Here is a 57,671-nt window from a genome sequence, read left to right on the forward strand (position 1 = left end):
ATATAAATATATAAATTATTATATATATTATCGAATAAAGAGGAGTACAAATGATAAAATGGGACGATAGCTATAATATTGGCATTGAAACTATAGATGAGCAACACAAATATTTATTTAAATTATGTAGAGATTTAGAAATTCTACTTGAAACTCCAAATGTAATTCATAAGGTAGATGATGCGCTTAAAATTGTATGTGACTTTAGAAATTATGTGACTTATCATTTCTATTATGAAGAGATGTACTTTAGCATAGTAAATTATAATTACCTAGCAGATCATATTGCTGAGCATAAAGAATTTAAAAAGCAAATCTTAGATATTAATGTATCTAATTTTTATAAAGAAAACTACGATGAATTACAAACATTAATTAACTTTTTATATGGTTGGATTTTTGATCATATAACTAAGAAAGATATTAACTTAAAAACTTTAGTTGAGTAGAAATTTAAAGTGGCTGTTTTCATATTAATAAATTAATATGAAAACAGCCTTATTTTATAAATTAATACTAAAAATTTATACTAATATAAACATGTTCTTGATGTCTTTGTAATTGGCTCAATATTTTTACTATAACCCTGCTAATAAAAATACACTTGAAACTAATATAACAACTGATACTATTGTAATGGATAACTTTATTACAAATTCCTTTCTAAATGTTCCAAATAACATAATTAGGTTTTTCATGTCTAACATAGCTCCAAATATTAAAAAAGCTACTACACTACAAAAAGGATATTGATTTAATAAATTTTTACCGATAAACGCATCGACTTCTGAACATAAAGATAAAAGAAATGAAAGCAACATCATAAATATTATAGATAGCATCTTTCCATTTGATATATTATCAAATATACTGGTTGGCACTAATACTTGAAATGCCGTTGCCAAAAATGCTCCAATTATAAGGTACTTCATAATATCTAAAAATTCTTTTATAGAATGCTCTAAAAGCAATTTAAACTTATTTCCATCACATTTCATCATTCCATTATCATTACATCCACAACTACAATATGATTTATTGTCTATTAATCTGTCCATCAATAAATATTGTCTTCTGCCTTGAAGCAAGGTCATTATAACTCCTATAAGAATTGCTCCAACAAATCCTCCCACCGTTCTTGCTATTACCATAGATATGTTATCATTAAACGCCGTATATGTTGACATTATTACAATGGGATTTATTAAAGGCACTGCCATCATAAATGTCATTGCAAATCCAAGAGGTACTCCTTTTTTAATTAAGGCCCTTGTTATAGGAATTATTGCACATTCACATATTGGAAATATAAGACCTATTAATGCTGCACCAAAATATCCTACAATATTATTTTTAGGAATACACTTACGTATAGTTTCATTTGATATATATATTTGCATCACACCTGAAATTATAGCTCCTAAAACAATAAAAGGAGTTGAATCCATCATTATGTCTATAAATGTATTAAAAAATTTTTCCATTATATTTTTATCATACATATCCAATTTATATAGCCCTATGATACTTAGAAATATGATAAATACTATTATTAAAAAATTTCTATTTTTTTTATTTTTCACTCTCTTTTCTCCTTAAATATTTTGAAGAATTATTTATCTTAACTTTTATCTTTTTAAAAAAAGCATTATCTAATATTTCACTTTCTCTAAGCAATGAATTAAATGATTCCCTATTTTCAGCCTCTAATATATACGCTGATGGATTTATATTGTTTAACATATTTTTAGTATTTTCTATATTTTCTTTATTACAATTTTCAGTATTATTTAAAATTATCAAGTTTGAAAGTTCAATAAATGGAACCAAAAAGTTGCCCATATTTTGCACATATGATTTTAAATTTCTAGTATCACCAATAAAATATATCCTGTCTAAACTCATGCTGTTTTTATATATCTTTTTATCTATTATTTTAAATAAATCTTCTAAATTGTAAGTTCCATTAAATTCAATTATTATTCGATTAGGAAAATATTCTCTTATTAAAGCAATCATATCTTCATTTAGTTTTTTTAAATCATTTTGTTTATAAATTGTTACTAAACCACAATCTAAAACTTCCTCAGATATTTTGTTTTCTCCATTTTCTAGTTGTATTACTATTATTTTTTCACCTTTTACATAGCTTTCTTTTATCAAAGAATTTATAAAACTTGTTTTTCCGGCGCCTAAAAATCCTGTAACTATTTCAACCTGAATTTTCATTTTAATATCCCACCTTAACTAAATAAACGAATCAGTTCTTTTTTATTTAAATTACTTCCTATTATAGAAATTACTTTTTTATTAGCCCATTTTATTTTTCTTCCTTGAAATTCATTAGGTACATAATCAAATTGATAATATTCACCATTTATAACTTCAACAATACCCTTAGCTCTTATTACATTTCCATATTCTTTGTTTTGTTCAATTATTTTAAATTTACTCTCTAATTCTTCTTCACTAGTTTTACTATTCAAATCTATAGGATAGCTTTCAAAAACATCCTTTGCACAATGATTATGTTCTTTTCTAAAAGAAGCATGTTTAACTATTTTACTTATTATAAATTCATTTTTGTTATATAATGCTTTGTCATCAACACCTACTATTTTATTTATTTCTTTTATATCCATATCTAACAAAGACTTGCTTACTATTTTTGCAGTACTATTTATCTTCCTAATAGAACTAATTACACTTTCTAGCTCTTCTTTGCTTACTAGTTCTGTTCTACTGAAAACTAAAACTTTTGCTTTTTTTATTTGGTCTTTATAGAATTCATCGAAATTATTTAAATACATATCGTATCTTTGAGCATCTATTACTGTAATTATTCTATTTATTGAAAACTTTTCTTTATATTCATCTTTATTTAATATATTTAATATTTCACTTAATTTTGCTACACCTGAAGGTTCAATTATAATATTTTTAGGATTGTATTTTTCTATTATTTCTAGTACAGAATCTATAAAATTCCCTGTTACTTGACAACAAATGCACCCTGAATTTATTTCTTTTATTTCTATATTTCTTTCCTTTAATATAGTTCCATCTATTCCAACTTCACCAAATTCATTTTCTATTATTACTGTATTCTCATCATAAACCTTATTTGCTAACAAACTTTTTATAAGCATTGTTTTACCGGCTCCTAAAAATCCTGAAAATATATCTATTTTACTTACCATAAATTTCTCCCTCCTTATACCCTTTATATTTATTTATAATTAAATCAATATAAATATTACTTAATTTCAAATATTTTTTCTTTCTATTAATAATTATTGATAAAATTCTAAAATTATGTTATTTTTAATTAAGGTATGTTACGCTAACGTTTAAGTTAATACAATTAGGGAGTGATTATATGTATGATGTAGATGATTTTTTTAATCATCCAGAACATAGGATGTATATAAAATACGAGCCTTTTTATCTTACACCTAAAATATTCTATTTTTTATGTGAAGCTAAAAGTATTTATAACATGATTGAAGCAGCCAAATCTAATAGACCTGCTCTTGAAGGTGTTATTCCAGAAATTGAAGATTTTTTTGAAGCTGGAATGCCTGAAGATATGTTTAAACAAATGATTGGACGTATGGTTAAATTTATTCTTAGAGATTTTGGATGTTTTCCTCTTGAAAAAATCCCTACTCTTAAAAGAAAAAATACTATATTTAAATCTGGATTAAAATACACTTATGATGAATCTAGAGCTAGAAGAAAAATTGAAGTTCATTATGAAATAGTATAATAATGCTATGTTTTAGCAAAATGTCTATATATGCATAAGTAAAGCTGGACTGAGTAATTATACTTAGGAATACTAAAAATGAGTATAGTCCCATTTTAGCTTGCTCCCAATATAAAATTGAGACAAGCAGTAAATGTGACAATACTCATTAAGTATTCTCAAAGTCCAATTACAATGCCACTTTGCCTATTGCATATATAGACATAAATTTAAAACATAGGAACAGAATAGGTGAATAACACTTTCTAAAAATATATGTTTTAAAATTCTAATGTAGATTTTTTCCGCAACTCTTTACTATCAACTTTAAACTAGTATTTCTTCTCTATACAATTTTCTTTTCCTTAATAAATATAGATATATAGATAATAATACCGTTCCTTTTAAAATACTACTTACGCTTATGCTCCACCATATTCCGTCTAAGCCAAGGGCATTTGGATTACATAAAAGATATGAAGCTGGCACTCTAGCCCCTGTTAGTAATATCCCTATAATTGATGGCATGTATGTACGTCCAAGTCCATTAAATGCACCTGTTATTGTAATCTCTATACACATAAATAATTGTGAATAACCTAGTATTCTTAAATATACAGTACCTTGTTTAACTGCTTCTGGATCATTTAAGAAAAATGAAAATATATATTCTCCTCCTAATATTAATAAAAGAGAAGCAAGTATTCCTATAATCACAGCCATAACCATAGTAACTTTTACGCCCTTATTTATTCTATTATACTTTTTACTTCCGTAATTTTGTCCAACAAAAGTTCCAAGTGCAGTGGAAAACCCACCTGCTGTCATCCATGATATAGCTTCTATTTGTGAACCTACTTTTTGAACAGCTATAGGTACTGGTCCAAATACTGCTATTATTCTTCCTATACACATAGAGAATATAGTAAATAATCCATTTTGTATTCCTCCAGGTAATCCTATATTACAAAGCACCTTTATATAATCCATTCTAGGTCTTGTAAATACATTTACCTTTAAATACTCTTCTTTACCTTTAATCATAACAAATATGAAACTTAAACTTACTATTACTTGAGCAATTACTGTTGCAATAGCCGCTCCTGCTACCCCCATCTTTGGAAATGGTCCTATTCCTAATATTAAAACAGGATCAAAAACCATATTAAATGCAAGTCCTATAGTATTTATTACAAATGGTGTTTTACTGCTTCCAGCACCATTAAATATTGCAGTAAATACTGGATTTATAAAATAAAATATCATCCCTATTGCTACGATGACTAAGTATGTTTTGGACATTAAAATTACTTCTGCATCACCTAAGTTAAAAAATCCTATAAGTTTATCACTAAATACTAATAAAACTACTGTATATAAAATTGAAAGTACTAAATTTATTTGAATAGCACTTACTATGTACGACTTCACTTTCCTTAAGTTATGCTCTCCCATCTTTTGTGCAACTTTTATCTCTGCTCCTGTTTTGGAAATCATAATAAAGGCCATGGCAAGCCAAGTATAAAACCCGGCTGTTCCAACTCCAGCAACGGCTTTACTTCCTACTTTTCCTATCCATATCATATCCGTCATATTGTATGCCATTTGTATAAAAGAAGTTCCCATAATAGGCAAAGCCAATTTTACAAGTTTGGATACAATCTTACCTTCCGTTAAGTCAATTCTTTTTTCCATATTAATGTCCCCCTCCCTTTTTTAAATTTTAACTATAGAGTTAAATGTTTATTATATTTTTAATATGTAACGATTTCAAAGTCTCAAAATTAGAAATAAAATCTAACCTGAGACTTAGTAAGAATCTTATTGTACTTAAATTATTATATAAGAATATATGAATATGTCAAAAACTTTTTTAATTTTAGTATATTTTAAAGTTTTATTAATATATCTATAAGTGTATTAATATAAAATTTAGGGGATGTTACAAATATGAATTTTAGTGAATATATGAAAAATTCTACTAAAAACATTGTAATTTCAAAAGTATGTTCACTTTTAGAAAAGAATCCATCAAAAAATATGGACAAATTATTTAATTTATCTATTAATCTTATAAAAGATAATGAAAATAAAAAAAAGATAAAAAATGCGTATACTTATTATAATGATACCCCTTTAGTTAAAAGTTTTGTTGAAAACATATTATTAAATATAAATCCTAATTTTCTAAAAAAATTCACTATAAATTTTTTCAACTATGTTTTTGACAATAAAAACCACAGTTATTTCCCTTTTTTTGTTATGAATTTATCACCAAAAGATAAGTGTAATGAAATTACATATAGTGACGTTGATACTATTTTAAATAAAGTCAAAGAAAATAAAATATATTATGTTTTCATAATCGGAAAAGAGCCTTTTTCTATTGATTTCTTATATAATATTTATAAAAAATATTCTGATATAGTATTTATTCCACTTACAAATGGAGAACTATTAACCCCAATAATTTGCAATAGATTATATTCTTCATGTAATGTTATACCTATAATTTCTCTTGATGGCTTTCAGGAGGACACAGATTATGAGCGTGGGATTGGAACTTTTGATAAAATCATGTCTAATATGGATTTACTTAAACAAAACTCAATCCCCTTTGGAATATCATCAAATATTTCTCTTGATAATATAGATATTATAACTTCTAATGAATTCATAGATATGCTATTAAATAGAGGAGCTTTTATAAACTTATATTTTTATGATTCTATAATAAATGAAAAAAAACAAAAATTAGAACTTTATGCAAAACTAAAAAATTTAAGAATAAATAAATCCTGTTTTCCTTTAGATTTTCTTGATAACTCCATAAATTCAAAAATCCTTATAGATAAAAATGGGCTTTATAATAATGAACTCAAACTGAAATTTAATAATATAAAATATTGTTTTAACTCATGCTCTTTAAGGATTTAAAATTGATACTATGTTTTAGCAGCGTGTTAATATATGCATAAGCAAAGTGAACTGAGTAATTAAACAATTCCACTTTCCCTATTGCATATATAGACACAGATTTAAAACATATTCAAAATTTAAATAAAAAAAAGTTAGAACCCTATTTCTAGAGTTCTAATTGTTTTTATATTGAAAATTTATTTTTTGTATTACAAAATGGACATTTAACTATTGCCTCATACTCCGTTATTATTCCATCGCTACCTATAGTTTCTCCTGTAGCTATTATCTCTTGTGCTTGCATACCTTCCCTTTTAATATGCTCTGGTGATTTTTCACCATAAATTATACAGTTCCATTTCACAATATTATGGCATGCATTACATTTGTTTTCTTTATTGACCACCTTCAATTTTACCCACTCCTCTCATATAATTTTATTATATAAGATATGATAAAATTCCTTCTATATTTTACATATTTATAATTGTAATATTTATAAATATGTAATTGCTTACTTCAGCTAATTTTCAATTGAATTTTTTAACATGTTTTCACTTACATATACCAACACATCTCCTCAAAATCTAGCATAAGCATAAAGTGGCTGTGCCACGCTTTCAATTCCCAACTAGTAATTTACTCATATACTTGGGTTTTATAAGGCTTTTAAACTTAAAAATTTCTATAATCTTCCACATGATAAAAAGCTGTTTCAAATTAAACAAAAAATTTGAAACAGCTTTATAATTTAAATATATTCCTTACTTAGTTAAATATAAATGTAATAATTTAATTGTATTTTCAAATGCATTGTAATGAGTTCTTTCCATTCCATGTGATGCATGAACGCCAGGTCCTATAAGGGCTCCGCGAATATCATTTCCGCCCTTAAGTGCTGCTCCTACATCTGATCCATACATTGGATAAATATCTACTGCATAATTTAAATTATTATTTTTTGCTAAATTAACTAATGTAGTTACCATATTATAATCGTAGGGGCCTCCAGAATCTTTTGCACATATTGAAACATCATATTCTGTACAATTTAAATCATCACCTATACATCCCATGTCTACAGCTATCATTTCTGTTATATCCTTTGGAATATATGATGAGCCATGTCCAACTTCTTCATAAACTGAAATAAATATCTTAGTTGTAAATTTAGGAGTTATCTTTTCTCTATTAAATAACTCAAGTAATCCCATTAAGCAAGATACACTGCCTTTATCATCTATGAATCTTGATTTTATGAATCCACTTTCTGTTATTGTTGTTTTAGGATCAATAAATACAAAGTCTCCTGCACAAACTCCTAACTTTTCAACATCTTCTTTAGATTTTACTACTTCATCTATTCTTATTTCCATATTTTTAGGTTCACGTGTTTTGCTTGAGCTATCTTCAAAAACATGAGCTGCAGGACTTGTACTTAAAAATGTACCATTGTAAAGTTTTCCTTCTCTAGTTCTTATGATGCAATATTCTCCATCTAATGTTGGAACTATTGGACCACCAAGCAAAGTAAATTTTAATTTTCCATCACTTGTTATTGACCTAACCATTGCACCTAGAGTATCTACATGAGCAGATAGTCCTATTACTTCATCATCTGATTCACCTTTTACAGTTATTATTCCACAACCTTTTCTTGTTGTTTCAAATTTATATCCAAACCCTATTGCAATTTCCTCTATCTTTTTCATTATGTCAAAGCAAAATCCAGTAGGACTATTAAATTCTAATATTTCTTGAGCTGTTTTTAAAATATATTCTTTATTAATATTCATAAAATTCTCTCCTTTTCTACCAAAATAAAACTAAAATCCTAGTATGGATAATAATAGAAATATATTGCTCTATCAGTAGAATATGCTGAATCATCATAGTATACATTTCTTATATGGAATATTTCATCACCAAATTTATCTCTTTGATTATCTACTATATAGGCATATTGATTATCTCTCCATCCCATAAATAAATAGACATGAGTGTGACCATTAGTATATAAAATATCTCCTGGCTTTAATTGTGTAAAATCACTTGATGCTATGAATCCTTTTTCTTTTAATAATCCTTCTAGTTCATAAGTATTACAAGTTTGTTCTGGTAACCAAACTCCATTTCTTCTTAAAACTTCTGACAAGAAATATACACAGTTATTACTTGTATCCCCATCATGAAGCTCTACTGCCTTATTATGAACACTTAATTGATTGCTAGTATTTGTCATATATTTAAATGCATTATATTGAACATTAGAATGAGAATAATTACTAGATATAGTTGCAACTTCCCCATTAGGTTGAACATATGTATTGTCATCAATCCATGTGTTTTTAATTAGTGTTCCATTAGAATAGAATTTATAATTTTTACCGTCTATAATCATATCTTTTCCAGATATCATAATACCATTTTGATCTAAATAATATCTATTATTGCCTTCATTTAACCAACCGCTAAGCATTATTCCACTACTATCAAAATAATAGTATTGATTGTCTATTTTTGTCCAAGCAGTGGCCATTTCTCCATTAGAATTTAAATAATATTTTTTTGAATTCACTTCTATAAATCCTGTTAACATTTCACCATTTTCATTAAAGTAATACTTCTTGCCATTAATTACTTTCCATGTGTTTTTTAGTAACTCTCCAGAAGTGTCATAATAAAACCATTTATCTGATTCTTTTTGCCAACCAATTTTTAATGTACCATCTTCATTAAAGTTATATGTTTTACCATTAACTGTCATAGTTTCTTTAACTCTATCACCGTGTCTATCTAAGTATGTCCAATTTCCCTTCAAGAAATGTAATCCTTCTTTTAATCTTACTTCATTGCTTTCAACATCAACATATTGATATTCACCTTTAATTATCTTTTCTTCGAATTTTTCTGGTAATTCTCTAAAATTATTGTCACCTAGATCTATATATGTCAATTTAGTTAATTCTGTTATATTATCAGGAATTTTAGTTAATTTACAGTAATTTAAATTTAAATATTCTAAATTTTTCATTAACCCTAATGTTTCTGGTATCTCGCCTTCTAATCTTTTGTAATGCAAATCTAGTTTTTTAATCTTTAAAAAATCTTCTTTTGTAAGATCTTTAAAGTTTTTATTAAGCTGATCTGCAACCTCCATATTAAGCCAATTTCTGTCTGCTTCAAACTTATCTTCTTCAGAAATCTCAATTTTAGTATTTGCATTGTTATCATATGCAAAGGCTTGTACACTTCCACTACAGATGGTCATTAATACTGCAGTTCCTATTATAAGTAATTTTTTCTTCATTTACGTTTCTCCCTTCATAATCCTAGTAAATTGTACCATTTAATAATACAGCAAACAAACTCTAAAAAGGGACTATATTATTAAAATTTGTAAAAATTAAGATAATTTTAATTATTTATTCTACACTTTTATTTCAAATATTGACACTTCAGGTACATTCATAAATCTAAATGGTACTTTGGTATTTCCTATTCCTGAATTTACATATAACTGTGTATTTCTTGGCGTATCAAGATTATATAATCCATCCCTATACTTTTCTGCTAATGGAGGCGTTACTATTTCACCTAAAAAAGGAATTTTAACTTGTCCACCATGACTATGACCAGCTAAAATTAAATCAATATTATATGATAAAAACTTATCACTTAAATCAGGTTCATGTAATAGCAATAAATTATAATTGCTTTCTTTTATATTTCTTGTAGTTTTTTCAACATTAGGACTTCCTAAAAGTGCATCATCTAATCCTAATATACTTATTGTTTTTCCAAAATCTAATTTTACATTAGCTTGCTCATTTACTAAAATCTTAAATCCACTATCTTCCATAACATTTTTATATATGTTTTTTGCTCCACCACCATAATCATGATTTCCGTATATGGCATATTTCCCAATATTAGCATTTAGTTTTTTTAATATAGGCACTACCTTAGATGTATCTTCAAATTTACTTGCATTATCAAATAAATCCCCTGTAAATACTATTATATCTGCATTTTGTGAATTCACCTTATTAACCAACTTCTCCAATTTATCAATAGTGTAATATTCCCCTAAATGAATATCACTTATTTGAGCAATCTTAATAGTATCTTCGTTTTTAATATTACTAGAATTTTTAACCTCTATATTTTTAACACTCAATAAATTAGGCTCTACATAAATTGAGTAAGCAAATATTCCAAAACAAATTGAAGGTATTAATACAATTGTGATAAATATTCTTTTTAAAATTTTCTTTAGTGTTCTCATTCCCTATATCTTCTCTCTTTCATGTATTATTTGCTATTTTTTATCTTATGATAACATAACTTTATAAAATAAATCTAACAGAACTATTAATTGTTTCTTATTAATTATAACTTTTAATTAATTTATTTTTTCTTCTAAATAAGTTAAACTAGAATTTATGATATTATAATTATAGTTATTTTAAATTATTATATCTTAAGTACTTATTTGTTCCTAATAGAAAATAACACTAAAATTTATTTCCTAATTTCTATTACATTATAAATATTGCTTTAACACAAAATATTAAATTATTTACTAAAGGAGATTGAAAATTATGGCAAAAATAAAAAAGACTAGTTTATTTTTAAGTATAATACTAGTAATTCTTTTAACTATAAGTGCTACTTATTACATTGGCTTTTATCCTAAAACTAAAGTTATAGATATTAATACTTCATCTAATTTTAATGGATTGACTCTACTAGATAGGTTATCAAAAAATGATTTAAATTTATCATCTAAAGAAATATCACTTGAAACATCTTTAACACTTTCTGAAGAAGACTTAAGTACTATGTTTATTGGTTTAATTAAAGAAAGTAATAATAAACTTTCAAATTTAATAACTGGATTAAAAGTAGATATAGATGAAAACAAACTCAATGTGATCTTTCATTTAAAATATAATGGAATTCCTTTAGAGGGACATTTAGTATTCAATGCTTCTGCTATAAATGATAAGTGTGTTCTTCATTACCATAGTGGTAATGTTGGTTTCATTAACATAAATAAAGATTTGATTTTTTCTAAGTTACGATCTAATGATGTTGTAACCTTTGATAAAACTAATGGTGATATTATTCTTTCTATAAGTAATATTGATAATATCAAGGTTAAAGATATACAAGTACAAGATAATAACATAATCATTACAATAAAGGGAAGCCTTACTTTAGATGATTTAAATAAGTTAAAATTAAATTAATCAAAAAAAGAAGTTGGTTACTAAAAAATCAACTTCTTTTTTATATCTTAAATTTATTATATTTGTGCTATGTTTTAGTTTATTATGTAAATATATGAATAATCAAAGTGACATTACATATATCAACACATATTTAAAACATATCCCAGTATTATTTTTCTGAATATAATCTATTTATGGCACTAAATATTGCTTTAATTGAAGCTCTAGTGATATTGCTATCTACACCAACTCCAAAAGTCTTTATATCTATATCTCTTCTTTCCATATAAACATATGATGCAGCTTTTGCTTCTGAGCCTGTACTTAAAGCATGTTCTGTATAATCTATAATCTTAGTATCTATTAAATTACTTGAAACCAATGCTTTCTTTAATGAATCTATAGGTCCATTTCCTAATCCTTCAAGTTCTAAATCCTTACCTTTATGTTTTAATAAAACCTTAACTTTAGTATCAGCTTTAGAATCTCCGTTATTTACATCTGTAATTGTATAATTAATCAATTTAAATGGCTCATCAATATCTAAGTATTCTTTTTCAAATTGCTTCATTATTTCATCTGGAGAAATTTCTCCTATCTTTTCAGATAACTTCTGTATAACATATGCAAATTCTTTATGCATTGTCTTTGGAAGTTTAAATCCAAAGCAGTGGTCCATAACAAATGCAATTCCACCTTTACCAGATTGACTATTTATTCTAACTAATGCTTCATATTCTCTTCCTAAATCACCTGGATCAATTGGTAAATATGGTACTTCCCATACGCCATTCTTTCTTTCTTGATACTTTTTCATACCCTTATTTATAGCATCTTGATGTGAACCTGAGAATGCTGTAAATACTAGTTTTCCTGCATATGGATGTCTTACATGTATTGGTATTTTCACACATCTTTCATAGATATCAATTATATCATTAACATTCTCTAAATTTAAATTAGGGTTTGTACCATGAGAAAACATATTATATGCGATATTCAAAATATCAACATTACCGGTTCTTTCACCATTTCCAAATAAAGTTCCTTCTACTCTATCAGCTCCTGCTAAAAGTGCTAATTCTGCATCTGCAACACCAGTACCTCTATCATTGTGAGGATGTACACTTAAAATTATCCTATCTCTATCTTTAAAATTTTTACACATCCACTCTATTTGATCTGCATATATATTAGGGGTATCCATTTGTACAGTGGATGGAAGATTTATAATTATCTTATTATCCTCACTTGCTTCCCATACATCAGCAACAGCATCACATATTTCTAATGCATAATCAACTTCAGTTCCTGTAAAACTTTCTGGTGAATACTCCAAAAGTATTTCGCCCTCAAAGTCCTTTGTATATTCTTTTACTAATTTAGTTCCTTCTATAGCAATTTGTTTAATTTCATCTTTACTCATATTAAATACTACGTCTCTTTGAAGTACTGACGTAGAATTATATATGTGAACAATAGCCTTTTTCACACCTTTTATTGCTTCAAAAGTTTTACTTATTAAATGTGGCCTAGCTTGTGTTAAAACTTGTAATATTACATCATCTGGAACATGTTTTTCATCAACTAATCTTCGTAAAAAATCATATTCTATTTGCGACGCTGATGGAAATCCAACTTCTATTTCTTTAAATCCTAATTTTACAAGAAGTTTAAACATCTCTATTTTTTCATCTACTGTCATTGGATTTATAAGGGCTTGGTTGCCATCTCTTAAATCAACACTACACCAAATAGGTGCCTTTTTAATTAAGTTATTTGGCCATTGTCTTTCTTTTAATTTAACTGTTTCAAATCTTCTATATTTTTTATAATTTAACATTAAATCATCTCCCCAAAATAAAATAAGTTTTTAAGATCACTACTTTCTAATGAGAAACAGTCCCTCAACAACACCATATAACTTCACAATAAAAATAATTTTCTTGTCTACTTTCTTAACCCCATCTAAAACACCTCTTTATATTATTAAAACTTAAAGTTATATTACCACTTTTTTAACTATTTGTAAAATATTTATTGTATTTTCTATATACATCATTAATTATTTCATTTATTTTTTATAAAGTTATCAACAAACTCTTAAGTTATATTATTTAGTGTTACTTTTTGTCATTTTTAAAACTTTTGAATATATTATTATTAAATCAATCTTTTTGAGGTAATCTATGAATATTTTTTCTCCATTATTATTATCACTTTCATCACATTTAGATACTTTTAGAGTTTCAAATTTTTGTAGCTTAAAAAAAGTTTCTATACAAAAAGCACAAATTTTAATTATTTCAATTATTACAACATTTGCAACATTTATTTCTATGTGTATTGGAGAATTAATTAGTAAACTTTTATTAAAAAAAATAATAACTCCATTTGGATGTGTACTTTTAATATTTATAGGGGCTTACTTTTTTGTTGAACATATAAGACTAAAAAAGAAAAGTCGTAATGAAGATACATCTTACTATGTAGAATATAACTCAAAATTTGGTTTGCTATTGAAAGAAGGAAACCTATCAGCATTTGATTATTCTAATTATATAGGTTTTAAAGATACCTTATCATTGTCTATTTTTCTTTCAAAAACAAATATATTATTAGGCTTAATTGCAGGACTTCTTAATATAAGCATACCTTTGAGTATATTTTTTAGTTTCATAATAAGTATATTAATGATTTTGATGGGAAATTTTATAATAAAATTTTCCTTTTCAAGTTGGCTAACTAAAAATTTTTACGTATTTTCAGGTATTCTTTTAATTTTTTGGGGACTTTGTGAATATTTAATATAATAAATTATAAACTTCATTTGCATAATTAAATAAATCTACTTTATAAATAATACATTAATTAAATCCATATTTTTTAATTATATTTAAAAAAACTAAAAAGGTCTAACTTTGCTTAAAATCAAGCAAAGTTAGACCTTTTTTAATATACTATTACCTTTTCTAAATCCATTATTGCATTATAAATCATTTTTCTTGTTATTTCATAAGGTACATGCTTTATATCATCTGTTTCCATTATCTTATCAAGTACTTTATCAAATTCCTTTTCTTTTACCTCAATATCAGCTAAACATATTGGAAGTCCAATACTCTTATTGAACTTATAAACTCTATCACGTTCTTTAAATTGCTTGTCACATGTAAGCATAACCAAAACACCATAAGAAACTATTTCACCATGTAAATGATTCTTCTCTATATTTTCTAATGTAGTACATCCATAATATACTGAATGAGCAAGACAACTATTGTAATCATTTTTTACAAGAACGGATACAAATCCTGTAGTAATTATTATGTTAAGAATTACTTGTTCTAGCTCGTTTGATACTTTATTAACTTTAACATCTTCATAAGCTCTTTTACCATATTTCAAAAGTGGTTCAGCACAATTGCGGCTTATATTCACTCCCAAAAGATTAGTATGATCAAGTTCATCACCTCTTGAAGAAAATGTACATTCATATTGTTTTGATAATGCATCTCCTATACCAGCCCATATAAAATTATTTGGTGCTTCTGCTATTATTTTAGTGTTAATAAAACAATGCATTGGTGATTTTTTAGTAAAATATAATTCTTTAAATACATGATTAGCATCATAAATTACTGTTGTTTCTGTTATTGCGGCACAATTTGAAGCTATTGTAGGAAATACAAATATTGGTTGTCCTGTTTGATCACACATTGTTTTGCTTGTATCAACACTTCGTCCTCCACCAACTGCAAATATCATATCAGCATTTGCAACTATTGGATTTTTCTTAAGCCTCTCTACATTTTCATATGAAGAATCTCCCCCAAACCATACAAAATCTACTATCTCTATATTTGAACCTTTAACCCCTTCTAAAAGTTCTTTCTTAGCTTTTGCTATTGCTGTTTTGCCACCAACTACTACTGCTTTCTTTCCATAAGATTCACAAATTTTAGGGATTTCTTTGTAAACATCACTCCCTATACTATAACTTGGTAAAAACAAACTATAACTACTCATTTTTTTACCCCCTAATTATTTTTTGAATATGACTTATATAATTTTTATAAAAAAGACCTTATCTCTATTAATTAGAGACAAAGTCAAAAACTCTGCGGTACCACTCTATTTATCACTTGAAAAGTAACCCCTCAAAATATCTCTAGGAAATCCTATTTAATATTTGGCAATATAACGGTTGCTACCGATCTTGCTTACACAATAATTATATCTTCAGCTAACTACTCATGAGTGATTTTCAATTCTTTTACAAATCTTATCTTTCAGCAAATGATAAGCTCTCTTTATAAGTAATCTAAAATTTACTTTTCTCAATCAATGTATTTATTGTTTAATTTTTCATAATTGTATCCCTTTATTTTTATACTGTCAATAATCTTTCATATTTTTTATCAATTATATAAAAAATATACTGTATTATTAATATTTATATTATTATTAGAAAATTTACTATATCTATTTTAATTATTTTTTTATTACATCTTGCATGCTAGTACTTATGTATTTTAATCTTTAGTTAAAATTCCCCCTTAAAGTAATGCTATTTCAAACTCAGTAATAAATATTTCTAAACTTTTAAACCTTCTCTCATGCATTTTATAAGCAAATTCTTAAATTCTAAAATTTATTTATTCTAAAAATCTAATATTTTTTTCTTCTTTATAAGTTTTAATAGTTCCAAAGAAACTTCTAATTCTTGTCTTAATATTAATGATTTATTATTTTCCATTACATAAAATTTAGTACTCATTTGAGTTTATAAAAGCATATAGTCTTATTCTTATATTTTCATTTGAAAATATAAAAGTATTATCACCAAAATTATAGTTGATAACGTTTTATTCATAACTAAATTGAATCTAATTTAAGATATTAAACATTAATAAACATTGTTAAACTTAGCTAATCATATTATTATATTTATATATTAGGTGATGGAGTTCGCCTTTAAACGCGTAATGCTAATGACTCCTACAAAAAGCAGGTATATCCTGTTTCTTTGTAGGAGTCATTTTGTTTTCAAATATATAATAAGGAGTAAATTTAATGATTAAAGACAAATTAACGAAAAACACTAAAAACTTAAGTACACTTATTGGAATATCATTTTTAAAATGGATTTTTTTAGGCGCTATTGTTGGCTGTTTAACTGGTTTAGCTGGAGCTCTATTCTTAAACAGTTTAGAAATTGCTACAACTCTAAGAAATAATAATCCTTGGTTATTATTTCTTTTACCATTTGGAGGTGCCTTTGTTAGCTTTTTATATTCTAAATATGGGAAAGCATCTTCAAAAGGAAATAATTTAATTATAGAAAAAATTAATACTAATAATGGAAAAATTCCTCTTCGTATGGCTTCTTTAGTATTTTTAGGTACTTTCATTACGCATCTTTTTGGTGGTTCTGCTGGTAGAGAAGGTACTGGAGTACAAATTGGTTCAAGCATCTCTGAAGGTGTTGGCCGTTTATTTAAATTAGATAAGGTAGATACTAAAATTATTTTAATGTGTGGAATTAGCAGTGGTTTTAGTTCTGTTTTTGGTACTTCACTTGCTGGTACTATATTTGGTTTGGAAGTTGCTGCCCTTGGAACTATGAGTTATCAAGCTTTGATTCCATGCTTTACTTCAGCTTTTGTAGGAAATATAGTAACTACAGTATTTGGAGTTTCTCATTCACATTATAATATATTAGAAGTTCCTACTATTACATACATTGTTGTATTTAAAGTGATTATTGCAGCAATTTTATTTGGATTAGTAAGTAAATTATTTAGTGAGTTAACACATAAATTAAAAGATATATTTTCTTCTAAATTTAAGAATGCTGCAATTAAAAGTATGATTGGCGGATTTATAATAATTATATTAACTTATTTAATAGGAACAAGAGATTATCTTGGCCTTAGTTTACCTTTAATAAATAATTCTTTTACCCAAGATGTTAGTCCTTTTGCATTTTTTAATAAATTAATATTTACTTCATTTACTCTAGGAACAGGATTTCAAGGTGGAGAAGTTACTCCTTTATTTGTTATAGGTTCAACTTTTGGTAATGCTTTATCTGGTATGCTTCATGTTTCTCCATCATTTTTAGCTGCATTAGGTCTTATCGGAGTGTTTGCTGGAGCTACAAATGCTCCTATAACATCTTTTATTTTAGGACTAGAACTTTTTGGTGCTCAAGGAATTGAATTTATGTTTATGACATGTGCCATAAGTTATTTATTTTCTGGTCATTCAGGTATATATATTTCTCAAAAAATAGGCATGAGTAAAAGTACGTTAATTAAAGTTCCTAAAGAATCCACACTTGCTTACTATAAAAATAATTCTAATTCATATGTAAAATCTAATACAGATAACGATGAGGATTTTGCTGTAAATTCATAATAAATAAAAACTGAAGTAATCCAAATTGAATGATTACTTCAGTTTTTCTAATTTTATTATTTAACACTTAAAAATCAGAAAAATTTATTATTAGTATTATTTGTTTCTATTTTAGTTCTATCAAGATATTGTTTATTCTCTTCATATGATTTAACTTTAGATTGAGACATATTACCTGTTTGTTGTATTAACTTATCTTTTTTACTCTTAGACATACACTCCACTTCCTTTCTTTAATATTTTTACTCAAAGAAAAGAAGTTATCCTTTGTATTTTATTACTTATCTTGCAGTTTTTTAGATTTCTACCTCTAACTAATCAATAAACTCAGTTATAATTATTAATTAATCTCTTCAATTCCATATTTATTATAAAATTGTATTATATCCTCTAATAAAGTATCCCAATTTTTATTGCTAAATAATTTTTGTTTTACTTTATCTTCTATTTTACTATCTTCAGTTTTAATTTTTATATCTTCATTCCAAGTAATTAAATTTTTAATAATAGACTTATCAAATTCTGATAAAAATCCCTTTTCTAAAATAGTTTTCTTTATGTCTTCACTTTTTATATTTGATAATTCTTCTAACAAAGTAAGTTCATATTTAGTTTGTTTAATTATCAATTTATTAGTTGCTATTTATATCATTTAAATTATAAGTATTAATAAAGTTAAAACTCCTAGAACTATAGATGTATATTTGTATACTCTATTTTCAAATTCTTTATTTCTTTTTGTAATTATTTTTCCACTTGTTTTTATGTCTTTAGAAAGTTTGAATCCTAAAATTATTTCACTAAATATAAATGCAAAAAAAGGATATAATGTAATTAATAATTGGAAAATTATTTGTGTTGCATAAAGATTAATAAATCCTAAGTACACTATTGAAATTAGCATACATATAAAATATGTAACTGATAAACCTTTTACTTTTTCATACACCCTTTCCCAACTTTGATCACTATATGTAGCTGTCTTTCTGAAGTTATATAATTTTTTATCATCATACACATGACTTAAATTTTTTTCATCTAATATACATTTTAAATCTTGCATAAAATGCTCTATATTTTCTAACACAACAGTTAATCTAATATTCTTTTTTTTACTTTTAATCTTTGTCCATCCTCCAAAATACCTTATAGATGGAAATTGTATAGCTTGTATTTCTTCATATTTAATAAAAGTTGTTCCTTTAATACTTTTATATATTATTCCTGAATCAGTAAGCTCTACACTAACTTTTTTAAATTTCCTAAACATTACAAAATAAAGTAATAAAAATTCTAATCCTATTATAGTCAATATAGCTAATGTTATAATTGCAAAAATTCCAGCAAAAAATAACATATCTTCATTTATTGATTTAAGACATGATATTACGCCAGTTTCTATTAATATTGATAAAACAAATCCCATCATTAATAATAAATATTTACCTGGATTTCTTAAATGCTTTCTGTAGATATATTCATTCACGTCATCATCCCCCTAATTATTTTTTTACTTAAAATACATCTTTATAGTTTTACGCCTATTTATAACCCTCCCTCTGTTTCATAACCAAATATAAAATCCATAATTCATTAAACTAATACAAAAAGATAATTTTTTAAATTTAGTTTTCAATCTGTTTATTTATTATAAAAAAAGTATTTTATACCAATTGATTATCGAACTCTTTTTATCTATCTTTACAGTGATATTTTCAAACAAATGCAATAAAGTAATTACATTTTCTAATAAAATACTTTAAATATTTTTCATATTAATGCACATAATATACTCAAAATATAATTTTTTCTATATGTGCTAACTCTTATAAAGTAATTATAAGACTACGTTCTTATTTATAGTATCAATTATATCGAGTATCGCTTTATTAATATTAATTTAATGTAATATAAGGTAAAATATTAAAACTTCTATGTTTTCCTGAAATTTATACATTTTTCTAATTATTTTACTATTTTTTTCACCAATTCTTATTTTTCGCAACATTAAAATAGTAATTTATTAATTTCAATGAAAAATTACATATAAAAATTCCTCCTGAAACCTACTAATATAAGTTTTTCAATTTAAATGTATATTGAATTTTTTATTATGGATGATATAATAAACTTGCACTTTTGTGTGGGTGGGCGAGGGAGATTTTGAAAGTTGGTCGAAAGGATGAATAAATTTTTTAAATTAAATGAACACAATTCTACAGTAAGGAGGGAAACTATAGCCGCACTTACATCATTTTTTGCTGCTGTTTATATAATTATCGTAAACTCTAGCATATTAAGTGATTCTGGCATACCTTTAGAACCATTAATTATTGCAACGGTTCTATCTTCATTAATAGGATGTCTTATAGTCGGTTTTGTTAGTAACGCTCCTCTAATCATTATGCCCGGTATGGGAATCAATGCACTATTTACTTATACTGTTGTAAAGACTTTAGGTCTTACATTTTATCAAGCTCTAGCAGCAGTAATAGTATCAGGAATTTTATTAACAATAGTTGCACTTACTCCACTTGCTAAGACAATTACAGAAGCTATTCCAAATAATTTAAAAGAAGCTATTACAGTTGGCATTGGACTTTTTATTACACTTATTGGATTAGCAAAATCAGGTCTTATAGTATCTGATCCTTCTAATTTGTTAAAGATTGGAGATATAACTAGTCCTGAAGTTATCGCATTCATGATTATTATGATTATTACATTAATATTATTTATTAGAAATGTACCTGGTGCATTCTTAATTTCAATTATCGTAGGTACAATTATTTCTATATTTATGGGAATTGTAGATTTAAGCAATCTCACATTTTCTCTTCCTAATTTCGGAGCATATAAAGATATATTCTTTAATCCTGACTTTAGTGCTATATTAACTCCAAACTTTTGGATTTCTACATTTTCATTAACATTAGTTTTAATATTTGAAAATATAGGATTATTGCATGGTCAAGTAAATGGAATGTTAAAGGCTCCAGAAAAATCTGGAAAAACTTTAACATCAATAGGATTTTCTGTTATTGCATATGGATTTTTAGGAACTTGTCCTCCTGTTTCTACAGTTGAAGGAGCAGCGGGTATTGCAGCTGGTGGAAGAACTGGATTAACATCAATAATAACTGGATTATTATTTTTACTTTCATTATTCTTCATACCATTTATATCAATAATTCCAAATGCAGCATTAGCTCCAATTCTTATTATCATAGGAAGTTTAATGTTCCAAAACTTAAAACAATTAGACTTTGATGATTTAACAGAGTTAATACCAGCATTTATAGTAATAATATTAATTCCATTAACTTATAGTATTGTAGATGGAATAGCCTTTGGATTTATTTTATATCCTATATGTAAATTATTTAGTAATAAAAAGAAAGATTTATCAGTAACTATGTGCATAACATCTGCTATCTTCTTTATTTACTTCTTAATCCAAGGTTTTATTCATTAATATATCAAAGAAGTGTTGCTCCTGATTAAAACCAATCTGGAGCAACACTTCTTTATTCATAGAAACTTCTTAAAACTCTTTCATTAAATTTAAACTCATTAATCAAATCTTTTTGTGTATCCACTAAAAATCTAAATAAATCATCACTAAATAGACAATACTGTAAATCAAATTCCTGTGAATGACCTTGCTCATATCCTGATGAAACAATATGATTTTCTATTGCTTTTTCTAGATTTCTCTCCTTAGGTAACAATTCTCTTCCCCCCATTTTACAATTCCATATATAGTTTAATTAAACTTGGAAAATTATGACCATCATCTAAGAAAAATTGTAGATATTCATTATATTCGTCATAATTTTCTCTATAGACATCTAATATATCGATTAAAGATTTTCTAGCTTCTTTTAATTGGTAGCTATTTAAATTTAACGTATCAATTGTATAGCTCGCTCTTACATATTCATTGCTCTCTTCATTATTATTCTTAGGAATTATTTCACCATTAGCAATATTATAATCAAAGTAATCCTTAGGATTATCAATGACTGGATTTATGAATTTATCATTATAATTATTCTTTTTATGCATTCCACAACTATTTTTTTCATTGCATGAAACTAAAATATTGTCATATGATTGAAACTCTTTAGGGTATAGATCTCTAGGTTTAATATGTTCTATGTGGCCATCATCATTTGTATATATTCTCTTTTCACAATAATGACAATATTCTTCTTGTTCTATAATTAAAATATTTTCTTTAATTTTAGCTTTTATACCATCTTTATTATAATCAGTCCATGATTTAGGAGAATATCTTTTCTTGTACTCCAATAAAAAGTCTGGCTCTTGTTCTTTATTAACCTTTAGCATTCTTTTTGTTCCTAACTGATATATCCAATCTTATTCTCATAATATCCTTATCTAAATCCCCTAAATATTTTCTTAAATAATCAAATGTTTCCTTAAATTCTGTTGTATCATATAAGTTTTTATTTAACAATTCATATATTTTATTTAACTTATTAGTAATATCTTCATTTCTTAAACTATCTAATTTCATAGTTGTACTTAGAATATCACCTATGCTTTTGCCATAAGTTTCAGTCAATTCATTATTATCAACAATCTTAATTCCGCTCTTATCTCTCTTTATCACTCTTAATTGTTTTGATTCTATATCTCCTATAATATGTGGTGAATGTGTTGCAATAATTAATTGATTATTATTTCCTATACTCTCATATACATCAATTATCTTTTTTTGCCACTGTGGATGAAGGGATATTTCTGGCTCATCAATTAATATTACTGAATTGTTTACCTCCAAGAACTTTAGTGATAATGCTCTTAAAAATAATTGCTTTTCGCCTGATGATAAACCTGTAATATCAAATTTTTTACCTAAGCTGTTTCTAAATATAGGTTTTGTCTCACTTGTTTCAGATAAACCAACTAATTTAACATCTAAATCCATAACTGAAAAAATACTATTTATATCTTCACAAACCTTATCTATTACTTCACCTATGGTCTTATTTCTATTTCTAAATATCTCTTTATTTATTTTAGTTGCTATAAGTGATGGTATATTTTGTGTCATATTTTGATCAATTATATTTTGAAAATGTGGTGTGAAATTTAAAGTATTGTCCACCTTATTAATCTTTTCAAAGTTAATTTCCGTTGGCATATACACAACTTTAGGTGCATTAGGACTTTCACTTATTTCAAAAACAACATTTGGGTGTAACATTCCAATTTCGTTATCCTCTAACTTCACAGTTACTTTATATAATGCTGGTGTCAATTCTACCTTATTGTCTTCAATCTCTTTGTATCCACGTTCATCTATATCAAATGAATCATAAATACTCTTTAATAAAGTAGTCTTTCCCGAACCATTTTCACCAATAATAACAATAGTGTTAAGTATATTACCATTATTATCTTTAAAATCTATCTCTAAATCATTAAGTATTTCGTGACCATTATATTTAACTTTTTCTACATTCATATTACTTCATCGCCCTTCTTCTAAGATTCTCTCCTCAAGTAGCATTCAATCACGCAAAATTTTTTGTTCTTGTATTTATATCTACTTGATTTTTTTAATCATTATAAAAGTACTAGTTTTTACATCTAGTTGGATTAAGGAAGCTAATCATTGGATTAACTTCTTATTGTTTTACTTTAATTATCATAACTTCACTTACACCATATATTGGTAATTATATCATAAACATAACTTTTCTAACCATCTCAATTAGTTTTGTCAACTCAAGCTATTAATTATATAATAAACACTATGTAACCTTCTATTACCTTAATATTCTTATAGAAACATCTTCTCCCCTAATTCTGCAAAACTTTGTAGAATTAAAAAGCACTTCACATCTATATTATTCTTACTTTTTATAATTTCTTTTGCTTCCTCTTGAGATACAAGCATTGTTTCTATATCTTCATCTTCTTCTAAATATTCTTTTGAAAATTCGCCATCACAAATGCAATAAACAAATGCTAATGCTTCATCTGTCATACCTGGTGATATATAAAGCTTATTACTTCCCTTTTCTGTTATCTCTAAAAGTCTTAATCCTGTTTCTTCTTTTAATTCTCTTTCAACAGTGCTCTTTATTCCTTCATTGTTATCTACAAGACCTGCTACAAGTTCATAAACATAATCATTTATTGGAACTCTATATTGCTTTATTATAACTAGCTTTTTTTCTTCTTTATGAAAAGCTGCTATAACTACCCCATCTATCTTATCTTCTGTACCATTTAAATAACGATCTTTTAATGTTTCTTCGCTTTTTCTAGATGCAACAATCCAGTCCTTTATATTCCCTAATTTGTTTTGGTATTGTATTTTATACATATTTAAAAATTTTGATGATGACATCTTTTCTAAATCTACTATTTTGCTTTTCTTCATTTTATTTACCTCATATAATTCTTTTTTCATAAAAGTTTAAACTTTTAATAATATAATTATACTACTATATTTATATAAATATAATACTAGTCCCATTCTATTACTAATATCTTTAATTCATCTTCTTTAAGAGATATTTTATATCCATCTTCCATTAGCCATGTGGCTATTTCTTTTACCATTTTATTTTTCATTTCATCATTTTCATTTGTAGCAAACACTGCTGACACCTTGTTTATTCCTGCTTGCTTTCCTTGTTCTATTTTTTCTAATATTATTTTTTTATTTTCTAAAAACTTTTTATCATAATATTTAAAATCCATATCATTCTCTCCTAATTAAATTTATACCTATATAATTTTATGATGATATTTTATAAATATTACTAATCTAATAAATATAACAATAATAATTTTTTAATTAAAAAAGAGATTCCACATAATGATTTAAAAAATCATTATGTGAAACCTCCTAATATATTTTTATTTATTCTTTTTTACTTCATGTCCACCAAATTCATTTCTTAAAGCTGCTACAACCTTACCTGTAAATGTATCTTCTTCAAGCGAACGATATCTCATCATTAATGATAATGCTATCACAGGTGCAGGTACTTGTAAATCTAATGCAGTTTCTACTGTCCACTTTCCCTCTCCTGAAGAATTCATTATTCCCTTTATACTACTTAAGTCTTTATCTTTACTAAAAGCTGATTGTGCTAATTCCATAAGCCATCCTCTTATTACTGAGCCATTATTCCATAATTTAGCTACCTCTTCATAATCTACATCAAATTCACTTTTAGAAAGAATTTCAAATCCTTCTGCTATTGATTGCATCATTCCATATTCTATTCCATTGTGAACCATTTTAGTAAAATGTCCACTTCCAGGTTTTCCAACATGTAAATATCCATCTTGAATAGATAAGTCTTTAAATAACTCCTCGCAATATTTAAACGCATCTTCTTCTGCTCCAATCATTGTACATGCACCATTAAGAGCACCACTAGTTCCTCCACTAGTTCCACAATCAATAAAGTCAATTCCTTTTTCTTTAAAAAATTTATATCTTCTTAGGGTATCCTTATAGTTTGAATTACCTCCATCAATTATTATATCATTAGGATTTATATATTTTATTATTTCTTCTATTGTACTATCAACTGCTTTTCCTGATGGAATCATTAACCATATTATTTTTCTTTCTGGAAGCTGTTTAACTAAATCTTCAATACTATTAACACCTTTTGCTCCCTCTTTTGAAATATTATTAACACTTTCATCACTTAAGTCATATGCCACTACTGAATGATTATGATTTAGCAAATTTAATGCTATATTAAATCCCATCTTTCCAAGTCCAATTATTCCTACGTTCATAACTATCGCTCCTCTTATATTTAATTTACTATATTTTTTAATAATAACATTTTAAATAATAACATTTAAAATTAAAACTCCTACAAGTCCACATACTGAAATTATAGTCTCCATTACAGACCAAGATTTTAATGTTTCAGTAATAGATAAATTGAAGTATTCTTTAAATATCCAAAATCCAGGGTCATTAACATGAGAAAATATTAAACTACCTGCTCCTGTTGCAATTACCATTAACTCTGGACTAACTCCAGTTGCACTTATAAGTGGTGCTACTATTCCAGCTGCTGTCATAGCTGCCACTGTAGCTGATCCTAATGCAACTCTTAATATTGCGGCAATTAACCAAGCTAGTAAAAGTGGTGATATACTACTACCTTGCATTATACTTGCAATATATTTGTCTACTCCACTGTCAACAAGTACTTGTTTTAAAGCACCACCACCACCAATGATTAATATTATCATTGCCACTGTATTAATTGATTCACTTACGGTTTTCATAACCTCTGGCATTTTTTTGCCTCTGTTTAATCCAAAAGTGAATATAGCCACAATAACTGAAATTAATAATGCAATTACTGGATCTCCAAAAAAGCCTGTTATTTTAACTATTTGTGAATCACCAGAAAGAGTCATTTTACTTATAGCCTGTACAGCCATTAAAATAACTGGGATTAATGCTGTAAATACACTTATTCCAAAACTCGGCATTTCTTCTTCTGTAAATATCTTTGGATTATATAACCCTTTAGGGATAGGATGCTCCATTCCTTTTAAAAACTTTGTAAATACTGGTCCAGAAAGTATTACTGTTGGAATTCCAAGTATTGCACCATACAATAAAGTTTTACCTATATCAGCATTATAAACTCCTGCTATAGCTGTTGGTCCTGGATGCGGTGGTAAAAATCCATGAGTTACTGATAGCGCTGCAGCCATAGGTACACCTATATATAAAAGCGGTATCTCAGCTTCAGCTGCTATTGTAAATACAAGTGGTATAAGTAAAACAAAACCTATCTCATAAAATAATGCGAATCCTACAACAAACCCTGTAATAACTACTGCCCATTGTATTTTTTCTTTCCCAAATTTCTTTATTAATGTTATAGCTATTCTTTGTGCTCCTCCACTATCAGCCATAAGTTTACCTAGCATAGCTCCAAATCCAATTATAAGAGCTAAACTTCCCAAAGTTCCTCCAACACCTGATTTTATAGAGCTTACTACATTAACTATCGGCATTCCTTCCATTATACCAACTGTAAGTGAAACTAAAATTAGTGATATAAAACCATTTAATTTAAATCCAATCATCAATAATAGTAATAATGCAACTCCTATAGCAACTATTAATAATGGCATATAAATCCCTCCATTTCAAAACTTTAATCTTGTAAATTATTTATTTCTAAAAATTCATCTTTTAACTTCTCATATAATTTTTTGTAAATTTTGAAATTCTCTATGTAAACTTTATGATTTTCTATATTAGGTTGGAACACTTTTGATATTGGAATCAAACTTTCGATTTTCTCAATATCATTAATCATATTTAAAGCTTTCATAGCAATTATAGCTGCACCTAAGCAAGAACTCTCATAGCTTTCTGCAATAACAACTTTTTTATTAAATATATCAGCTAATATTTGTACCCATAACTCTGATCTTACAAATCCACCAGTTGCATATATTGTATTTATTGGTCCTGTTGTTTCTTCTAGAGCTTTTCCAACATCATATATTCCATACATTACACCTTCAAGAACTGATCTTAAAAAATGTTCTCTTTTATGCTTAATGTTAACACCAAAAAATACTCCCTTAGAATTTGCATCCCAATGTGGTGCTCTTTCTCCTAGTAAATATGGTAAAAATATAAGTCCTTCTGCTCCTGGTTTAACTTTTGAAGCTTCTAAATTTAAAATATCATATGGATCTATATTTAATGATCTTGCAGCCTCAGTTTCTACTGATGAAAAGTTATCCCTAAACCATCTATAAATTATTCCTCCATTATTCACTGCACCGCCTAATACATAATGTTCTTCTGTTAAAATATAACTAAATATTCTTCTAGATATATCATTTTTAGGATTCTTAGATATTACTCTTATTGCTCCACTGGTACCTATAGTTACAGCAGCATCACCATCTTTTATTGCATTAGCACCTAGATTGGCAAGACAGCCATCACTTCCTCCAACTATAAAATTAGTTTCTGTTGATATTTTCATATATTCTGCATAAATATCACTTAATCCATTAATTACATAAGTTGTCGGTACAGGTTTTGAAAGTTTTTCTTCTGAAATTCCTATATATTCTAACGCTTTTTTATTCCACTTAAGATCATAAATATCAAATATACCTGTTGCTGAAGCTATAGAATAATCCACTATATATTGGTTGAATAATTTATAGAATACGTACTCTTTAATTGATATAAATTTTTCTGTATTATTGAATACATCTTTAGCATTATCTCTTAACCAACATAATTTACATAATGGTGACATTGGATGTATTGGTGTACCTGTTCTCATGTAAATTTCTTGTCCTATGTCACTATTTTTTAATTCGTCAGAATACTTATTACTTCTTGTATCCGCCCATATTATACAGTTGGTTAAAGGATTTCCTGCCTTATCTATTGCTATTACGCTATGCATCGCACTACTAAATGATATTCCTAATAACTTATTATTTTTGATATCGTTTTCTTGAACTACATGTTTAATCCCATTTAACACTGCTCTGAAAATTTCTTCCGGATTTTGCTCACTCCAAGATGGATGTGGATTATATAAAGGATATTCTATATTACATTTTGTTAAAACATTCCCCTCCATATCAAATGCTATTGATTTAGTACTAGTTGTCCCAATATCAACTCCAATTAAGTACTTCATACCTCTTCCCCTCTTCTCAAATTATAATACATTTTAAGAAAATTTTTTTCATATATTTATTTTTTTATTGTTATTTTGTTATTTATAAAGAAAATTTTCTTTAATGAAATTATAGCACCTATTATTTAGTAATACAATAAAAAATATGAATTTTTTGAAACTTTTTTTTATTTTAATATATTGATATATTAAATTTTATTTTTTTGAAACTTTTTTTCATCAAAATATAAAAACAAAAGCTATCTCAAAAAATATATTTATTAATTTGAGATAGCCATTTATTTATTATTTATTATTCATTTAAAATAACTATTAATTTTGTAATGTAATAACAAAGTTAACTAAAATCGTTTGCTAGCTATACCATTTCTTATACGTTCTAAATTGCCTAATGTCTTATCTTTTCTTTTAATTGCTACTCCTACATAAAGCCAGTCAACTATCATTAAGGAAGTAAGTCTAGATTCCATTGCTTCGCTTCTAAACATAGATTCATTTCCATATGCTATTAAGTGTAAATCTGAAACTTTAGCAAGAGGTGACTTTTCATTTCCAGTAATGGCTATAATTTTAATACCTCCTTTTTTTGCTAAATTAATATTTTCAACCAGTTCTTTATTACTTCCTGAATTTGAAAAAGCTATAATAACATCACCACTATTTGCCATAGAAGAAAACATAACTTGCCAATGTGAATCACATGAAGCAACACAATCTATTCCTGTTCTAATAAATTTATGATAAGCATCATTTGCAATAGTCCACGATCCGCCCATTCCAAAAAACATTATCTTTTTAGCATTCAATATTATAGCAATTGCTTTATCTAAATCTTCAGTTTTGTTTATTTTCAATGTACTTTCAATACTATTTATATTAGAACTCATTATTTTTCTCATAATGATATATGTATCATCATTTTCTTTTATTTCTTCATAAATATTGTCTATTGGTTCTATTACAGAGCCAGCTAGATTAATTTTTAAATCTTGATATCCCTTATAACCAAGCTTACTACATAATCTAAATACAGTTGCTTCACTAGCTTTGCTTACTTCAGCTAATTCTGTTATTGAAAAATGAATTATATTTTTAGGATTTTCTAATACATACTGTGCAACTTTTTTTTCTGCGCCTTTTAATTCACTATAAATATTAGTTATTCTTTCTAAACATCCCCTGTTTTTCTCATAAGACATAATATCTCTCCAATCAAATGTGTATGGTCAAATTATATGATAATTTTTATTCAGAAAATAGACTCTGTTAATACTCCTACTTCTACAAGTAGGAGTATTAACTATATGCTTTTACATAACGATTTTTTTAATTTAAGATTAACCACAGCCTCATCTAAGGCTAAGAACTCTGTTTACATATTTCAATTATAGCATATGAAATTTACTAATGGCAAAATTTATTATTTACATATTTTTATATGTTTAAATTATATATCTTATAATACTATAATTTAAATACTTGGTAATACTAAAACTATTATAGAAAGGAGTAATTTTTAATATGGATAATATAAAAAGACTTGTTGATTTATTACATACTCAAGCTGAATCTTGCAGTAAATGCTCTCAAAACTCCAAAGAACCAAATGATGGTTCATTTATTAAATATAACTCGAAAGATAGTTTTAGTGCTGAAGGAACTGTTAGATATGGTGAAGAGCAAGATGTTGATGATCTATAACGCACATTTAGTTTAAAGTGCAGATATGAGAGTTGAAAGTTTTGAATTTAAAATTCTACCTATAAATTTTCTTCTTAACTTTATACTCTATTCCTTTAACTCTTACTTAAATATATTTTTTTTAGTTTTAAGTTTTATTTAATGTTTGGCTCTGTTTTAAATGCGTGTTGATATATGCATAAGGTGAAAGTGGCATTGTAATTTAACTTTTAGAACACTTAATGAGTATTGTCACATTTACTGCTTGTCTCAATTTTTATATTTGGAGCAAGCTAAAATGGGACTATACTCATTTTAGTATTCTTAAGTTCAATTACCTGTCCAGCTTTACTTATGCATATATCAACACTCTGCTAAAACACAGCCTAATGTTTTTAAATTTTATAATTTTTTAACTTCAAATAAATAGATATGAAATACATCTTTTTAGATAAATTTCATACCTATTTATTTTAATTAATATTTTACCACTTACCTATTCCTAGTGGTGAGAAAATTAAGTATATTAAACACATTGTTCCCACCATAATTCCAGTTGCTAATTTAGCATGTTTCCACGGCGTTAAACTAACTACTGCTTTATTTTCTTGTACAAAATCAGTTTCTCTAGGATGTAATTTTCCAATTATAAGCATAACGATTACACATGTTGGGAATAAAACTCCCAATACGTAAAGAAAATGAACATCTTTTATTAAAAATTTTGATAATGTATATAAAGCTATATGAACAAAAAATGCAATTTTAGGTGCAATCTTTGGAACTCTTTTGGAATAAAATCCTACAACTACAGCTGCTAAAATCGGTACATTATAAAAACCAAAACATTCTTGTAAAAATCCATATAATCCCGTAGGTGCATATAATATAAATGGTGCAACACATGTAGCTATTATTGCAACTATTATATTAAATTTTCTACCAATATGAACTAATTCTTTATCACTAGCTTTTGGTTTTAAAAGTGGTTTATAAAGATCTAATGTAAATAACGTAGCTGAACTATTTAATGCTCCATTAAATGAACTCATAATAGCTCCAAATAAAACTGCTGCGAAAAATCCTAATAATGATTTTGGTAATACATCTATCAATAATGTAGGATATGCCATATCTGCATTTTCTAATCTTGTTCCATACTTAGCAAATGCAATTACACCTGGCAATACTAAAAAGAAAGGTCCTATTAATTTTAAAAATCCTGCATATATAGCGCCTTTTTGTGCTTCTTCTAAATTTTTAGCACCCAAAGCTCTTTGAACAATTGATTGATTAGTACAAAAATAGAATAAATTATTAAATAATAATCCAGTCATTAAAACTGGCCATGGAACTAGTGGAGAAAGGGAATTTGCTGGATTTATTGCATTTAATTTTTGAGGATTGGCTAGTAAAACATTAAATCCATCTACAAAATTCCCATGTCCAACTGATATTATTCCAAGTACAGGTACCATTAAGCCACCCACAAGCAGGCCTATTCCATTAATGGTATCTGATACAGCACATAGTTTTAATCCACCATATACTGCATATATACATCCTATTACTGATATCATAAATCCAGTTATTGCTATTGCTTGAAAAGTTGTTATTCCTAAAATATCTGATATTCCAAATATTTTATTTATAACTATAGCACCTGAATACAATACTGTAGGAATGTATGTTACTATATATCCTAAAAGAAGCAACAACGATACTATTCTTTTTGTGGTTGAATCATATCTTTCCTCTAAAAAATCTGGTATTGTTGTAATTCCACTTTTAAAGTACTTAGGTAAAAATATTAAAGCTAAGATTCCTAATGATACACATGCCGTAGCTTCCCATGCCATTGGCCCCATATTAGTCATATAACTTTGTCCATTTAATCCTATTATTTGTTCTGTTGATAAATTAGTAAGCATTATTGAACTGGCTATTACAACGCCTGATAATCCCCTGCCAGCTAAAAAGTATCCATCTGCTGATTCAGTGTTAGAACCTCTAGTTTTATAAAATGATATTGCACCTACTAAAACTACAAAAAATATAAAGGTAATCAATGTAAACATTTTCAATCCTCCTTCTATTTAGAATAAAAGGATTCCATATTATATTTATTTATAAAACACTCATTCTTATAAAATATAACATGAAATCCCAAAGATAAAATGATAAATTAAATGCTTAAATATTAGCTTTTTCTTTTATATATTTTCTTCCTTTGATTGCATATCCAAGAGGATTTGCAATAGATGGATCTTGTTCCGCTTCTATCATTAACCATCCTTCATAATTATTTTCTGCTAATATCTTAAATATTGGTTGAAAATCTATTGATCCATCTCCAGGAACAGTAAATGCGCCAGCCCTTACACCTTTTAAGAAACTTAACTTTTCATTCTTAACTTTATTTACAATTTCAGGTCTTATATCTTTTAAGTGAACGTGTTTTATTCTGTTAACATACTTTTTTAGTATTTCAATTGGATTTTCACCTGAATATACTAAATGCCCTGTATCAAATAATAAATATACTAAGCTTTCATCAGTAACACTCATTAACTTATCAATTTCCTCTGTTGTTTGTACTCCAGTGCCCATATGGTGATGATAAACTACCTTCATTCCTTTATCAGCTGCTAATTGTCCTAATTTATTAAGTCCATGCGCTAATAGCTTCCATTCTTCTTCATTAAAATGATACTTTCCATCAAATATAGGAGTTTCCATTTGTCCTTGAATACTATGACCTTGTTCTGAAACTACTATTACTTTAGAGCCCATTGCATGTAAAAAATCTCTATGAGCTAAAAATTCTTTCTCAGTTTCTTCATATGGTTTAGTAGTTAAAAATGAGCTAAACCAAGCACTTGCAATTTGAAGATTTCTCATTTCTAAAGCTCTTTCTAAAACCTTTACATCTTTAGGGTATTTATTTCCGATTTCAGTACCCTTAAATCCTGCAAGAGCCATTTCACTCACAGCTTGTTCAAATGTATTTTCTTTACCTAAGTCTGGCATATCATCATTAGTCCAACCAATTGGACATATTCCTATTTTCACTTTATCGCTATTAAACATATTAATTCCCCCTAAAATTTCACGAAATATTAAACTATTCTTTCATAAATTATCTACAGAATTTTTAAATGTTAAAAATCTATTTTCTTTTAATATTAATATTGAATTTCTGATATCTTAACAGGTCTATTTTCTTTTAAAGATTTTGTTGCTGCCTTACCTATTAGTACAGCCTTTAATCCATCATCAGCATTTACTGCAACTTCTGTGTCATTTACAATTGCATCAATAAATTCAGTTATTTCCTCTGCATAAGCTTGCATATATCTTTCTAAGAAGAAGAATAGTGGTTTTTCTCCATTTACTCCATCCTTTGTTGATACAACTGCACTTGAAGTACTATCATTAGCTACAGCTACTTGTCCAAGTGATCCAAATACCTCTGCTCTTTGGTCATATCCATAAGCTGATTGTCTTGAGTTATCAATTACAGCCATTGCTCCATTTTCCATTTTTAATGTAACTATTGCAGTATCTATATCTCCTGCTTCTCCAATAGCTTTATCTACTAATACATTTCCAGCTGCATAAACTTCTTCAACATCATTTCCTAAAAGATATCTAGCCATATCAAAATCATGAATAGCCATATCAAGGAAAAGTCCACCTGAAACTTTAACATAATCTATTGATGGTGGTTCTGGATCTCTTGAAGTTATTTTTAGAATGTGTGGATCTCCAATTTTACCTTCTACAACAGCTTCTCTAACTGCTTTAAAATTATGATCATATCTTCTATTAAATCCTACTTGATATTTAACATTTGATTTATTAAGTTCATTTATAACTTCTTTAATTCTACTTAATTCATGGTCAATTGGTTTTTCACAGAATACATGCTTTCCTGCTCTTATAGCTTCTATAGAAATTGATGAGTGAGTATCTGTTGATGAACAGATAAGAACTGCATCTATTTCTGAATCCTCAAGAATTTTCTTGTAGTCATTATAAACATTAGCTATTCCCATTTCTTTAGCCCATTTTTTAGTATCATCATTTAAAAATACATCTGCTATTGCCTTTACTTCTGCATTTTTAACGTATTTAGAAATACTTTCTCCATGAACTTTACCTATTCTTCCTGCTCCAATGATTCCAACTTTTAACATAAAAAACATCTCCCTTTTAATATTTTCTTGCACTTTTTAATACTTCTTTATTATTTTTAAAAGCCTTATTAACAGATTCTTTTTCTGATACTTCAGCTAATCCTACATGCCACCATGATTCATATCCATCAGTCATAGTTTTAGGTAATACTTTAATATCAATTAAAGTAGAAATTTTTTGTTTTTTTGCATCTATTAATGCATTCTTTAATTCTTCTAAGTTTTTAGCTGTGTATGTTTTTAAGCCATATCCTTCAGCTGCTTTTGCAAAATCTATTGGTATTAATTTACCATTCAGTTTATTTGTTTCACTATTTCTATATCTGAACTCAGTTGCTAAATTTCCTATACCATTAGACATTTGTAAATTATTTATACAACCAAAACCGCAATTATCAAATAATAATACATTTACTTTTTTATTTTCTTGAATTGAAGTTATAAGTTCTGAATGTAACATTAAATAACTTCCATCACCTAAAATTGAATAAACTTCTTTTTCTGGAGCTGCTAATTTTGCACCAAATCCTGCTGCTATTTCATATCCCATACATGAATATCCGTATTCCATATGATAAGAATTTAAAGATTCTGTTTCCCACATTCTTTGAAGATCTCCTGGTAAACTTCCTGATGCGCCAACAATAATTGCATCATCATCAATACATTCTCTAATTAATCCTAATGCAGATGTTTGCGTTATTGTTGTATCAGTTAATTTTTTAAATTCTTCTAAGCTTTCTTTATTTCTAAATTTTATTAATGGCTCAAAATTATCTTCATATTTTATATTAGTTAGTTTTTTCATTTCTTCTTTCCATGCCATTTTTGCATCTTTTATCTCATCTTTATATGAAGAAATATAATTTTCTTTTTTAAGTAATTTATGAAGATATTCTAAACATTCTTTAGCATCTCCAACCATCTTAAATGAGTCCAATTTACTAGCATGAAATTTTGATAAGTTAATTGTTATAAATTCTACATCAGGATTTTTAAATAATGATTTTGATGCAGTTGTAAAATCTGAAAATCTTGTACCAACTCCAATTACTAAATCAGCATCTTTAGCTATCATATTTGCAGCTAGATTTCCTGTAACTCCAATACCACCTAAGTTCATAGGATCACTTGATTTTATTGAGCTTTTACCAGCTTGTGTTTCACCTATAGGTATATTAAATCTATTAGCAAATTTAGACATGGCATCTCCTGCTTCTGAATACCTTACTCCACCACCACAAATTATTATAGGTTTCTTTTTGTTTTTCATTATATTTAAGCATTCATAAAATTCCTCTTCTACAGCTAAAGGTTTAGTAATTTTGTGAACACGTTTTTTAAAGAAATATTCTGGGAACTCAAAACTTTCTCCTTGAACATCCTGTGGAAGTGCTATACATACTGCTCCTGTTTCAGTTGGATCAGTTAATACTCTCATTGCATTAATCATCGCAGACATTAATTGTTCAGGTCTATTTACTCTGTCCCAATACTTGCATACGGGCTTAAATACATCATTTGTAGTGATTCCAAGGTTATAAGATTGCTCAATTTGTTGAAGTACTGGATCTGGTTGTCTAGTAGAAAATGAATCACCTGGAAGTAAAAGTAATGGTATATTATTTACTGTAGCCGTTGCTGCTGCTGTGACCATATTTGCAGCTCCTGGTCCTATTGATGAAGAACAAGCTATGATCTTTCTTCTATTATTTTGCTTGGCAAAAGCTGTTGCTGCATGTGCCATTCCTTGCTCATTTCTTCCTTGATAAACTCTTAGACTTCTTGGATTTTCATCTAGTGCCTGCCCTAAACCAACCACTATTCCATGACCAAATATAGTAAATATTCCATGAACAAATTTTTCTTCTTTTTCATCAAATGAAACATATTGATTATCTAGGAACTTTACTAACGCTTGTGCTGTTGTCATCTTTATATTACTCATAAATTCACCTTCTCTTTGTTATTTATCCGGCCATATTTTAACGTCTTTATCCCAAAGCCATTTGTGCTCTTCTACATCTATCCTGTCAGTCCATGGATTATTTTCAAGATGTCTAATCATCCAACAATAGTACATTGCATATCCTGGTGCTGATGTTTGTGGATGTACATCTCCACCTGTTATTGTGGAAAAACTATTATTAGAAATTTTATAAGCATCATCACCATTTAAACAAAATCCAAAGCCTTGTTCCTTGTTAAACTTATAAAAATACACTTCTGGTTGTGGATGATAATGTGGTGGGTAGCTTGACCATTTCCCAGGAAATGTTATAACTTCCCCAATTACCATATTAGAATAAGGTGCATTATTATAATCAAATACAGTTCTTACAATTCTTCTTGCAGTTCCATTCCAAGTTCCTTCACCAAAAATATCACTTCTACAGTTTTCAGGTGAATATAATTTTGCTTCAAAATCATTTTTATTATCTGTACTTTGTATTATTAATTCACTTTCTTCTAAACATTCAACTGTTACTTTTATATTCTTAGGGACATGTAAACACCATGGATCTTCATCAAAAACAGATTTTCTCTCTATTATTTCAGAGTCTTTATTCCAAGCTATTTTAACCTTTCCTATTAAAAGAAGTACTGCTATTTCTTTATCAGCATTGTGGTACCCTTTTATTTCATCTTTTCTTAATTTTTCAACTACGATATCCATTAGCATTTCTTTGTTTTTACTGCTAATTTCACATAATACGTTTTCACCATATTGTAAATCATGTAATTCATGAACCATTTGATTCTCCCTCCCTTATCCTCTTGCTATCATTTCTCCATATTGTTCTTTCTTCTCTTTTATAAATTCATTTATCTCTTTTACAGTTGGCATATCTTCTGAACAACTATGACTTGCTACTAACATAGCTGCTGAAGCACTTCCAAATTCTAAAGCGTCCATAATATCCCATTCTTCTAATATTCCATATATAAATGCTGAAGCATATGCATCTCCACCACCAAATGATTTTAAGAGTTTTACTGGAAATGGCTTTATATTATATGATTTTCCGTCATTAGTATAAGCTGTAGAGCCTTCTTTTCCATGTTTAATTACAACTATTTTATTACCAAAACCTAACCATCTTTTAGCACTTTCTTCATCTGTGCTTTTTTCCTTAACAATTAGACTTTCCATCAAATCAAATTCTTCTCTTGATCCCATAACAATGTCACTTTGCTTTCCAACTATTGAATAATAAATGGCTATTTCATCTTTATTTTTCCAATTGTATTCTCTATAATCTACATCAAAAATTACAACTGTATTATTCTTTTTAGCAAGCTCTAATGCCTTAAGAGCTGCCTCTCTAGATGGACTTTTAGCAAGTGCTGTACCTGATATTACTATTGCCTTTGTATTTTTTATATATTCTTCATCTATCTCATGAACATTTAACTCTAAATCAGCTATTCCATTTCTATACATCAAGATACTACTTTCTGTTGGACTTGCTATTTCTGTAAAAGTTAATCCTAAAGATTCTCCGTTTTCTGCATACTTTATTTGTGAAGTATCTATCCCTTCATTATCAAAGTAATCGACTACAAATTTTCCAAATTGATCCTTTGAAATCTTACCTATAAAACCAACTTTTTTTCCAAGTCTTGAAAGTCCAACTGCTATATTAGCTGGTGATCCACCTAAATACTTTTTAAAACTCTTACTTTCTGAAAGTGGTCTATTTATATCTATTGGATTAAAATCAATTGCTACTCTTCCAATAGGAACTATCTCAAATTTTCTATCTTTTTGGAATTTAATATATCCCATTTTTTAAACCTCCTTGTGTAATGTTTCTATAATACTTAATATAAACATTCTCTATTTCTAACTAAAATTACATTCATTATGCTTTATTCTCACTGCCAAAAATTTTTATATGTTTCTTTACATTCTCATATGCCCCTTGTATTTCAGTCTCATGCAAAGTAAAGTAATCATAGCCTTTTGAATTACTATTTAGATTTTTTACAGAATCTCTTACTTTATTAAAAGTTGCAGTTGCTATATTTATTTTCCTTATTCCCATAGTTGCACATTTTTTAAAGTCATCTTCTGATATTCCTGAGCCACCATGTAATACTAATGGTATTTTTAAGTTATCATGTAGTTTTGTTAAAATATCAAATCTTAATTTAGGTTCACCTTTGTAAACCCCATGAGAATTTCCTATTGCTACTGCAAGGGCATCTATTTTAGTATCATTTATAAATTTCCTAGCCTCTTCTAAATCCGTAACTTTTATATCTACATTTTCACTACCATCTTCACTTCCACCAACATGGCCAATTTCGCCTTCCACAGCAGCCCCATAATCTCTAGCCAATTTTTCTACTAAACTCGTTATCTTTATATTTTCTAAAAAATCTAGTGATGATCCATCTATCATTACTGAAGTAAATCCTAAACTTAATGCTTTTTTTATATTGTCTATTGTTAAGCCATGGTCAAAGTGTACAGCTACAGGTACTTTAGCTTTTTCTGCTGCTTTTATCATTGCTGGCCCTATTATATCTAATGGTGAATGTTTTAATCTCACTTCTGCTATTTGTAATATAATTGGAGAATTTAATTCCTCTGCTGCTTTTATAGCACCAATTATCATTTCCATATTAGCTACACTAAAACTTCCAATTGCATAATTTCCATTGTCAGCTTTTACTAATATCTCTTTCATATTTACTAATGGCATCTTGATCACCTCCAAAGTGATTTATAAACTTCAACAATATCATCATGTGTAACTATTTTTAAAGTATTTTGGGGACTTCCACTTTCTAGTGCATCCTTCGCCATTTTGTCTAAATTATTAAAGAACTTTTCTTTATCTATTCCGTATTCCCTTAAAGTAGGTATTAATAATGTGTTACATAGATTATCTACTTCATCAACAAATTTTTTAGCAGCTATTTTATCAGTTTCATTATCATTTACTATATTGATTGCTCTTGCAAGATCTGCGAATCTCTTATAAGCACCATCTAATACAAAGTTAAAACATTCCTTTAATAACATTGCATTTGATATACCATGAGGCACATGAAATAATGCTCCTATGGGTCTACTCATACCGTGTACTATTGTTACTGATGAGTTATTAAAAGCAATTCCTGCTTCTAATGCTGCAATGGCCATTTGAATTCTAGCCTCTTCATTATTTCCTTCATTAAATGCTATTGGCAAATATTTAAATATCTTTTTTATTGCTGATAATGCAAATGTGTCAGAAAGTGATTGAGACTTTTTAGATGTATAAGCTTCTATTGCATGTGTTAATGCATCTAATCCTGTTGCAGCTGTTATTTTAGGTGGTGCTGTCATCGTAAATCTTGAATCTATAATTGCTAATGTGGGCATTAATGAACTTCCCTTTATTAACATCTTTACATCAGTTTTAGTATCAGAAATTATAGTAAACTTTGTTACCTCAGAACCTGTTCCAGCAGTTGTTGGTATCGCTACAACTTTAGGCAATTCATTTTCAATTTTCTTTCCCATATAATCTGAAATATTGCCACTATTGCTAATCATCATTGCTATGGCCTTAGCTGAATCTATTGCACTTCCGCCTCCAACAGCTAATAAAAAATCGCAATTTTCTTTTTTATATAAATCTACACCTTTATCTATCATCACATCCGTTGGTTCACCATTTATCTCATCATATATAAAATAATTAATTTTTTCTTTATCTAAAATATCAATTACAGCTTGTACATTACCTAGCTTAACCATAATATTATCTGTAATAATTAAAACTTTTTTACCAAATGATTTTAAATCTTCTCTACTATCTTCTAATGAATTCTTTCCTGTTAAAATTTTATTTGGCATTATAAATTCATTTGACATATCCTCTCCTCCTTTCAGGTACTTTATGATTAACTTTTTGTTATCTTATGGTTATATTATAAGTACCTATTTTCCAATTGTCAATATTTTCCTTGTATGTTTTTTACTTTTTTTTAATTTTAAGGATATTTATGGTATAATTATGATAATGTCTTTTACTTTATAATTTGATAGTTTATAATAAATATTAGATTCCATATTTTTGAAATTAAATAAAAAGGGGGTATTTAGATGCGTTTAAAAAGGCTTGATTTATTAGAAGAATTTATTTATAAGCATAAAACTATATCACTAGATAAGCTTTGTGACGAATTTAAGATGTCAAAAAATACAATTCGTAGAGATGTAGACGCCTTAGTTGATAAAGGCGTAATAAAAAAAGTATATGGGGGCGTTACAGTAAATACTCAAAGTAATGAACTGCTTCCATTTGAAGAGAGAACAATAAAAAATAACAGTGCTAAAATAGATATTGCTAAAAAAGCTGCTGAATTTATTGAAGATGGAGATTCTATATTCATAGATTCTGGTACTACCACATTGAATATAGTTGATTACTTAAATGATAAAGATAATATAACATTATTCACCAATAGCATTAATGTTATTTTAAAAGCAATTCCTCATGATAATATTGACATAATATGTTTATCTGGTAGATTTAATAGAACTACTTTTTCTTTTACAGGACTAACTTCTAGTGATGTATTATCAACTTATAATATAAATAAATCTTTTATGGCCTGTACTGGAATCTCATTAGATAATGGCGTTACTCACACCTCGCCTAATGAATTTAAAATAAAAAAAGTAGCTGTTTCTAAAAGTCATAAAACATTTTTACTTGCAGATAGTTCAAAATTTAATATAGTTTCTTTAATGACATTTTGTGATGTAAAAGATTTAGATTATCTAATTACAGATAAGTATCCTTCAGCTAAATATATAGATTATTTTAATAATTATAATGTTGAACTTATAGTTCCTAATTAAATTAAAAAATATTATTAGACAGGTTAATAAAAAGTAGCTATGCCACGCTTTGTTAGTTAAAAATGGATAGATGATAGTTAACAGTTGTGGTTGAAATTCTTCATGACTTTCTAAAAAAATATATTTTTTAAATTTCAGAATAGATTTTTCATTATCTCTCCAATTTCCACTCTCAATTTATTCTAGCATAAACCTAGATTTCATCAGATTTTCAGGCTTCGAAAATTCTAGGGAATAAAAATCACCTCGTTAAATGTAATACATTAAGCTTTTTATTTTTAGCTTATATCTATTTAACGAGGCTGAATTATTCTGCTCTGTATATATTAATTTGTTATCTCATTATAGTTCTTTTATTAAATTAGCCATTTCAATTGCACCTACTGCACATTCATAACCTTTATTTCCTGCTTTAGTTCCTGCTCTCTCTATAGCTTGTTCTATATTATTCGTTGTAAGTACTCCAAACATTACTGGCTTTCCAGTTTCTAATGATACATTTGCAATTCCCTTAGAAACTTCTGAACAAACATAATCATAATGTGATGTTGATCCTTTTATTACTGCGCCTAAACATATAACAGCATCATATTTAGGACTTTTCGCCATCTTCTTTGCTATTAACGGCATCTCAAATGCTCCTGGTACCCAAGCTACATCTATATGCTCTGCATTTACTCCATGTCTTTTAAGTCCATCTAAAGCTCCATCTAAAAGCTTGCTACCTATAAATTCATTAAATCTCCCTACTATTATTCCAACCTTTAATCCTTCTGCAATTAATTTTCCTTCAAAAATATTCATTATTAATTCCTCCTAATTTTATATTTTTATAGCTATTACATTTTAATGACTTATTGAGTTAAAGAATTAAATTATCAAAGTAAAACTATTATAAAAAGTACATTACCTCTTCAAAATTTTATATAAAACTTTTAATAATCACTAAATATAAGCTAAATTGTTTTTATTTTGAGATTTATTTTAAATATGTGTAATATATTTAATTCCTATGAGTAGTTTTTTTATTCATATATTCATGCTCTACTAAGTATGAGCTTTTTTATTTTTTAATTTAAATATTCAACAAATGATTCATTTTTTCTTTTTTAATTTTCAAATAAAATTCATCATTTTTATTTACTGTCATCTCTACTGGAATTCTTTGCACTACATTAATACCACTTTCTCTAAGTCCATCTATTTTTTCTGGATTATTTGTTATTAGTTTAATTTTCTCTACTCCTAAATTTTTTAGCATATCTGCACTAGCTTTATACTCCCTTAAATCCGGTGCAAAACCTAGGGCTAAGTTAGCTTCAACAGTATCTAATCCTTCATCTTGAAGTGCATATGCTTTTAATTTATTTAAAAGACCAATGCCTCTTCCTTCTTGTTTCATGTATAGTAAAATGCCTCTTCCTTCTTTTGCTATCATTTTCATAGCTGCATCATATTGTTCTCCACAATCACATTTTTTTGATCCTAAACTATCTCCAGTTAAACATTCTGAATGAACTCTAACAAGCACTGGTTCTTCACCTGAAATATCTCCTTTAATTAAAGCTAAATGACATTTTTCACTATCATTTTCCTTAAAGCCTATGACCTTAAAGTCTCCATACTTAGTTGGAAGTTTTGCTTCCACCTCTCTAGTAACACTGCTTTCATTTCTTAGTCTATATCTTATTAATTCTTCTATAGTTAATATTTTCAAATCATGTTCCTTAGCAAATTTTATTAAATCATCTCTTCTTGCCATACTTCCATCATCTTTTATTATTTCACATATTGCAGCAGCTCCTTTAAAGCCTGCAATTTTAGCTAAATCCACTGATGCTTCTGTATGCCCTGTTCTTTCTAATACACCTTTTTTCTTTGCTATAAGAGGAAATACATGTCCAGGTCTTCTAAAGTCCTCAGGTCTTTCACTTTGTGCTAACATTTTTATAGTGTCAGATCTTTCAAATGCTGAAATTCCAGTAGTTGTATCTATATAATCAACAGCTACTGTAAATGCTGTTTCATGGTTGTCTGTATTTTTTTCAACCATAGGATTTAACCCCAATTTTAATGCTATTTCTTCTTCTACAGGTGCACACAACAATCCTCTTGCATATTTAATCATAAAATTCACATTTTCAGGAGTTGCTTTCTCTGCTGGAATAACTAAATCCCCTTCATTTTCCCTTCCCTCATCATCAACAATAATAATCATTTTTCCATTTTTTATATCTTTTACACATTCTTCAACAGTACTAAATTTCATTTTCTCTCACCTCATACATAATTTTATTTTAGGATTTGTTTTAAGTAACTTTTGATGTTTTAGTATAATGGCGCAGTGGCATTGAAATTTGCTTTTTATAACCATTAAGTGAGAATATAAATTTTATATTTAGCTTTTCGAACTTACTCAGCGAAGTCGAGTTTCCTTTAAATAGTCTAATTAATTGCTTGTCAAAAGTAAGTGTCCAAATTTTACATTTGGATACACGAATTTTCACACAGTACAATGTTTCATTGGGAGCATGCATTAATTAGACTAGTAGACATTTAGTGTTATTAAAGTAAATTTGTCAGTCCGCGAGCTATAGACTAAAACATCAATACTCCCTTAAGACACATTCTATTATTAAAAACCATTTTCTCTTAAAAACTCCATGGTTACATTGCTTTCATTTTTTATTTCTTCATCTTTGTTATTTACTAGTTTTTCAATATATTTTCCAACCACATCACATTCTAAATTTACAACTGACTGAACTTTTTTTTCACATAAAATTGTATTTTCTAAAGTATGCGGTATAACAGATACTTTAAACTTTTCATCATCAACATATGCAACTGTTAGACTTATGCCATCAATGGCTATTGAACCTTTATATATAATGTATTTTAAAATTTCTTTTGATGCAGATATAGTAAACCATGTACCATCAACCTTTTTCTCTATATCAGTTATTTTACCCACTCCATCTATATGTCCACTTACTATATGTCCACCAAATCTATCTTCTAATTTCATTGCTCTTTCAAGATTAATCTTATTTCCTGATTTCAAACTTCCCAGTGAACTTTTTTCTAAAGTTTCTCCCATTACATTAGCTTTAAATGAAGATTTAGTCATTTCTAAAACTGTTAAACATACACCATTTGATGCAATACTATCACCTATTTTAGTATTTTCTAATACTTTGTTGGCTCTTATTTCTATTACTCCAAAGCCTCCCCCTAATGTAAGTTTTTCTAAACTACCTACTTCTTCAACAATTCCAGTAAACACTTAATCACATCCTTTTACTTCAATTTATTTATATAGCCTTCTATAACTATCTCCTCTGATAATTTTTCATAGTTTAAATCTTTAAGTTTTACAGCATCACTTAATCTAGAAAAACCTTGTCCACCTATACTACTCTTACTTGTTTCACCACCTAATATTTTAGGTGATATATAAAATCTTACCTTATCAACTATATTTTCTTCTAAAGCCGAGAAATTTAATGTTCCTCCACCTTCAATTAATATAGAATCTATTTTTAAAGTTCCTAAATACCTCATTAATTCTTTCAAATCAACCTTTTTATTTTTATCATTTATCTCTATTACTCTTACACCTTTATTAATTAATTCTTGTTTTTTTAATTTATCAGCATATTGGGTTGTTGCTACTATTGTTAATTTATCAGGATTATTTACTATCTTTGAATCTAACGGAATTCTTAAAGTACTATCAACAATTACTCTTATTGGATTTTTTCCATCTTCTATTCTGCATGTAAGCTCTGGATCATCTTCAATAATTGTATTTATCCCTACCATAATAGCTGATAATTTATTTCTTAATAAATGTCCATCTCTTCTTGATTCTTTTGATGTAATCCACTTTGATTCTCCAGCTGTTGTTGCTATTTTCCCATCTAATGATATTGCACTTTTTAAAATAACAAATGGTAAGTTTGATGTTATATATTTAATAAATGACTCATTTATTTTTTTACATTTCTCTTCTTCTATACCAACTATAACTTCTATATCATTTCCTTTCAGTTTTTTTATACTTCTTCCTGATACTATTGGATTTGGATCTAACATTCCTATTACCACTTTTTTAATTTTTTTCTCTATTATCAAATCTACACAAGGAGGAGTCTTCCCATAATGTGCACATGGTTCTAATGTTACGTATATTGTACTTCCTTCTAATGGCTTAGTAGCGTTCTTAATGGCATTTACCTCTGCATGTGCTCCTCCATACTTCTCATGATACCCTGTTCCAATTATCTCATTATCTTTTACTATTACTGCTCCAACCAAAGGATTGGGATTAACCTTACCTATTCCTTTTTTAGCTAATTCTAAAGCTAAATCCATATACTCTTCATTCACTAAACTCACCTTCTTCTTAATATAAAAATCATCATAATTTTTTTAGCCATGCACCCTTTCCAAATGCAATGTAGGAATAATGGTGTGGCATATGATTATTTTTTATTCTTTAGATGTAATCATCATGCCTCTAAAATACAGTATTCTATAAGTTATCCACAGATTTTCAGGCGATATAATTTCCTAAAGAATAAAAAAGTCCCTGAAGTAAAATACTTCAGGGACAATAATAATCTTTTCTATATGAATTATGATTTTAACGTATCAAAATAAAGATATATGATTTTAATATTATTTATATATAATTAAAAATCATATTTTCTCTTATAAATTAAAAAACCCTGAACTAAAACATAAGTTCAGGGTACAAATCAATTTAATTAATACGAATTAAAATCTAATAATCATTAGATCAAATAAGTAATTTCTTCTTTCATCCAGACTTTACTGTCGGCTTCGGAGTTTAACCGAATCTGCTATCTCTAGCTCGCGGGCTTTACCGCCGGTAGGGAATTTCACCCTGCCCTGAAGATTAATATTTAATTTATATTTTCATACTATCACATTTTTTTAATTATGTAAAGGTCAACATGCGATCTTTTTTTCCTATTTTTACAATAATCTATTAATTTGATTTTTGGATCTTAAAGTTTACGTTCATTTCCTTTATCCAATTAATAGTTTCTTTAGTTTCATTCCATGCTTCTAAACTATATTTCATATAATGCATAGCTTCTGCATCACTGCCAAATCTAGAGATTCTAGGTAATACTTTAGGAATTTTCTTTTGTTTTAATATATATGGTATTACAAATGAATTTTTCTTATATGCTTTTCTTATAGCATCTTCTGCTTCTTTTATTTTTCCTGTTTCATAAAGTAATAAAGCTTTATTATACGATACCGCTGCTAAATAATCATTATCATATTTTTCAAATAATTTTTCTGCATCATCATATCTTTTTTCAATTAATAGCCAACTAGATAATATCCCTCTTGCCATTAAGTTGTCTTTTTCATTAAATTCTAATATTTCAAACGCATTATCTATAGCTTCATTTTTTTCACCCATTTTCCATAATTGAATAGCTAAAGTATATTTAGCTCCGAAGAATGGTTGCGCTTCTTTCTTATTAAACTGTTCTTTAGATGCAGTTTTTAAGTCATCAATACCTAATATATATTTACCTGAGTCAACTGCTTTAACTAATAACTCTTTCTTATCATTATTAGTTAAACTTAAATCTTTAGATAAAATTATGTATGCATCTGAGCAATACTCACAAACACTTAAGGCTTCTTTTGCAAGTTTTACTTTTTTATTAAAATTCTTTTCAGCCCACGCTTTTCTCATTATTTTTTGAGCTTTTATAAATTCTTCAGTAATTCTAATATTTTCTTCTGATGCGTTAGTTTCTTCTTTTTCAACTACTACTTCTTCTTTGTCATTTAAAGCATCACTTTTGTCATTAGATTTTACTATCCATATTTCATCATCTTTTGTTATATTCAATAAATTTCTTACTTCTTTTGATTTCATAGAGCCAGTACTATTACTTACTCCAAATTCTTTATATAAATCAAGAGCTTTAATATACGGCTCGTCTTTAACATCAAATAAATTATTCACTGTTCCAATTGCATGAACAACACCTGCTGCCCATGAAGAGCTCTTTCCTTTTTTTAATGAATCTTCATGATTCATTTCTAAGTCATGTAACGCTTTTATACAAATTTTTTCATATTGTTCATTAAGATATTGATTTGAAAAGACTTTTATCTTTCCAAGAATTTCTTCATATTTTTCAACTATTGAGTTAGGTAAATTTTGCATTATTTTTATAACTCCTTTTTTAAAATCTCTCATAAGGTTTCATTATTCACTAATATAATTAAAATATCTTATAATTAAAATATTGCTCTTTATTTTTGATACCTTTATATTATATATTTTAATTATATTATCAGCAAGTATTATACGTAATAGAACCACTTAATTATATCACATTATATTAAAATATATATTTTAATACTTTTTAGCAATATCTATAAACTTTATTCATATATATCTGTAAACGTATTTTTATAAATTAATTATGATTTATAAAAAATTACTTTCATTAGGCGGTGATATATTGTTATCAATAGATTTGTACTATTTTTTTAAAATCTTATCTACTCCATATGATAAATTCAATTTACTTTCAAAAGAGAAATGTAATGTAAGTGATAATATTTTTGAAGACTTGTACTTAAAAAAATGTTTTAATTCTTTATGGTTAAAAAAACTAAATAGCCAAATAAATAATATAAAATATAAATATAAATTTAACATAATTGAAAAAAATCATAACTTACTTAAAATAAAATTCAACTATCTACAATCCTTTACTTTAAACAATTCACCAAAAGGTGTAATATCATCTTCCTTAGATGAGTATATACTTATATTAAATAAAAGTGATCATAAATTTAAAATAATATTTCTAGCTAATAAAGAAGAATCACCTGAATTATATGAAGATATGCTAAAAAAAGATCTTCTGCAAATAATCAATATTATTTCTTCTAATAAAATAGGTATTTGGAGTTCTAAAATAAAAGTTTTAGATCGTTTATATAAAAAATATCTAGAAAATAATAATTGTTACAGAACACCTTATACTTCTGATAGAAGTTTTTCCTATGATCCATTAAAAGCTTGTAAATACGCAGAAAAATTTGCTTTGACTCCTAATAAAGATTATACATCTTTTGAGGGTATAGGTGGCGATTGTACTAATTTTATTTCTCAATCAATTCATTTTGGAGGGCTAAAGACTTCAAATTCATGGAAGCCTTATAGTAATGCTTGGGTTAGAGTTGAAGACCTATATTCATATATTATAAAAAATAAACTCGGATTTGAAGTTAATAAAAATTCCCCTTTTAAAAAAGGTACTATAGTACAATTTTATACACCTAAAATAGGTAGGTTTTTTCATTCTGGAATAATAACTCATTTACTTCCAGATGGAGATTACCTTTATTGTTGTCATAGCTATAACAAATTAAACTATCCATTAAGTTTAACCTACCCTATAATGTACCCTAAAATAAGGGGAATTGAAATATATTAGAATCTCTTCTTTAAATTTTTGTGCTATGTTTTAAATATGAGATGATATATATATATTAGATTTAGTAATATTATGAGATTTGATTTCTCAATAATATAGGATACCTTAGAATGATTCAAACTAAGATATCCTATATATTTAAATTATTTAAACTGTTATTTCACTTTTAATTTTTAAAGATTTTTCATTACTCTCTATAATAGGATTTACATATTCATCAATAAATTCTACTACTTGACTTGGTGCTCTACCAACAAATTTCTTAGCATCTATTATTGATAGTATTTCATCCTTAGTAAGTCCAAAGGAATCATCACTTATTATTCTTTCTATTAGATCATTATCTAATCCTTCACCTTTAACTCTTTGAGCTGCTGCCATAGAATGAACTCTTATTTTTTCATGTAATTCTTGTCTATCCTTACCTCTTTTTACTGCTTCCATCATTATATTTTCAGTAGCCATAAATGGTAATTCTCTAGCTACATGTGCTGCTATTACTTTATCATATACCACCATATTTTCAGCTATGTTCATATAAAGATTTAATACTCCATCTAAAGCCAAGAATCCTTCTGCAACTGATAATCTCTTATTAGCTGAATCATCTAATGTTCTTTCAAACCATTGAGTTCCTGCTGTTATTGCTGGATTTAAAGCATCTACTATTACATATCTAGCTAGTGCACTAATTCTTTCACTTCTCATAGGATTTCTCTTATAAGCCATTGCTGATGATCCTATTTGATTTTTTTCAAAAGGTTCTTCCATTTCTTTCATACTTTGAAGTAATCTTAAGTCATTACTAAACTTATAAGCACTTTGTGCAATTTCTGATAATGTATTTAAAACTATTGAATCAAGTTTTCTTGGATAAGTTTGACCTGTAACTCCAAAACTCTTATCAAATCCCATCTTTTCTGCTATCATTTTATCTAATTTTTTAACTTTTTCCTCATCACCATCAAATAATTCCATAAAACTAGCTTGAGTTCCAGTTGTTCCTTTTACTCCTCTTAGTTTTAAATTATGTATTACAAAATCTATATTTTCAATGTCCATAACTAAATCTTGCATCCACAAAGTCGCTCTTTTTCCTACTGTAGTTAATTGAGCTGGTTGGTAATGTGTAAATCCTAATGTAGGTAAATCTTTATATTGAGTAGCAAAATTCTTTAAGTGATTTAATACTGTTACTATCTTATCTTTTATTAATAAAAGTGCATCTCTCATTATTATTACATCTGTGTTATCACCTACGTAACAAGAAGTAGCTCCAAGATGGATTATACCCTTAGCAGTTGGACATTGTAACCCATATGCGTACACATGGCTCATTACATCATGTCTTACTTCTTTTTCTTTTTTTATAGCTTCTTCATAATTTATATTATTAACATTTGATTTTAATTCATTTACTTGTTCTTCTGTTATATTTAAGCCTAGCTCTCTTTCACCTTCAGCAAGAGCTACCCATAATTTTCTCCAAGTTGTAAATTTCATATCATCTGAAAAAATAAAACTCATTTCTTTAGATGCATATCTTGAATTTAATGGTGTGCTATATAAATTTCTCATACAAAAACCTCCACACGAATATATTTTATTTTTTTTATTTCAACATTCGTATTATAACATATTTTTTATATTTTGATAGTATTTTATTTAAAAATTTAGTTAATGTTATTATTTTTTATCTTCAATCATATATATAAACATAATGTATATTAAGTTAGGAGTGAACAAAATGTATAAATTAAATATATTTGATAAAATTGCTTTTATTTTAGTTATTCTTGGTGCCTTTAATTGGGGCTTAATAGGGTTACTAAATATTAATTTAGTAACTATATTTTCTTTTGGAATACCTATAATTCAAAGAATAATATATATAATGATCTTCTTATCATCATTAAACTTAGTTTCATTGCTATTTAAATGTGATAGTAATTTAAATAAAAAAATTAATTAAGATAGTTATTATTATATTTTTCCAATAAGTAAATAATATTATTCTTATATTTGCTTATTGGAAAAATTCTATTGTAATTAGAATTTTATACATAACAAAAGAGATGTCGCCTAAATTTATATACGTTTTAGGGACATCTCTTTTTAATAAATATTAATCGTCTAAAGATTGAACTAAACTAACTAATTCTTCAACTGCTAGTGCTTCATCATCTCCAGATGCTGAAATTTTTATTGCAGCATCTTTAGTTACGGCTAAAGATAAAACTCCTATTAAGCTCTTAACGTTTGCTTTCTTACCATTGTATTCTATGCTAACGTCTGACTTAAATCCTGAAGCCTTCTTAACTAATAATGTTGCTGGTCTAGCATGAAGACCTGATGAACTTTTTACTATAACTTCTTTTGATACCATTATATCCACCTCTTTACAAAAAATTAATTAATAAATATAGCATCCAACTATTTTAGTATATACTGTTTTATGAGTAATTTCAACTTAAAAATAATTAAGATGCATATTACTAAATGTTTTTTATCTTATCTAGGTTGTACTATAAGTTTTATTGCTGTTCTTTCTTCTCCATCTATCAGTATATCTGTAAAAGCTGGTACACAAATAATATCCTTTCCACTCGGTGCTACAAAACCTCTAGCTATTGCTATAGCTTTAACTGCTTGATTTATTGCTCCAGCTCCTACTGCTTGTATTTCCGCTATATTCTTTTCTTTTATTATTGCCGCTAATGCGCCTGCTACAGAATTAGGATTTGATTTAGTTGATACCTTTAATACTTCCATTTTTATTATTCCTCCTAGAATCATTATACAAAATCGTTTACATTAATATATATTCTATATAATCTATGAAAATCCCTTTATTTATTATAATATTTTATAAATAAAAAAAGATAAAATGCATAGTTCTTATACATTTTATCTTTTAATTTTATTTAGCAAAATCTACCGTTCTAGTTTCTCTTATTACATTAATCTTAATTTGTCCTGGATATTCAAGTTGTTCTTCTACGCTCTTCACTAAATTTCTAGCTAATTCAGCAGTACCAGCATCGTCAACTTTATCTGGTTTAACAATAATTCTTATTTCTCTTCCAGCTTGAATGGCATATGACTTTTCTACACCCTCATAAGAATTTGCGATTTCTTCTAGTTTTTCCAATCTCTTAATATATGCTTCTAATGTTTCTCTTCTTGCTCCCGGTCTAGCTGCTGATATAGCATCTGCTGCTTGAACCAATACTGCTTCTAAAGATTGCATTTCCACATCTCCATGATGGGCTGCTACAGCATTTATCACTAATGGTTGCTCATGATATTTCTTAGCAAGATCTCCTCCAATTAGTGCATGAGGACCTTCTTGCTCCTGATCTACAGCTTTACCGATATCATGTAGTAATCCTGCTCTTTTAGCTAGAGTAACATCTAAACCTAATTCTGAAGCCATTAAACCAGCTAAATATGAAACTTCTATGGAATGTTTTAATACATTTTGACCATAACTAGTTCTATACTTCAATCTACCAAGTAGTCTTATAATTTCTGGATGTAATCCATTTATGCCAGTTTCTAGGGTCGCTTGTTCCCCTTCTTCTTTTATATCATTCTCTACATCTTTAACTGCTCTTTCGACCATCTCTTCGATTCTTGCTGGATGTATTCTACCATCCACTATCAACTTTTCAAGTGCTATTCTTGCAACTTCTCTCCTTATTGGATCAAAGCTTGAAAGAATAACTGCTTCTGGAGTGTCATCTATTATTAAATCTACTCCTGTTAATGTTTCTAGAGTTCTAATGTTTCTTCCTTCTCTACCTATTATTCTACCCTTCATTTCATCATTTGGTAGCGCAACAACATGCACAGTAGTTTCAGACACATGATCTGCAGCACATCTTTGAATAGCAGTCGTGATTATTTCTCTTGATCTTTTGTCTGCTTCTTCTTTTGCTTTGCTTTCGATTTCTTTTATCATCAATGCAGCATCATGTGAAATTTCTCTTTTAACTTCGTCTAAAAGAATTTTACGAGCTTCTTCACTAGAAAGAGATGAAATTCTTTCCAATTCTTCTCTTCTTTGAGTGTATATTTCTTTTACATTGGCTTCTACTTGATCTATATCAAGCATTCTTTGATTAATTTTTTCTTCTCTTCTCTCTAGCGCATCACTCTTTTTATCAAGTGATTCTTCCTTTTGAATAACTCTTCTTTCAAGTCGTTGAATCTCATTTCTTCTTTCACGAGATTCTTTTTCAAAATCATTTCTTAACTTATGAACCTCTTCCTTAGCTTCAAGTATTGTTTCTTTTTGAAGAGCTTCTGCTTCTCTTTTAGCTCTTTCCAAAACATCTTGTGCTTCCTTTTCAAGAGATTCAATCTTGTCCTTTGATCCTTTTTGTATCATTTTATAAAGTAGTATTCCTAATACTAATAATATAATTAAATTTACTATTATTATTGAAATCCAAAATTTCATATCAACACCTCCTAGCTTGTTAAGCTATCTATTTTTGTAAACAAGAAATCGTAGTAGGTGTCATATTATTCTCACTGTATTGGGAATATGATAAACCAGTATTCCTTTTTATTCTATATTAAAAATAAAATTATGTCAAGCTTGCTATGATATTGTTATCATGCTGATATTTACTGAGTTACAAGAGCTTTTTTTATTTGCATTTGCTATAAAATTTTAGTAATAACACCATATATAATCATAAAAATATTTTCATATAACAATATTTATATATATCATCCTTTTTATTATCAAAAAAAGCAAAAGAAATCCTCCTTTTGCTTTTCATAATTATCTATTTATTTATCTGATTGTTCCTTATTTTCTTTACTTTTCACTTCTGATGATGTTTCTTTTATCACTTCATTCATTAACGGAAGATTGTGTTTTTCTCTTATTTGATTTTCTATATCTAATGCAACTTCCGGATTTTCTTTTAAGTATTGTTTAGCATTTTCTCTACCTTGACCTAATCTTATATCTCCATATGAGAACCATGCTCCACTTTTTTGTACTATTTCTTCCTTAACACCAACATCTACTATGTTACCTTCTCTTGAAATACCTTCGTTATACATTATGTCAAATTCTGCTTGTTTAAAAGGTGGTGCCACTTTATTCTTTGTTACTTTTATTCTTGTTCTATTACCAACAATACCATCACCCTGTTTTATAGAGTCTATTCTTCTTACATCAAGTCTTACTGAAGCATAGAACTTTAATGCTCTTCCTCCTGTTGTTGTTTCAGGTGAACCAAACATTACTCCAACTTTTTCTCTTAATTGATTAATGAAAATTGCTATACAGTTTGTTTTACTAATTGTACCTGCTAATTTTCTTAAAGCTTGCGACATTAATCTTGCTTGAAGTCCTATATGAGAATCTCCCATCTCCCCTTCAATTTCCGCTTTAGGAACTAATGCTGCAACTGAGTCAACTATAATTACATCAATTGCTCCTGAACGAACTAATGCCTCTGCTATTTCAAGACCTTGTTCTCCTGTATCCGGTTGAGAAACTATAAGATTTTCTGTATCTACTCCTAAGTTTCTTGCATAAGATGGATCTAGTGCATGTTCTGCATCTATAAATCCTACTGCTCCACCTTTTTTTTGTGCTTCTGCTGCTATGTGAAGAGCTATTGTTGTTTTACCTGAACTTTCTGGTCCATAAATTTCAATAATTCTTCCCTTTGGAACACCGCCGATTCCAAGTGCTATATCTAAATCTAAACATCCAGTTGAAATTGCATCAATATTTAATACACTATCTTCGCCTAACTTCATAACTGAACCTTTACCGAATTGCTTTTCTATTTGTCCCATAGCATTTTCAATTGCTTTTAATTTATTTACATCTATATTAGCCATAATGTTACCTTCCTCTCATCGAACTTATGTTCTATATATAATTATAATTTAACTATTATTATTAGTCAACAGTATTGATAAAAATTCCCCCTTTAAAATACATCTTAAAGAAGGAATTTATTATAATTATATCCATATTATATAATTTTAAACGTATCTATTTGTTAGTAGATATTGAATCTTTGTTTTTCTTAAAATATTCATATCCTGAAATTATAGTTATTATAACAGCCGCTATTAGCATTATATTTGGAACTGCACTAAAGAACCCCTTCCAAAATCCACTATTAATAACTAAATTAGTTAAATACTTCGAATCACCTATACTAATTTGTAATAGTAGTAATACTATAGCTATTATTTGTATTACTGTTTTTATCTTTCCCCACCAACTTGCTGCTATAACTCTTCCCTCAGAAGCAGCTAATGTTCTTAACCCTGATACTGCAAATTCACGTGCTATTATTATAACAGCAGCCCAGCTTGGAACTATTTGCATTTCAACTAATGTAATTAGTGCAGTTGTCACCAATAGTTTATCAGCCAAAGGATCCATAAACTTTCCAAAATTAGTGACTTGATTTCTACTTCTTGCAATATATCCATCAAGCTTATCTGTTAAGGCAGCTAAGATAAATATTATCGTAGCTATAAAATTACCATATGGTATTCCTTTAACAACTATAAATATCAGAAAAATAGGTACCAAAAATATTCTAATTAAAGTCAACTTATTTGCAAGATTCATCTTCAACAACTCCTATTAAATCGTAATCCATATTTTTGATTATTTTTACTTTAACAAATTCACCTATCTCCAATGTCTTAGGAGATTCAAAAAACACATTTCCATCTATATCAGGTGCCATCTCAAAATTTCTACCTTTGTAGAATTCACCATCATATTCTTCAATTAGAATATCATATTTTTTGTCAACTTTCAATTTATTTATATTATTAGAAAGTTTTTCTTGAGATAACATTAACTTTTCTTCTCTTTTTTCCTTTATGGCTTCATCTATTTGACCATCCATTTTAGAAGCTGGCGTATCTTCTTCTCTCGAATATTTAAAAACTCCTACTTTATCTAATTTATATTCTTGTAAAAATTCTAAAATTTCTTCAAAATCTTCTTGTGTTTCTTGTGGAAATCCTACTATGAAAGTTGTTCTAATTATAATGTTTGGTATACTCTTTCTAAGTTTTTCTATTTTATCAGTTATATCTTTCTTACTGGTTTTTCTTCCCATAAGTTTTAACACATGATCACTTATGTGTTGTATAGGTATATCTAAATATTTTACTACTTTATCATTTGTTGCGATTTCTTCTATTAATTCATCATATATTGCTTCCGGATAACAATATAAAACTCTAATCCACTTTATTCCTTCTATTTTAGATAACTCTTTTAATAATATGTGTAGATTCTTCTTACCATAAATGTCACTACCATATTGTGTTGTATCTTGAGCTATTAATATTAATTCTTTAACACCTTGGCTTGCTAAGTCTGTAGCTTCACTTATTATATTTTCCATTCTTCTACTTCTAAATTTTCCCCTTATTTTAGGAATTATACAATATGTGCAAAAATTATTACAACCTTCTGCAATTCTTATATATGCACTTTCTTTTTGTGTTGTAAGAATTCTGTCTCCTTCATTTATGTTTTCATCAGAATAATTTAATAATTTAGACGCCTCTTTATTTCCTTCAATAAATTCTGTGATAACTTTATCTATTTTATTATAATCATTAACTCCTAACATTATGTCTATTTCAGGTATAAGATTTTTTAATTCATCACCATATCTTTGTATTAAACATCCTGTTGCTATAAGAAGCTTACAATTATAATTATTTTTATATTCAGCCATTTCTAAAATAGTATCTATTGATTCTTGTTTAGCCGACCCTATAAACCCACATGTATTTACAATTATAACATCTGCTTCTTTTGCATTATTAGTTATTTCATATTCATTACTCATTTTTCCAAGGATGATTTCAGAATCCACTCTATTTTTATCGCATCCTAAACTCACCATTCCAACTTTGTACTTAGTCAAGTTTTTGTCCTCCTGTATTTTAATGTTTTTAATTATACCAAATTAATTATAATATTTATAGCTATATTATCAACTATAATTAATTATTTAAGTTTTCTTTTTTAATTCTCATCTTTTTCATCATATAATTCTTCTTTAGTAATTAATATCTTTCTTGGTCTACTTCCATCTTTTTCAGATATTATACCTCTTTCTTCTAACTGATCCATTATTCTAGAAGCCCTATTAAACCCTATCCTAAGTTTCCTTTGAAGAAAAGAAGTTGATGCTTGCTCGTATTCTATTACCGCATTTATGGCATCATTAAGTAGTTCATCAACATCATCACCATTTTCTGATATTGATGATTGAGCTTCATTGTTTATATGCTCTATTATTTCTTCTTCATAATTGCTAGTGCCTTGACTTGATTTTATAAAGGATAT

Annotated in this window: 54 protein-coding genes, 2 riboswitches and 1 other annotated feature (1 of these 57 running past the window's edge); of the genes, 11 read left to right on the forward strand and 43 right to left on the reverse strand. The window is 27.4% G+C overall.

Translation table 11 applies throughout. The features are described from left to right. The first annotated feature begins 50 nt into the window (after positions 1 to 50). Entirely contained in the window at positions 51 to 449 is a 399-nt protein-coding gene (locus RYM86_RS01285; protein WP_315076764.1) for a hemerythrin domain-containing protein, read from the forward strand. 129 nt (positions 450 to 578) lie between these two features. On the opposite strand, the gene RYM86_RS01290 is transcribed toward RYM86_RS01285, so the two are convergent. From RYM86_RS01290 to RYM86_RS01300, 3 genes are read right to left on the reverse strand one after another with little or no spacing between them, the layout of a single operon-like run. Then, a complete protein-coding gene (locus tag RYM86_RS01290; RefSeq protein ID WP_315076767.1) occupies positions 579 to 1,583 on the reverse strand; it encodes a permease in 1,005 nt (334 codons plus the stop codon). Continuing rightward, entirely contained in the window at positions 1,573 to 2,229 is a 657-nt protein-coding gene (locus tag RYM86_RS01295) for a GTP-binding protein (RefSeq protein WP_315076770.1), read from the reverse strand. Before RYM86_RS01295 ends, RYM86_RS01290 begins: the two co-directional genes overlap by 11 nt. Positions 2,230 to 2,243: 14 nt before the next feature. Continuing rightward, positions 2,244 to 3,200, reverse strand: coding sequence for a GTP-binding protein (locus RYM86_RS01300; RefSeq protein WP_315076773.1), 957 nt, complete (start codon positions 3,198 to 3,200; stop codon positions 2,244 to 2,246). Between the two features lie 179 nt (positions 3,201 to 3,379). Between RYM86_RS01300 and RYM86_RS01305 the strand changes: the two genes are divergently transcribed. Further along, positions 3,380 to 3,769, forward strand: coding sequence for a hypothetical protein (locus RYM86_RS01305; RefSeq protein WP_315076776.1), 390 nt, complete (start codon positions 3,380 to 3,382; stop codon positions 3,767 to 3,769). Positions 3,770 to 4,075: 306 nt separating this feature from the next. Here RYM86_RS01305 and RYM86_RS01310 read toward each other — a convergent pair whose 3' ends face one another. Continuing rightward, positions 4,076 to 5,443: an MATE family efflux transporter gene (locus RYM86_RS01310; RefSeq protein ID WP_315076778.1), complete on the reverse strand. Its 1,368-nt coding sequence runs from the start codon at positions 5,441 to 5,443 to the stop codon at positions 4,076 to 4,078. A 255-nt stretch (positions 5,444 to 5,698) separates the two neighbouring features. Between RYM86_RS01310 and RYM86_RS01315 the strand changes: the two genes are divergently transcribed. After that, positions 5,699 to 6,685, forward strand: coding sequence for a Fe-S oxidoreductase (locus RYM86_RS01315; protein ID WP_315076781.1), 987 nt, complete (start codon positions 5,699 to 5,701; stop codon positions 6,683 to 6,685). 166 nt (positions 6,686 to 6,851) lie between these two features. Here RYM86_RS01315 and RYM86_RS01320 read toward each other — a convergent pair whose 3' ends face one another. The 4 genes from RYM86_RS01320 to RYM86_RS01335 form a co-directional block, all read right to left on the reverse strand. Then, positions 6,852 to 7,073 (reverse strand): carbon monoxide dehydrogenase, encoded by a 222-nt coding sequence (locus RYM86_RS01320; RefSeq protein WP_315077440.1) that lies wholly within the window; start codon positions 7,071 to 7,073, stop codon positions 6,852 to 6,854. A 358-nt stretch (positions 7,074 to 7,431) separates the two neighbouring features. Then, positions 7,432 to 8,463 carry a M42 family metallopeptidase gene (locus tag RYM86_RS01325; protein WP_315076784.1) on the reverse strand — a complete coding sequence of 344 codons (1,032 nt, stop codon included), beginning with the start codon at positions 8,461 to 8,463 and terminating at the stop codon, positions 7,432 to 7,434. A 38-nt stretch (positions 8,464 to 8,501) separates the two neighbouring features. After that, positions 8,502 to 9,977, reverse strand: a complete 1,476-nt coding sequence (locus tag RYM86_RS01330; protein WP_315076787.1) for a leucine-rich repeat domain-containing protein — start codon at positions 9,975 to 9,977, stop codon at positions 8,502 to 8,504. Between the two features lie 120 nt (positions 9,978 to 10,097). After that, positions 10,098 to 10,955, reverse strand: a complete 858-nt coding sequence (locus RYM86_RS01335; protein WP_315076788.1) for a metallophosphoesterase — start codon at positions 10,953 to 10,955, stop codon at positions 10,098 to 10,100. 316 nt (positions 10,956 to 11,271) lie between these two features. On the opposite strand from RYM86_RS01335, the gene RYM86_RS01340 reads away from it, so the two are divergent. Next, complete coding sequence (locus RYM86_RS01340; RefSeq protein WP_315076790.1) at positions 11,272 to 11,922, forward strand: hypothetical protein; 651 nt, start codon at positions 11,272 to 11,274, stop codon at positions 11,920 to 11,922. Positions 11,923 to 12,073: 151 nt separating this feature from the next. On the opposite strand, the gene leuA is transcribed toward RYM86_RS01340, so the two are convergent. Next, complete coding sequence (leuA, locus tag RYM86_RS01345; protein ID WP_315076792.1) at positions 12,074 to 13,747, reverse strand: 2-isopropylmalate synthase; 1,674 nt, start codon at positions 13,745 to 13,747, stop codon at positions 12,074 to 12,076. 346 nt (positions 13,748 to 14,093) lie between these two features. Here leuA and RYM86_RS01350 point away from each other — a divergent pair, with 346 nt between their 5' ends. Beyond that, positions 14,094 to 14,717, forward strand: coding sequence for a hypothetical protein (locus RYM86_RS01350; RefSeq protein ID WP_315076794.1), 624 nt, complete (start codon positions 14,094 to 14,096; stop codon positions 14,715 to 14,717). 139 nt (positions 14,718 to 14,856) lie between these two features. On the opposite strand, the gene RYM86_RS01355 is transcribed toward RYM86_RS01350, so the two are convergent. Next, positions 14,857 to 15,933 (reverse strand): iron-containing alcohol dehydrogenase family protein, encoded by a 1,077-nt coding sequence (locus RYM86_RS01355; RefSeq protein ID WP_315076796.1) that lies wholly within the window; start codon positions 15,931 to 15,933, stop codon positions 14,857 to 14,859. Positions 15,934 to 16,003: 70 nt separating this feature from the next. Continuing rightward, positions 16,004 to 16,261: a binding site (T-box leader), on the reverse strand. A 594-nt stretch (positions 16,262 to 16,855) separates the two neighbouring features. Then, a riboswitch (Fluoride riboswitch) is annotated at positions 16,856 to 16,915 on the forward strand. A gap of 65 nt (positions 16,916 to 16,980) precedes the next feature. Between RYM86_RS01355 and RYM86_RS01360 the strand changes: the two genes are divergently transcribed. Further along, complete coding sequence (locus tag RYM86_RS01360; protein ID WP_315076800.1) at positions 16,981 to 18,327, forward strand: voltage-gated chloride channel family protein; 1,347 nt, start codon at positions 16,981 to 16,983, stop codon at positions 18,325 to 18,327. A 74-nt stretch (positions 18,328 to 18,401) separates the two neighbouring features. Here RYM86_RS01360 and RYM86_RS01365 read toward each other — a convergent pair whose 3' ends face one another. From RYM86_RS01365 to RYM86_RS01375, 3 genes are all read right to left on the reverse strand, one after another. Beyond that, entirely contained in the window at positions 18,402 to 18,542 is a 141-nt protein-coding gene (locus RYM86_RS01365; protein ID WP_003374653.1) for a hypothetical protein, read from the reverse strand. 125 nt (positions 18,543 to 18,667) lie between these two features. Beyond that, entirely contained in the window at positions 18,668 to 18,955 is a 288-nt protein-coding gene (locus RYM86_RS01370) for a hypothetical protein (protein ID WP_315076808.1), read from the reverse strand. 24 nt (positions 18,956 to 18,979) lie between these two features. Further along, the gene (locus RYM86_RS01375; RefSeq protein WP_315076809.1) at positions 18,980 to 19,813 is read right to left on the reverse strand and encodes a hypothetical protein; all 834 of its coding nucleotides are present in this window, start codon (positions 19,811 to 19,813) and stop codon (positions 18,980 to 18,982) included. 696 nt (positions 19,814 to 20,509) lie between these two features. Between RYM86_RS01375 and RYM86_RS01380 the strand changes: the two genes are divergently transcribed. Continuing rightward, positions 20,510 to 21,802 (forward strand): NCS2 family permease, encoded by a 1,293-nt coding sequence (locus RYM86_RS01380; protein WP_315077442.1) that lies wholly within the window; start codon positions 20,510 to 20,512, stop codon positions 21,800 to 21,802. 52 nt (positions 21,803 to 21,854) lie between these two features. Here the strand turns inward: RYM86_RS01380 and RYM86_RS01385 are convergent, their stop codons facing one another. From RYM86_RS01385 to RYM86_RS01425, 9 genes are all read right to left on the reverse strand, one after another. Beyond that, on the reverse strand, positions 21,855 to 22,058 hold the full coding sequence (locus RYM86_RS01385) for a hypothetical protein (protein ID WP_315076811.1): 204 nt from the start codon (positions 22,056 to 22,058) through the stop codon (positions 21,855 to 21,857). Between the two features lie 16 nt (positions 22,059 to 22,074). Then, positions 22,075 to 22,680, reverse strand: coding sequence for a retron system putative HNH endonuclease (locus RYM86_RS01390; protein ID WP_315076814.1), 606 nt, complete (start codon positions 22,678 to 22,680; stop codon positions 22,075 to 22,077). Next, entirely contained in the window at positions 22,667 to 23,824 is a 1,158-nt protein-coding gene (locus RYM86_RS01395) for an ATP-binding protein (protein ID WP_315076815.1), read from the reverse strand. The genes RYM86_RS01390 and RYM86_RS01395 overlap by 14 nt, the downstream gene beginning before the upstream one ends. Before the next feature lie 318 nt (positions 23,825 to 24,142). Beyond that, positions 24,143 to 24,748 (reverse strand): NUDIX hydrolase, encoded by a 606-nt coding sequence (locus RYM86_RS01400; RefSeq protein ID WP_315076816.1) that lies wholly within the window; start codon positions 24,746 to 24,748, stop codon positions 24,143 to 24,145. 86 nt (positions 24,749 to 24,834) lie between these two features. Further along, the gene (locus RYM86_RS01405; protein ID WP_315076819.1) at positions 24,835 to 25,071 is read right to left on the reverse strand and encodes a hypothetical protein; all 237 of its coding nucleotides are present in this window, start codon (positions 25,069 to 25,071) and stop codon (positions 24,835 to 24,837) included. A 159-nt stretch (positions 25,072 to 25,230) separates the two neighbouring features. Continuing rightward, positions 25,231 to 26,130: a phosphogluconate dehydrogenase (NAD(+)-dependent, decarboxylating) gene (gene gnd / locus RYM86_RS01410; RefSeq protein ID WP_315076821.1), complete on the reverse strand. Its 900-nt coding sequence runs from the start codon at positions 26,128 to 26,130 to the stop codon at positions 25,231 to 25,233. 51 nt (positions 26,131 to 26,181) lie between these two features. Continuing rightward, positions 26,182 to 27,498, reverse strand: coding sequence for a gluconate transporter (gene gntT / locus RYM86_RS01415; protein WP_315076823.1), 1,317 nt, complete (start codon positions 27,496 to 27,498; stop codon positions 26,182 to 26,184). 23 nt (positions 27,499 to 27,521) lie between these two features. Then, positions 27,522 to 29,045: a gluconokinase gene (gene gntK, locus RYM86_RS01420; protein WP_315076825.1), complete on the reverse strand. Its 1,524-nt coding sequence runs from the start codon at positions 29,043 to 29,045 to the stop codon at positions 27,522 to 27,524. Between the two features lie 341 nt (positions 29,046 to 29,386). Continuing rightward, positions 29,387 to 30,244 (reverse strand): MurR/RpiR family transcriptional regulator, encoded by an 858-nt coding sequence (locus RYM86_RS01425; protein ID WP_315076827.1) that lies wholly within the window; start codon positions 30,242 to 30,244, stop codon positions 29,387 to 29,389. A 322-nt stretch (positions 30,245 to 30,566) separates the two neighbouring features. On the opposite strand from RYM86_RS01425, the gene RYM86_RS01430 reads away from it, so the two are divergent. Then, entirely contained in the window at positions 30,567 to 30,746 is a 180-nt protein-coding gene (locus RYM86_RS01430; RefSeq protein ID WP_315076829.1) for a hypothetical protein, read from the forward strand. Between the two features lie 464 nt (positions 30,747 to 31,210). Here the strand turns inward: RYM86_RS01430 and RYM86_RS01435 are convergent, their stop codons facing one another. The 8 genes from RYM86_RS01435 to RYM86_RS01470 all read right to left on the reverse strand — a co-directional run bounded on the left by RYM86_RS01435 (position 31,211) and on the right by RYM86_RS01470 (position 40,796). Continuing rightward, entirely contained in the window at positions 31,211 to 32,803 is a 1,593-nt protein-coding gene (locus RYM86_RS01435; protein WP_315076830.1) for a solute:sodium symporter family transporter, read from the reverse strand. Positions 32,804 to 32,918: 115 nt separating this feature from the next. Further along, positions 32,919 to 33,815: a myo-inosose-2 dehydratase gene (gene iolE / locus RYM86_RS01440; RefSeq protein ID WP_315076833.1), complete on the reverse strand. Its 897-nt coding sequence runs from the start codon at positions 33,813 to 33,815 to the stop codon at positions 32,919 to 32,921. A gap of 95 nt (positions 33,816 to 33,910) precedes the next feature. Then, positions 33,911 to 34,924 carry an inositol 2-dehydrogenase gene (gene iolG, locus RYM86_RS01445; RefSeq protein ID WP_315076834.1) on the reverse strand — a complete coding sequence of 338 codons (1,014 nt, stop codon included), beginning with the start codon at positions 34,922 to 34,924 and terminating at the stop codon, positions 33,911 to 33,913. Positions 34,925 to 34,940: 16 nt separating this feature from the next. After that, positions 34,941 to 36,872 carry a 3D-(3,5/4)-trihydroxycyclohexane-1,2-dione acylhydrolase (decyclizing) gene (gene iolD / locus RYM86_RS01450; RefSeq protein ID WP_315076836.1) on the reverse strand — a complete coding sequence of 644 codons (1,932 nt, stop codon included), beginning with the start codon at positions 36,870 to 36,872 and terminating at the stop codon, positions 34,941 to 34,943. An 18-nt stretch (positions 36,873 to 36,890) separates the two neighbouring features. Further along, complete coding sequence (locus tag RYM86_RS01455) at positions 36,891 to 37,679, reverse strand: 5-deoxy-glucuronate isomerase (protein ID WP_315076838.1); 789 nt, start codon at positions 37,677 to 37,679, stop codon at positions 36,891 to 36,893. A gap of 15 nt (positions 37,680 to 37,694) precedes the next feature. Further along, entirely contained in the window at positions 37,695 to 38,714 is a 1,020-nt protein-coding gene (iolC, locus tag RYM86_RS01460; protein WP_315076841.1) for a 5-dehydro-2-deoxygluconokinase, read from the reverse strand. A gap of 76 nt (positions 38,715 to 38,790) precedes the next feature. Continuing rightward, complete coding sequence (locus RYM86_RS01465; protein WP_315076843.1) at positions 38,791 to 39,636, reverse strand: class II fructose-bisphosphate aldolase; 846 nt, start codon at positions 39,634 to 39,636, stop codon at positions 38,791 to 38,793. Positions 39,637 to 39,641: 5 nt separating this feature from the next. Further along, the gene (locus RYM86_RS01470) at positions 39,642 to 40,796 is read right to left on the reverse strand and encodes an iron-containing alcohol dehydrogenase (protein WP_315076846.1); all 1,155 of its coding nucleotides are present in this window, start codon (positions 40,794 to 40,796) and stop codon (positions 39,642 to 39,644) included. Positions 40,797 to 41,027: 231 nt separating this feature from the next. Here RYM86_RS01470 and RYM86_RS01475 point away from each other — a divergent pair, with 231 nt between their 5' ends. Further along, a complete protein-coding gene (locus RYM86_RS01475; RefSeq protein ID WP_315076849.1) occupies positions 41,028 to 41,789 on the forward strand; it encodes a DeoR/GlpR family DNA-binding transcription regulator in 762 nt (253 codons plus the stop codon). 342 nt (positions 41,790 to 42,131) lie between these two features. On the opposite strand, the gene ribE is transcribed toward RYM86_RS01475, so the two are convergent. The 5 genes from ribE to RYM86_RS01500 form a co-directional block, all read right to left on the reverse strand. Then, on the reverse strand, positions 42,132 to 42,593 hold the full coding sequence (ribE, locus tag RYM86_RS01480) for a 6,7-dimethyl-8-ribityllumazine synthase (protein ID WP_315076852.1): 462 nt from the start codon (positions 42,591 to 42,593) through the stop codon (positions 42,132 to 42,134). Positions 42,594 to 42,864: 271 nt separating this feature from the next. Beyond that, positions 42,865 to 44,058 carry a bifunctional 3,4-dihydroxy-2-butanone-4-phosphate synthase/GTP cyclohydrolase II gene (locus tag RYM86_RS01485; RefSeq protein WP_315076854.1) on the reverse strand — a complete coding sequence of 398 codons (1,194 nt, stop codon included), beginning with the start codon at positions 44,056 to 44,058 and terminating at the stop codon, positions 42,865 to 42,867. A 366-nt stretch (positions 44,059 to 44,424) separates the two neighbouring features. Next, entirely contained in the window at positions 44,425 to 45,075 is a 651-nt protein-coding gene (locus RYM86_RS01490) for a riboflavin synthase (protein ID WP_315076856.1), read from the reverse strand. A gap of 14 nt (positions 45,076 to 45,089) precedes the next feature. Then, the gene (gene ribD / locus RYM86_RS01495) at positions 45,090 to 46,181 is read right to left on the reverse strand and encodes a bifunctional diaminohydroxyphosphoribosylaminopyrimidine deaminase/5-amino-6-(5-phosphoribosylamino)uracil reductase RibD (RefSeq protein WP_315076858.1); all 1,092 of its coding nucleotides are present in this window, start codon (positions 46,179 to 46,181) and stop codon (positions 45,090 to 45,092) included. A 421-nt stretch (positions 46,182 to 46,602) separates the two neighbouring features. After that, a riboswitch (FMN riboswitch) is annotated at positions 46,603 to 46,718 on the reverse strand. 88 nt (positions 46,719 to 46,806) lie between these two features. Continuing rightward, on the reverse strand, positions 46,807 to 48,015 hold the full coding sequence (locus RYM86_RS01500; RefSeq protein WP_315076862.1) for a DUF6398 domain-containing protein: 1,209 nt from the start codon (positions 48,013 to 48,015) through the stop codon (positions 46,807 to 46,809). A gap of 262 nt (positions 48,016 to 48,277) precedes the next feature. Here RYM86_RS01500 and RYM86_RS01505 point away from each other — a divergent pair, with 262 nt between their 5' ends. Continuing rightward, positions 48,278 to 49,300 carry an amidase domain-containing protein gene (locus tag RYM86_RS01505; RefSeq protein ID WP_315076864.1) on the forward strand — a complete coding sequence of 341 codons (1,023 nt, stop codon included), beginning with the start codon at positions 48,278 to 48,280 and terminating at the stop codon, positions 49,298 to 49,300. Between the two features lie 147 nt (positions 49,301 to 49,447). Here RYM86_RS01505 and purB read toward each other — a convergent pair whose 3' ends face one another. Next, a complete protein-coding gene (gene purB, locus RYM86_RS01510; protein WP_315076867.1) occupies positions 49,448 to 50,878 on the reverse strand; it encodes an adenylosuccinate lyase in 1,431 nt (476 codons plus the stop codon). A 169-nt stretch (positions 50,879 to 51,047) separates the two neighbouring features. On the opposite strand from purB, the gene RYM86_RS01515 reads away from it, so the two are divergent. After that, positions 51,048 to 51,272 carry a DUF378 domain-containing protein gene (locus RYM86_RS01515; RefSeq protein ID WP_315076871.1) on the forward strand — a complete coding sequence of 75 codons (225 nt, stop codon included), beginning with the start codon at positions 51,048 to 51,050 and terminating at the stop codon, positions 51,270 to 51,272. A gap of 153 nt (positions 51,273 to 51,425) precedes the next feature. Here RYM86_RS01515 and RYM86_RS01520 read toward each other — a convergent pair whose 3' ends face one another. The 7 genes from RYM86_RS01520 to RYM86_RS01550 all read right to left on the reverse strand — a co-directional run. Then, entirely contained in the window at positions 51,426 to 51,686 is a 261-nt protein-coding gene (locus RYM86_RS01520; protein WP_003373177.1) for an HPr family phosphocarrier protein, read from the reverse strand. 125 nt (positions 51,687 to 51,811) lie between these two features. Continuing rightward, positions 51,812 to 52,072, reverse strand: a complete 261-nt coding sequence (locus RYM86_RS01525) for a stage V sporulation protein S (RefSeq protein ID WP_035784435.1) — start codon at positions 52,070 to 52,072, stop codon at positions 51,812 to 51,814. A 148-nt stretch (positions 52,073 to 52,220) separates the two neighbouring features. Next, positions 52,221 to 53,765 carry a ribonuclease Y gene (rny, locus tag RYM86_RS01530; protein ID WP_315076905.1) on the reverse strand — a complete coding sequence of 515 codons (1,545 nt, stop codon included), beginning with the start codon at positions 53,763 to 53,765 and terminating at the stop codon, positions 52,221 to 52,223. Between the two features lie 338 nt (positions 53,766 to 54,103). Continuing rightward, on the reverse strand, positions 54,104 to 55,174 hold the full coding sequence (recA, locus tag RYM86_RS01535) for a recombinase RecA (protein ID WP_315076908.1): 1,071 nt from the start codon (positions 55,172 to 55,174) through the stop codon (positions 54,104 to 54,106). Between the two features lie 157 nt (positions 55,175 to 55,331). Continuing rightward, positions 55,332 to 55,922, reverse strand: a complete 591-nt coding sequence (pgsA, locus tag RYM86_RS01540) for a CDP-diacylglycerol--glycerol-3-phosphate 3-phosphatidyltransferase (RefSeq protein ID WP_315076911.1) — start codon at positions 55,920 to 55,922, stop codon at positions 55,332 to 55,334. Continuing rightward, positions 55,906 to 57,246, reverse strand: coding sequence for a 30S ribosomal protein S12 methylthiotransferase RimO (rimO, locus tag RYM86_RS01545; protein ID WP_315076913.1), 1,341 nt, complete (start codon positions 57,244 to 57,246; stop codon positions 55,906 to 55,908). The genes pgsA and rimO overlap by 17 nt, the downstream gene beginning before the upstream one ends. 101 nt (positions 57,247 to 57,347) lie before the next feature. Beyond that, positions 57,348 to 57,671, reverse strand: the 3' portion of a protein-coding gene (locus RYM86_RS01550) for a DNA translocase FtsK 4TM domain-containing protein (protein ID WP_315076916.1). It continues 2,031 nt past the right edge of the window; 324 of the gene's 2,355 nt are visible here — the last part of the coding sequence; the start codon falls outside the window, past its right edge; the stop codon is at positions 57,348 to 57,350.

The sequence above is a fragment of the uncultured Clostridium sp. genome (genome assembly GCF_963527835.1).
GTDB lineage: Bacteria > Bacillota > Clostridia > Clostridiales > Clostridiaceae > Clostridium.

Bases quoted from the DNA above. Each gene is read 5' to 3' on its own strand.
- RYM86_RS01285 (WP_315076764.1), top strand. From the start codon at position 51: ATGATAAAATGGGACGATAGCTATAATATTGGCATTGAAACTATAGAT.
- RYM86_RS01295 (WP_315076770.1), bottom strand. From the start codon at position 2,229: ATGAAAATTCAGGTTGAAATAGTTACAGGATTTTTAGGCGCCGGAAAA.
- RYM86_RS01300 (WP_315076773.1), bottom strand. From the start codon at position 3,200: ATGGTAAGTAAAATAGATATATTTTCAGGATTTTTAGGAGCCGGTAAA.
- RYM86_RS01305 (WP_315076776.1), top strand. From the start codon at position 3,380: ATGTATGATGTAGATGATTTTTTTAATCATCCAGAACATAGGATGTAT.
- RYM86_RS01310 (WP_315076778.1), bottom strand. From the start codon at position 5,443: ATGGAAAAAAGAATTGACTTAACGGAAGGTAAGATTGTATCCAAACTT.
- RYM86_RS01315 (WP_315076781.1), top strand. From the start codon at position 5,699: ATGAATTTTAGTGAATATATGAAAAATTCTACTAAAAACATTGTAATT.
- RYM86_RS01325 (WP_315076784.1), bottom strand. From the start codon at position 8,463: ATGAATATTAATAAAGAATATATTTTAAAAACAGCTCAAGAAATATTA.
- RYM86_RS01330 (WP_315076787.1), bottom strand. From the start codon at position 9,977: ATGAAGAAAAAATTACTTATAATAGGAACTGCAGTATTAATGACCATC.
- RYM86_RS01335 (WP_315076788.1), bottom strand. From the start codon at position 10,955: ATGAGAACACTAAAGAAAATTTTAAAAAGAATATTTATCACAATTGTA.
- RYM86_RS01340 (WP_315076790.1), top strand. From the start codon at position 11,272: ATGGCAAAAATAAAAAAGACTAGTTTATTTTTAAGTATAATACTAGTA.
- leuA (WP_315076792.1), bottom strand. From the start codon at position 13,747: ATGTTAAATTATAAAAAATATAGAAGATTTGAAACAGTTAAATTAAAA.
- RYM86_RS01350 (WP_315076794.1), top strand. From the start codon at position 14,094: ATGAATATTTTTTCTCCATTATTATTATCACTTTCATCACATTTAGAT.
- RYM86_RS01355 (WP_315076796.1), bottom strand. From the start codon at position 15,933: ATGAGTAGTTATAGTTTGTTTTTACCAAGTTATAGTATAGGGAGTGAT.
- RYM86_RS01360 (WP_315076800.1), top strand. From the start codon at position 16,981: ATGATTAAAGACAAATTAACGAAAAACACTAAAAACTTAAGTACACTT.
- RYM86_RS01365 (WP_003374653.1), bottom strand. From the start codon at position 18,542: ATGTCTAAGAGTAAAAAAGATAAGTTAATACAACAAACAGGTAATATG.
- RYM86_RS01380 (WP_315077442.1), top strand. From the start codon at position 20,510: ATGAATAAATTTTTTAAATTAAATGAACACAATTCTACAGTAAGGAGG.
- RYM86_RS01390 (WP_315076814.1), bottom strand. From the start codon at position 22,680: ATGCTAAAGGTTAATAAAGAACAAGAGCCAGACTTTTTATTGGAGTAC.
- RYM86_RS01395 (WP_315076815.1), bottom strand. From the start codon at position 23,824: ATGAATGTAGAAAAAGTTAAATATAATGGTCACGAAATACTTAATGAT.
- RYM86_RS01400 (WP_315076816.1), bottom strand. From the start codon at position 24,748: ATGAAGAAAAGCAAAATAGTAGATTTAGAAAAGATGTCATCATCAAAA.
- RYM86_RS01405 (WP_315076819.1), bottom strand. From the start codon at position 25,071: ATGGATTTTAAATATTATGATAAAAAGTTTTTAGAAAATAAAAAAATA.
- gnd (WP_315076821.1), bottom strand. From the start codon at position 26,130: ATGAACGTAGGAATAATTGGACTTGGAAAGATGGGATTTAATATAGCA.
- gntT (WP_315076823.1), bottom strand. From the start codon at position 27,498: ATGCCATTATTAATAGTTGCTATAGGAGTTGCATTATTACTATTATTG.
- gntK (WP_315076825.1), bottom strand. From the start codon at position 29,045: ATGAAGTACTTAATTGGAGTTGATATTGGGACAACTAGTACTAAATCA.
- RYM86_RS01425 (WP_315076827.1), bottom strand. From the start codon at position 30,244: ATGTCTTATGAGAAAAACAGGGGATGTTTAGAAAGAATAACTAATATT.
- RYM86_RS01430 (WP_315076829.1), top strand. From the start codon at position 30,567: ATGGATAATATAAAAAGACTTGTTGATTTATTACATACTCAAGCTGAA.
- RYM86_RS01435 (WP_315076830.1), bottom strand. From the start codon at position 32,803: ATGTTTACATTGATTACCTTTATATTTTTTGTAGTTTTAGTAGGTGCA.
- iolE (WP_315076833.1), bottom strand. From the start codon at position 33,815: ATGTTTAATAGCGATAAAGTGAAAATAGGAATATGTCCAATTGGTTGG.
- iolG (WP_315076834.1), bottom strand. From the start codon at position 34,924: ATGTTAAAAGTTGGAATCATTGGAGCAGGAAGAATAGGTAAAGTTCAT.
- iolD (WP_315076836.1), bottom strand. From the start codon at position 36,872: ATGAGTAATATAAAGATGACAACAGCACAAGCGTTAGTAAAGTTCCTA.
- RYM86_RS01455 (WP_315076838.1), bottom strand. From the start codon at position 37,679: ATGGTTCATGAATTACATGATTTACAATATGGTGAAAACGTATTATGT.
- iolC (WP_315076841.1), bottom strand. From the start codon at position 38,714: ATGGGATATATTAAATTCCAAAAAGATAGAAAATTTGAGATAGTTCCT.
- RYM86_RS01465 (WP_315076843.1), bottom strand. From the start codon at position 39,636: ATGCCATTAGTAAATATGAAAGAGATATTAGTAAAAGCTGACAATGGA.
- RYM86_RS01470 (WP_315076846.1), bottom strand. From the start codon at position 40,796: ATGTCAAATGAATTTATAATGCCAAATAAAATTTTAACAGGAAAGAAT.
- RYM86_RS01475 (WP_315076849.1), top strand. From the start codon at position 41,028: ATGCGTTTAAAAAGGCTTGATTTATTAGAAGAATTTATTTATAAGCAT.
- ribE (WP_315076852.1), bottom strand. From the start codon at position 42,593: ATGAATATTTTTGAAGGAAAATTAATTGCAGAAGGATTAAAGGTTGGA.
- RYM86_RS01485 (WP_315076854.1), bottom strand. From the start codon at position 44,058: ATGAAATTTAGTACTGTTGAAGAATGTGTAAAAGATATAAAAAATGGA.
- RYM86_RS01500 (WP_315076862.1), bottom strand. From the start codon at position 48,015: ATGCAAAATTTACCTAACTCAATAGTTGAAAAATATGAAGAAATTCTT.
- RYM86_RS01505 (WP_315076864.1), top strand. From the start codon at position 48,278: ATGATTTATAAAAAATTACTTTCATTAGGCGGTGATATATTGTTATCA.
- purB (WP_315076867.1), bottom strand. From the start codon at position 50,878: ATGAGAAATTTATATAGCACACCATTAAATTCAAGATATGCATCTAAA.
- RYM86_RS01515 (WP_315076871.1), top strand. From the start codon at position 51,048: ATGTATAAATTAAATATATTTGATAAAATTGCTTTTATTTTAGTTATT.
- RYM86_RS01520 (WP_003373177.1), bottom strand. From the start codon at position 51,686: ATGGTATCAAAAGAAGTTATAGTAAAAAGTTCATCAGGTCTTCATGCT.
- RYM86_RS01525 (WP_035784435.1), bottom strand. From the start codon at position 52,072: ATGGAAGTATTAAAGGTATCAACTAAATCAAATCCTAATTCTGTAGCA.
- rny (WP_315076905.1), bottom strand. From the start codon at position 53,765: ATGAAATTTTGGATTTCAATAATAATAGTAAATTTAATTATATTATTA.
- recA (WP_315076908.1), bottom strand. From the start codon at position 55,174: ATGGCTAATATAGATGTAAATAAATTAAAAGCAATTGAAAATGCTATG.
- pgsA (WP_315076911.1), bottom strand. From the start codon at position 55,922: ATGAATCTTGCAAATAAGTTGACTTTAATTAGAATATTTTTGGTACCT.